60 protein-coding genes and 3 tRNA genes (2 of these 63 cut by a window edge) are annotated in these 55,709 nt (G+C 50.9%); 29 read left to right on the top strand and 34 right to left on the bottom strand.

Annotated features, from left to right (window positions below):
- A protein-coding gene (locus F4X55_02020) for a TolC family protein (protein ID MYC39784.1) crosses the window boundary here: on the top strand, positions 1–930 show its 3' portion. It extends 366 nt beyond the left edge of the window; only the last 930 of its 1,296 coding nucleotides appear in the window; its start codon lies beyond the left edge, outside the window; its stop codon occupies positions 928–930.
- Between the two features lie 61 nt (positions 931–991).
- Here the strand turns inward: F4X55_02020 and mtaB are convergent, their stop codons facing one another.
- The 3 genes from mtaB to F4X55_02035 all read right to left on the bottom strand — a co-directional run bounded on the left by mtaB (position 992) and on the right by F4X55_02035 (position 4,148).
- Positions 992–2,281, bottom strand: a complete 1,290-nt coding sequence (gene mtaB, locus F4X55_02025) for a tRNA (N(6)-L-threonylcarbamoyladenosine(37)-C(2))-methylthiotransferase MtaB (protein ID MYC39785.1) — start codon at positions 2,279–2,281, stop codon at positions 992–994.
- Positions 2,278–3,354, bottom strand: a complete 1,077-nt coding sequence (gene mnmA / locus F4X55_02030; GenBank protein MYC39786.1) for a tRNA 2-thiouridine(34) synthase MnmA — start codon at positions 3,352–3,354, stop codon at positions 2,278–2,280. The genes mtaB and mnmA overlap by 4 nt, the downstream gene beginning before the upstream one ends.
- 110 nt (positions 3,355–3,464) lie before the next feature.
- Positions 3,465–4,148 (bottom strand): hypothetical protein, encoded by a 684-nt coding sequence (locus F4X55_02035; GenBank protein ID MYC39787.1) that lies wholly within the window; start codon positions 4,146–4,148, stop codon positions 3,465–3,467.
- A 238-nt stretch (positions 4,149–4,386) separates the two neighbouring features.
- Here F4X55_02035 and F4X55_02040 point away from each other — a divergent pair, with 238 nt between their 5' ends.
- Both F4X55_02040 and F4X55_02045 read left to right on the top strand, forming a co-directional pair.
- Positions 4,387–5,445: a hypothetical protein gene (locus tag F4X55_02040; GenBank protein ID MYC39788.1), complete on the top strand. Its 1,059-nt coding sequence runs from the start codon at positions 4,387–4,389 to the stop codon at positions 5,443–5,445.
- A gap of 18 nt (positions 5,446–5,463) precedes the next feature.
- Entirely contained in the window at positions 5,464–6,045 is a 582-nt protein-coding gene (locus F4X55_02045) for a DNA-3-methyladenine glycosylase I (protein ID MYC39789.1), read from the top strand.
- Here the strand turns inward: F4X55_02045 and F4X55_02050 are convergent.
- A complete protein-coding gene (locus F4X55_02050; protein ID MYC39790.1) occupies positions 6,025–6,645 on the bottom strand; it encodes an iron-containing redox enzyme family protein in 621 nt (206 codons plus the stop codon). The genes F4X55_02045 and F4X55_02050 overlap by 21 nt on opposite strands.
- A gap of 127 nt (positions 6,646–6,772) precedes the next feature.
- On the opposite strand from F4X55_02050, the gene F4X55_02055 reads away from it, so the two are divergent.
- Positions 6,773–6,849: transfer RNA gene (locus F4X55_02055), tRNA-Arg, on the top strand.
- A gap of 200 nt (positions 6,850–7,049) precedes the next feature.
- Here the strand turns inward: F4X55_02055 and F4X55_02060 are convergent.
- The 7 genes from F4X55_02060 to F4X55_02090 form a co-directional block, all read right to left on the bottom strand.
- Positions 7,050–7,268 (bottom strand): hypothetical protein, encoded by a 219-nt coding sequence (locus F4X55_02060; GenBank protein MYC39791.1) that lies wholly within the window; start codon positions 7,266–7,268, stop codon positions 7,050–7,052.
- Positions 7,268–8,386, bottom strand: a complete 1,119-nt coding sequence (locus tag F4X55_02065) for a SidA/IucD/PvdA family monooxygenase (protein MYC39792.1) — start codon at positions 8,384–8,386, stop codon at positions 7,268–7,270. Before F4X55_02065 ends, F4X55_02060 begins: the two co-directional genes overlap by 1 nt.
- 160 nt (positions 8,387–8,546) lie before the next feature.
- Positions 8,547–9,308, bottom strand: coding sequence for a metal ABC transporter permease (locus tag F4X55_02070; GenBank protein ID MYC39793.1), 762 nt, complete (start codon positions 9,306–9,308; stop codon positions 8,547–8,549).
- The gene (locus F4X55_02075) at positions 9,295–10,230 is read right to left on the bottom strand and encodes a zinc ABC transporter substrate-binding protein (GenBank protein MYC39794.1); all 936 of its coding nucleotides are present in this window, start codon (positions 10,228–10,230) and stop codon (positions 9,295–9,297) included. Before F4X55_02075 ends, F4X55_02070 begins: the two co-directional genes overlap by 14 nt.
- A 75-nt stretch (positions 10,231–10,305) precedes the next feature.
- Positions 10,306–10,569: a hypothetical protein gene (locus tag F4X55_02080; protein ID MYC39795.1), complete on the bottom strand. Its 264-nt coding sequence runs from the start codon at positions 10,567–10,569 to the stop codon at positions 10,306–10,308.
- Positions 10,570–10,829: 260 nt separating this feature from the next.
- The gene (locus tag F4X55_02085) at positions 10,830–12,302 is read right to left on the bottom strand and encodes a hypothetical protein (GenBank protein ID MYC39796.1); all 1,473 of its coding nucleotides are present in this window, start codon (positions 12,300–12,302) and stop codon (positions 10,830–10,832) included.
- 78 nt (positions 12,303–12,380) lie between these two features.
- Positions 12,381–12,614 (bottom strand): hypothetical protein, encoded by a 234-nt coding sequence (locus F4X55_02090; protein ID MYC39797.1) that lies wholly within the window; start codon positions 12,612–12,614, stop codon positions 12,381–12,383.
- A 267-nt stretch (positions 12,615–12,881) separates the two neighbouring features.
- Here F4X55_02090 and trpS point away from each other — a divergent pair, with 267 nt between their 5' ends.
- The 19 genes from trpS to F4X55_02185 all read left to right on the top strand — a co-directional run bounded on the left by trpS (position 12,882) and on the right by F4X55_02185 (position 28,640).
- A complete protein-coding gene (gene trpS / locus F4X55_02095) occupies positions 12,882–13,883 on the top strand; it encodes a tryptophan--tRNA ligase (GenBank protein MYC39798.1) in 1,002 nt (333 codons plus the stop codon).
- Positions 13,884–13,983: 100 nt separating this feature from the next.
- Complete coding sequence (gene ribB / locus F4X55_02100; GenBank protein MYC39799.1) at positions 13,984–15,183, top strand: 3,4-dihydroxy-2-butanone-4-phosphate synthase; 1,200 nt, start codon at positions 13,984–13,986, stop codon at positions 15,181–15,183.
- An 11-nt stretch (positions 15,184–15,194) separates the two neighbouring features.
- The gene (locus F4X55_02105; GenBank protein ID MYC39800.1) at positions 15,195–15,662 is read left to right on the top strand and encodes a 6,7-dimethyl-8-ribityllumazine synthase; all 468 of its coding nucleotides are present in this window, start codon (positions 15,195–15,197) and stop codon (positions 15,660–15,662) included.
- A gap of 9 nt (positions 15,663–15,671) precedes the next feature.
- Positions 15,672–16,127: a transcription antitermination factor NusB gene (gene nusB / locus F4X55_02110; protein ID MYC39801.1), complete on the top strand. Its 456-nt coding sequence runs from the start codon at positions 15,672–15,674 to the stop codon at positions 16,125–16,127.
- On the top strand, positions 16,117–17,151 hold the full coding sequence (gene trpD, locus F4X55_02115) for an anthranilate phosphoribosyltransferase (GenBank protein MYC39802.1): 1,035 nt from the start codon (positions 16,117–16,119) through the stop codon (positions 17,149–17,151). Before nusB ends, trpD begins: the two co-directional genes overlap by 11 nt.
- A complete protein-coding gene (trpC, locus tag F4X55_02120) occupies positions 17,141–17,914 on the top strand; it encodes an indole-3-glycerol phosphate synthase TrpC (protein MYC39803.1) in 774 nt (257 codons plus the stop codon). The genes trpD and trpC overlap by 11 nt, the downstream gene beginning before the upstream one ends.
- 17 nt (positions 17,915–17,931) lie before the next feature.
- The gene (locus F4X55_02125) at positions 17,932–18,258 is read left to right on the top strand and encodes a hypothetical protein (protein MYC39804.1); all 327 of its coding nucleotides are present in this window, start codon (positions 17,932–17,934) and stop codon (positions 18,256–18,258) included.
- Positions 18,259–18,273: 15 nt separating this feature from the next.
- Positions 18,274–18,786: a thiol peroxidase gene (locus F4X55_02130; protein MYC39805.1), complete on the top strand. Its 513-nt coding sequence runs from the start codon at positions 18,274–18,276 to the stop codon at positions 18,784–18,786.
- Positions 18,787–18,801: 15 nt separating this feature from the next.
- Positions 18,802–19,047: a hypothetical protein gene (locus tag F4X55_02135; protein ID MYC39806.1), complete on the top strand. Its 246-nt coding sequence runs from the start codon at positions 18,802–18,804 to the stop codon at positions 19,045–19,047.
- Positions 19,048–19,084: 37 nt separating this feature from the next.
- Positions 19,085–19,408 (top strand): DUF59 domain-containing protein, encoded by a 324-nt coding sequence (locus tag F4X55_02140; GenBank protein MYC39807.1) that lies wholly within the window; start codon positions 19,085–19,087, stop codon positions 19,406–19,408.
- A 42-nt stretch (positions 19,409–19,450) separates the two neighbouring features.
- Positions 19,451–19,909, top strand: a complete 459-nt coding sequence (locus tag F4X55_02145) for a peroxiredoxin (protein ID MYC39808.1) — start codon at positions 19,451–19,453, stop codon at positions 19,907–19,909.
- Between the two features lie 20 nt (positions 19,910–19,929).
- Positions 19,930–20,685 (top strand): dethiobiotin synthase, encoded by a 756-nt coding sequence (gene bioD, locus F4X55_02150; protein MYC39809.1) that lies wholly within the window; start codon positions 19,930–19,932, stop codon positions 20,683–20,685.
- Between the two features lie 165 nt (positions 20,686–20,850).
- Positions 20,851–21,453, top strand: coding sequence for a cytochrome c3 family protein (locus tag F4X55_02155; protein ID MYC39810.1), 603 nt, complete (start codon positions 20,851–20,853; stop codon positions 21,451–21,453).
- Positions 21,454–21,467: 14 nt separating this feature from the next.
- Complete coding sequence (locus tag F4X55_02160; GenBank protein ID MYC39811.1) at positions 21,468–24,407, top strand: molybdopterin-dependent oxidoreductase; 2,940 nt, start codon at positions 21,468–21,470, stop codon at positions 24,405–24,407.
- Entirely contained in the window at positions 24,407–25,741 is a 1,335-nt protein-coding gene (locus tag F4X55_02165; protein ID MYC39812.1) for a hydrogenase, read from the top strand. Before F4X55_02160 ends, F4X55_02165 begins: the two co-directional genes overlap by 1 nt.
- Positions 25,742–25,747: 6 nt before the next feature.
- On the top strand, positions 25,748–26,254 hold the full coding sequence (locus F4X55_02170; GenBank protein ID MYC39813.1) for a DUF3341 domain-containing protein: 507 nt from the start codon (positions 25,748–25,750) through the stop codon (positions 26,252–26,254).
- Positions 26,244–26,825, top strand: a complete 582-nt coding sequence (locus F4X55_02175) for a c-type cytochrome (GenBank protein ID MYC39814.1) — start codon at positions 26,244–26,246, stop codon at positions 26,823–26,825. Before F4X55_02170 ends, F4X55_02175 begins: the two co-directional genes overlap by 11 nt.
- Before the next feature lie 4 nt (positions 26,826–26,829).
- Positions 26,830–28,008 carry a hypothetical protein gene (locus F4X55_02180; GenBank protein ID MYC39815.1) on the top strand — a complete coding sequence of 393 codons (1,179 nt, stop codon included), beginning with the start codon at positions 26,830–26,832 and terminating at the stop codon, positions 28,006–28,008.
- A 281-nt stretch (positions 28,009–28,289) separates the two neighbouring features.
- A complete protein-coding gene (locus F4X55_02185; protein ID MYC39816.1) occupies positions 28,290–28,640 on the top strand; it encodes a gliding motility protein GldC in 351 nt (116 codons plus the stop codon).
- 79 nt (positions 28,641–28,719) lie between these two features.
- Here F4X55_02185 and F4X55_02190 read toward each other — a convergent pair whose 3' ends face one another.
- The 5 genes from F4X55_02190 to F4X55_02210 form a co-directional block, all read right to left on the bottom strand.
- Complete coding sequence (locus tag F4X55_02190; GenBank protein ID MYC39817.1) at positions 28,720–29,115, bottom strand: hypothetical protein; 396 nt, start codon at positions 29,113–29,115, stop codon at positions 28,720–28,722.
- On the bottom strand, positions 29,108–29,491 hold the full coding sequence (locus F4X55_02195; GenBank protein MYC39818.1) for a heavy-metal-associated domain-containing protein: 384 nt from the start codon (positions 29,489–29,491) through the stop codon (positions 29,108–29,110). The genes F4X55_02190 and F4X55_02195 overlap by 8 nt, the downstream gene beginning before the upstream one ends.
- A 10-nt stretch (positions 29,492–29,501) precedes the next feature.
- On the bottom strand, positions 29,502–30,149 hold the full coding sequence (locus tag F4X55_02200; protein ID MYC39819.1) for a hypothetical protein: 648 nt from the start codon (positions 30,147–30,149) through the stop codon (positions 29,502–29,504).
- Positions 30,150–30,227: 78 nt separating this feature from the next.
- Positions 30,228–30,566 (bottom strand): hypothetical protein, encoded by a 339-nt coding sequence (locus tag F4X55_02205; protein MYC39820.1) that lies wholly within the window; start codon positions 30,564–30,566, stop codon positions 30,228–30,230.
- Between the two features lie 110 nt (positions 30,567–30,676).
- Positions 30,677–31,609 carry a TIGR03560 family F420-dependent LLM class oxidoreductase gene (locus F4X55_02210; protein MYC39821.1) on the bottom strand — a complete coding sequence of 311 codons (933 nt, stop codon included), beginning with the start codon at positions 31,607–31,609 and terminating at the stop codon, positions 30,677–30,679.
- Between the two features lie 270 nt (positions 31,610–31,879).
- Between F4X55_02210 and F4X55_02215 the strand changes: the two genes are divergently transcribed.
- Together F4X55_02215 and F4X55_02220 are read left to right on the top strand one after the other, a co-directional pair.
- Positions 31,880–32,488 carry a peptidylprolyl isomerase A gene (locus F4X55_02215; protein ID MYC39822.1) on the top strand — a complete coding sequence of 203 codons (609 nt, stop codon included), beginning with the start codon at positions 31,880–31,882 and terminating at the stop codon, positions 32,486–32,488.
- Positions 32,489–32,508: 20 nt separating this feature from the next.
- Positions 32,509–33,552: a phosphoribosylformylglycinamidine cyclo-ligase gene (locus F4X55_02220; protein MYC39823.1), complete on the top strand. Its 1,044-nt coding sequence runs from the start codon at positions 32,509–32,511 to the stop codon at positions 33,550–33,552.
- Between the two features lie 10 nt (positions 33,553–33,562).
- Here F4X55_02220 and F4X55_02225 read toward each other — a convergent pair whose 3' ends face one another.
- From F4X55_02225 to F4X55_02280, 12 genes are all read right to left on the bottom strand, one after another.
- Positions 33,563–34,462 carry an energy transducer TonB gene (locus F4X55_02225; GenBank protein ID MYC39824.1) on the bottom strand — a complete coding sequence of 300 codons (900 nt, stop codon included), beginning with the start codon at positions 34,460–34,462 and terminating at the stop codon, positions 33,563–33,565.
- 31 nt (positions 34,463–34,493) lie between these two features.
- Positions 34,494–35,522 (bottom strand): isocitrate/isopropylmalate dehydrogenase family protein, encoded by a 1,029-nt coding sequence (locus F4X55_02230; protein MYC39825.1) that lies wholly within the window; start codon positions 35,520–35,522, stop codon positions 34,494–34,496.
- 80 nt (positions 35,523–35,602) lie between these two features.
- Positions 35,603–36,184, bottom strand: coding sequence for a DedA family protein (locus F4X55_02235; GenBank protein MYC39826.1), 582 nt, complete (start codon positions 36,182–36,184; stop codon positions 35,603–35,605).
- Complete coding sequence (surE, locus tag F4X55_02240) at positions 36,177–36,935, bottom strand: 5'/3'-nucleotidase SurE (GenBank protein ID MYC39827.1); 759 nt, start codon at positions 36,933–36,935, stop codon at positions 36,177–36,179. The genes F4X55_02235 and surE overlap by 8 nt, the downstream gene beginning before the upstream one ends.
- 9 nt (positions 36,936–36,944) lie before the next feature.
- Positions 36,945–37,021: transfer RNA gene (locus F4X55_02245), tRNA-Pro, on the bottom strand.
- Positions 37,022–37,144: 123 nt separating this feature from the next.
- A tRNA-Pro gene (locus F4X55_02250) sits at positions 37,145–37,220 on the bottom strand.
- A gap of 48 nt (positions 37,221–37,268) precedes the next feature.
- Positions 37,269–37,610 (bottom strand): MerR family transcriptional regulator, encoded by a 342-nt coding sequence (locus F4X55_02255; GenBank protein MYC39828.1) that lies wholly within the window; start codon positions 37,608–37,610, stop codon positions 37,269–37,271.
- Positions 37,611–37,674: 64 nt separating this feature from the next.
- Positions 37,675–38,217 carry a ribonuclease HII gene (locus F4X55_02260; protein MYC39829.1) on the bottom strand — a complete coding sequence of 181 codons (543 nt, stop codon included), beginning with the start codon at positions 38,215–38,217 and terminating at the stop codon, positions 37,675–37,677.
- Between the two features lie 68 nt (positions 38,218–38,285).
- Entirely contained in the window at positions 38,286–39,161 is an 876-nt protein-coding gene (locus F4X55_02265) for a 4-hydroxy-tetrahydrodipicolinate synthase (protein MYC39830.1), read from the bottom strand.
- A gap of 21 nt (positions 39,162–39,182) precedes the next feature.
- Positions 39,183–39,710 carry a zinc ribbon domain-containing protein gene (locus F4X55_02270; protein MYC39831.1) on the bottom strand — a complete coding sequence of 176 codons (528 nt, stop codon included), beginning with the start codon at positions 39,708–39,710 and terminating at the stop codon, positions 39,183–39,185.
- On the bottom strand, positions 39,703–40,734 hold the full coding sequence (locus tag F4X55_02275; protein MYC39832.1) for an aspartate-semialdehyde dehydrogenase: 1,032 nt from the start codon (positions 40,732–40,734) through the stop codon (positions 39,703–39,705). The genes F4X55_02270 and F4X55_02275 overlap by 8 nt, the downstream gene beginning before the upstream one ends.
- A 7-nt stretch (positions 40,735–40,741) precedes the next feature.
- Positions 40,742–41,194, bottom strand: a complete 453-nt coding sequence (locus tag F4X55_02280) for an RpiB/LacA/LacB family sugar-phosphate isomerase (protein ID MYC39833.1) — start codon at positions 41,192–41,194, stop codon at positions 40,742–40,744.
- 356 nt (positions 41,195–41,550) lie between these two features.
- On the opposite strand from F4X55_02280, the gene F4X55_02285 reads away from it, so the two are divergent.
- The 3 genes from F4X55_02285 (at position 41,551) to F4X55_02295 (ending at position 45,518) form a co-directional block, all read left to right on the top strand.
- Entirely contained in the window at positions 41,551–43,407 is a 1,857-nt protein-coding gene (locus F4X55_02285; GenBank protein MYC39834.1) for an ABC transporter substrate-binding protein, read from the top strand.
- 229 nt (positions 43,408–43,636) lie between these two features.
- Positions 43,637–44,479 (top strand): electron transfer flavoprotein subunit beta/FixA family protein, encoded by an 843-nt coding sequence (locus F4X55_02290; GenBank protein MYC39835.1) that lies wholly within the window; start codon positions 43,637–43,639, stop codon positions 44,477–44,479.
- Positions 44,480–44,534: 55 nt separating this feature from the next.
- The gene (locus tag F4X55_02295) at positions 44,535–45,518 is read left to right on the top strand and encodes an electron transfer flavoprotein subunit alpha/FixB family protein (protein ID MYC39836.1); all 984 of its coding nucleotides are present in this window, start codon (positions 44,535–44,537) and stop codon (positions 45,516–45,518) included.
- 13 nt (positions 45,519–45,531) lie between these two features.
- Here F4X55_02295 and F4X55_02300 read toward each other — a convergent pair whose 3' ends face one another.
- The 5 genes from F4X55_02300 to F4X55_02320 form a co-directional block, all read right to left on the bottom strand.
- Positions 45,532–46,347, bottom strand: coding sequence for a glutamate racemase (locus tag F4X55_02300; protein MYC39837.1), 816 nt, complete (start codon positions 46,345–46,347; stop codon positions 45,532–45,534).
- Between the two features lie 73 nt (positions 46,348–46,420).
- Complete coding sequence (locus F4X55_02305) at positions 46,421–47,443, bottom strand: acyl-CoA thioesterase (GenBank protein MYC39838.1); 1,023 nt, start codon at positions 47,441–47,443, stop codon at positions 46,421–46,423.
- 46 nt (positions 47,444–47,489) lie between these two features.
- Positions 47,490–49,745, bottom strand: a complete 2,256-nt coding sequence (gene clpA, locus F4X55_02310; GenBank protein ID MYC39839.1) for an ATP-dependent Clp protease ATP-binding subunit ClpA — start codon at positions 49,743–49,745, stop codon at positions 47,490–47,492.
- A 1-nt stretch (position 49,746) separates the two neighbouring features.
- Entirely contained in the window at positions 49,747–50,082 is a 336-nt protein-coding gene (locus tag F4X55_02315) for an ATP-dependent Clp protease adaptor ClpS (protein MYC39840.1), read from the bottom strand.
- A 10-nt stretch (positions 50,083–50,092) separates the two neighbouring features.
- Entirely contained in the window at positions 50,093–51,289 is a 1,197-nt protein-coding gene (locus tag F4X55_02320) for an N-acetyltransferase (protein ID MYC39841.1), read from the bottom strand.
- 70 nt (positions 51,290–51,359) lie between these two features.
- Between F4X55_02320 and F4X55_02325 the strand changes: the two genes are divergently transcribed.
- Positions 51,360–53,246 carry an ABC-F family ATP-binding cassette domain-containing protein gene (locus F4X55_02325; protein ID MYC39842.1) on the top strand — a complete coding sequence of 629 codons (1,887 nt, stop codon included), beginning with the start codon at positions 51,360–51,362 and terminating at the stop codon, positions 53,244–53,246.
- Between the two features lie 59 nt (positions 53,247–53,305).
- Here F4X55_02325 and F4X55_02330 read toward each other — a convergent pair whose 3' ends face one another.
- A protein-coding gene (locus tag F4X55_02330) for a S8 family serine peptidase (protein ID MYC39843.1) crosses the window boundary here: on the bottom strand, positions 53,306–55,709 show its 3' portion. 74 nt of this gene lie beyond the right edge of the window; 2,404 of the gene's 2,478 nt are visible here — the last part of the coding sequence; its start codon lies beyond the right edge, outside the window; it ends in the stop codon at positions 53,306–53,308.

The following is a 55,709-nucleotide window of genomic DNA, read 5'->3' on the forward strand; positions in this document are numbered from 1 at the left end:
TCGGCACGCATGAGTGCCGCGAAAGCGGCTCGTGAGGCTTCCGGTACGGCACTGATAGCTGAGCGGCTCAACCTTGAGCGCGATGTTCGTATCGCATATTTCGATGCGTTGGCCAGAGACGAGGCGGTCAAGCTTGCGGTGGAACAGGAGCGGTTGGCCAAGGATGTTCTGGGCACTGTATCCAGACAAGTGCAGACCGCGGAAGAACCAGAGATTCAACTGAGCAAGGCGGAAGTGGCCTATACAGCCAGTGTTGTTACGCGTGAACGAAAAGAACACGAACTGAAAATTGCCAAGAAAAAGCTTGCGAGATTATTGGGAGCCTCCACATTGGACAGTTCTCTTAACCACGCTCATTTCTTTGAACTTAAAGCCCCGGGTCCTATAGAAAACTACCGTGTTAACCTCGCCCGCATTCCCGATATGAGGCAATTTTCTTATATAAAGACCCAAAAAAAATCACTTCTGGACTTGGAGCGCGCACGGGCTATTCCGGATCCCGATTTCAGCCTTGGTGTAAGAGATTTTAAAGATAGTGGTGATCAGGCCTTTGTTCTTTCCGTCTCGCTTCCCATACCGGTTTTTAATCGGAACAGAGGGAATATTGCTAGGGCACGTGCGGAAGTTAGGCAGGCAAAAAGTAATGCTTGGCAAGCTGGATTAATTCTGGAGCAGCAACTTGCGGAGAACTGGGAGCAGTGGAGAACTTATTACTCAGAGGCGCAAAGATTGAGAACGGAACTTCTTCCATCTGCGGAAAAAGCGTTTAAATTGGCGCGCGTCGGATTTGCCGAAGGTAAATTCTCTTATCATGAAGTGCTTGACGCACAGCGCACTTTGTTTGGCGCCAGATCTCAATATTACGATTCATTGAGGCTCTATCACGCTGCTCGTGCCAACGTGGAGCGATTAGGGGCTGTGACAGAGTAAGGAAAAAGCTAGATATACGTAAGGATAATATGGAACCGGAGATTATTCTCGAGAAAACGGTTTACACGGCAGTCGCATAGGCAATTTCATTCTTTACTTCTCTTATTTTCACCTTTACTTCCGTACCGGTACTGATACTGCCTTCGGTTAGCTTGACGTTTATGTAGTTTTTCGTGGTGCAGTTTGATTTGTTTTCCACGATCGCATCAAGGGTTTTGCCGATGAACTTCCTGTAGAAATCCTCCTTTTTCGTTTTTCCGAGGGCACGAAGTTCAGCCGATCTTTCCTTTTTTACCTGCGGGGATATCTGGTCTTTCATGTTCGCCGCCGGGGTCATTTTCCTTATTGAATAGGGGAACACGTGGAAATAGGTAAGTTCCGATGCGGCCGCAACATCGCGTGAATTTTCAAACTGCTCCTGCGTTTCCCCCGGAAACCCGACCATTATGTCTGTGCCGATCGAAGCCTCCGGCAATGCACTGCGTATCGAGTCCGTGCACTTAAGGAATTGCTCGGGACTGTACCTTCTTCTCATTCTTCTCAGGACGTCTGTGTCTCCGCTTTGAAGCGCTACGTGGAAACTCGGACATATGACTTCGGAATCCGAGACGAAACGAATCAGTTCCTCCGTGGTATCCGCCGGGTCAAGCGAGCTAAGCCTTACTCTGCTTACGGCTCCGGACTTCTCAATCTCCCCCAGCAGGCTAACAAGATCAGAACCAATGTCTCTCCCGTAGCTTGCCAGATGAACCCCGGTGAGAACAACCTCCTTGTAACCTCCCCGTGTGAGAGTTTTCAGCCTTGAGATCACTTCATCCGACTCCAGACTGCGGGAGCGCCCCCGCGCCCTTGGAATCACGCAGAACGTGCAAGCGTAGTTACAGCCGTCCTGTACCTTGAGAAACGCCCTTGTCCTGTCGGGGAAGAACCTGATGTCGGGAGTGTCGAACTTTCTTTTCTTCTCCTTGAAGATATCGGATATGAGAACCTTCGGCTCACTCTGAACCTCACCCCGGCGAATTGCTCCGAGAAGAGATGAGGACTTGTGGGAGTTTCCGATTACGTAGTCGACTTCCCCCATGGCAGAGAGTTGCTCCGGGGAGACCTGGGCGTAACAGCCGGTCACTATTACGACGCCTCGAGGGTTTGATCTTTTTGCCCTGTATATGTAATTCCTAGCTTCCGAGTCCGCCTTGTGCGTGACGGTGCAGGTATCTATTACGTATACGTCAGCCGGTTCGTCAAATTTTTTGTTCTTTACGAACTCGGAGGATGGCAGGTGGTTAAGCAAGGCGGCCGTGTCATACTGGTTAACCTTGCACCCCAGGGTCACGACGGAAATCCTTTTCATTGCATGTGAGCCTCTTTTATCCAGCCGCCACCCACCACGGTTTCGTTTCTGTAGAAAACGATTGCTTGGCCGGGCGTTACGGCTTTCTGCGGCTCCGGAAAGCTCACTGTCGCCTCCCCGTCGTCGCTGACCGTTACTCTGGATGGGACTGCGCCGTGGCGGTACCTTATTTTCGAGCGCACTTCGATCTCTCCTTCAGGAGGTTCGCTTACCCACGATAGATTTTGTGCCGTAAGGGCGTTGCTGTAGAGGTCTTTTTCTTCTCCGACCTTGACTTCGTTTCGCTCGGCGTCAATACCGACAACATACATCGGCTTTCCCTTGGCAAAACCGAGCCCGCGTCTTTGCCCTATGGTAAAGGACGCGATTCCCCGGTGTCTGGCAACGGGGTTTCCCTCCATGTCCACTATGTCTCCCCCTCTTTTTCCTCTCTCAAGATAGGGATCGAGAAATTCTCTGTAGCTGTCCCCCGTGATGAAGCAGACGCCCATGCTCTCGGCCTTTGTGGCGACTCGGAGCCCCATGTCTTCAGCCATTTTTCTAACTTCTGTCTTCGTTTTGTCTCCCAGAGGGAAAATAAGCCTTTGAAGTTCCCTCTGACCTAGGGTGAAGAGGAAGTACGACTGGTCTTTTGTGGAATCGACTGCCCGCTCAAGTGAGTATTCGCCGGTTTCTGCGCTGTGGGATATTCTGGCGTAGTGGCCCGTGGCGAGAAAGTCCGCATCAAGTTCGAGAGCTTTCTTCAGAAGAAAATCAAACTTCATGAACTGGTTACAGAGTACGCAGGGTATCGGCGTTTCTCCCGAATCGTACTTGCTTACGAAATCGGAAACCACGAGTTCCCTGAAGGAATCCATGTAATTTACGACGTAGTGGGGGATGCCTATCTCGTAGGCGACCCTTCTCGCGTCGCATACCTCATCCGCGGAACAGCATCCCCCTTCGCTCTCTCCGTAATCCCAAAGCTGCATGGTCATTCCTATGACTTCATGCCCCTGGGACTTAAGAAGAGCGGCCGTGGTGGCGCTGTCAACCCCTCCGCTCATAGCCACTACAATTCTCTTTCTCATCATCGCAAGGATTCTACCCTAGAAAAAAAAGCGGACAAACGGAGAAATTAGGATAAGAAAAAACAAGAGGATATTCTCAAGGCAGCCGGACTCTCTTGCCTTAATTTGTGTGATCAGTTCTCCTCTCCAATTACCATCGGGGACAACCTGCCTTCGGCGGTAAGCTCCCTGTAGCAGTTACCCAACTCCGTTGGATCGTCCGGGTTGCCAAGATATTTCCTCAGCCCCTCGGCCATTGGCGTTTCCTCTCCTCCGCAACTGTCTGCGGAAAGTGTTTCTCTCGGTACAAGCACGTACGGGCACGTCACCACGGGATTGGCTTGGGTTCGTACGGCTTCACCGCTCCAGTAACCGGTAAATATAGTAGCCCCGTCGCCGATTTCATCATCGGTTCTTGAAACGACATTGAACGTTGACGGAAAGAGATTTCCATCATCGCTTTCAATCACAAAGGACGCTACAATAGTTTTCTCCACATTTCCGCCTTTGTCCTTGATAACTTTTGTTGCCCTATAGCTGAATTCCGAGTCGGGGAAAGTGGGGGTCGTGGAAACGATTTCGACATCAAGTTTCCCTGTAGATTCATCTCCCTTTAAATACACATCGGCGTTTTCGTAACCGCAATCTATCTTTAATGTATTTACCCCATCTATCTCTACCTCATAGACACTGAGAAAAAACCCTCTCATCTCCATAAGTTCTGCCTCATTTTCGTCTTCGCAAGATGAAAGCAGGAGTAATCCCGCAAGGGAAAACACTGCTGACAAAGCCAGAGCACTGAAACTTCCTGACCGCATGATGAATAACCTCCTTAAATATATGGAAATTCTTATTAATTCAGGTCGCATTATTTGGGTATAATATCACATTGCAAGGGGGTGGGGTGGAAAATATTGGCGACTGGTTTTTTCTGATTTATACCGAGCAATTAAAGGGAGAGCACTCCGCACCCGAAAGTTTCTTGAGAAGGTGCACATAAGGTATTAAAGTGAGAGTAACTGCTTTGGCCTTTGTTAAAAAAGTTCCCAAAGGCGGATAGAAAATGATTTTAGGTCTTGTATAGCCGTGCGCACGATTTCTAAAGCAAATATTGATCAGCCTTCCTGCTGCCACACCCCTCCTCCGGGCGAACCTCTTCGAGTCAGCCGAAACCTGAAAATTTCTCTTGCGTTACTTCTCTGTCTGGTTGCCGTTTCCTTCCTGCCGCCGCTTTCGGCTCTTAATACTTCTCTGCTGGGTTATCTGAAGCTGCTTGCCATCCCGCTTATTGTGGGTTTTCTTCTGGGCGGAGCCGTAGATTATTTCGTTCCCCAGGGGTTTATATACAGGTATCTTGGCAGAACGGGGAATTCATCTCTCTTCTACGCGCTTGCTTCGGGTTTTGTAATGTCTTCCTGTTCCCATGGAATACTCGCAATAGCGATTCAAATCTACAAAAAAGGAGCAGGCGTCCCGGCGGTGATAACGTTTCTTCTCGCCTCTCCCTGGGCGAATTTCCCCGTGACCATCCTCCTTATAAGCTTTTTCGGGTGGAAGGGTGTTCTGTTCATAGTCACGGCTGGATTTATCGCGATTGTTACGGGCTTTATATTCGGAATACTTGAACGGGGCGGCTACTTGGAGAAAAATGATGTCGGGGACATAGAGGAAGGGTACGAGTGGGAGAGGATAAAGAATTTCTCCCTCAGAGAGAGCGTCCCGGGGGTTCTCAGGGGAAGCCTCAGTCTTTCCAACATGGTTCTGTGGTGGCTTATAATCGGCCTTATTGCAGCGGTCCTGATAGACGTGTATGTGCCCGGAGAATTTTTTATGCAGTATCTTGGTCCGGACACAGGCGGCCTTTTACTTACCCTCGTAGGGGCTACCGTGATCGAGGTTTGCAGCGAGGGAAGTTCGGTTATTGCGTTTGAGATCTACGACAAGGTCCAGGCATTTGGGAATCCGTTCGTTTTTCTGATGGCGGGGGTTGTGACCGACTATACTGAGATCGGACTTCTATGGACGAACATAGGCAGAAAAACTGCCTTACTGCTTCCAGTAGTGGCTGTCCCGCAGGTGCTTTTCTTCGGCTTTCTCTACAACGCTTTTCTCTGAACCGCTGGGAGAGATAAGATGCAAAGATGTCCCTGGTGCGAGAAAACCGATCTTGAGAGAGCCTACCACGACACCGAATGGGGAGTGCCCGTTTTCTCCGACGAAAAGCAGTTTGAGTTTCTGGTCCTCGAATCCGCCCAGGCGGGCCTGAGCTGGCTTACTGTTCTTCGCAAGAGGGAGAACTACAGGCGTCTTTACGACGGCTTTGATCCTGAGAAAGTCGCCGGCTACGGAGAGAAAAAGATACAGGAGCTCATGTCGGACAGCGGAATAATACGCAACCGCAAGAAGATAGAGGCCTCGATAAACAACGCTGCGAGGTTCCTCGAGGTACGGGATGAGTTCGGAAGCTTCTCCGATTACCTTTGGGGGTTTACGGGTGGAGTTCCGGTTACGAACAGCTGGGAGGAACTCTCGGAAATACCCGCTTCTACGGAACTTTCAGTGGCGGTGAGTCGCGATCTAAAAAAACGTGGCTTTCGTTTCATGGGGCCCGTAATTGTCTACTCGCATCTTCAGGCGACAGGGGTGGTGAACGATCACCTGGTTTCGTGTTTTCGCTACGAAGAGATCTTGGGTTTAAGCAAGGGAATCGAATAACCGCATCAGGTAATCTCCGCTTTCCCTGCTGAACTGCACTATTTTCTCGATCTCTTCTTCACTAAGATTCTCTTCGACTCTTCTGACCGTTTTTTTTATCGCGAGGGAGTGCACAGGATCTTCCTTGGCGTGAACCTCTATGAAAGTTGAAGGGTCGGGAACCGTTTCTACTTCAGGGAAAATAAGCCCCGATACGTTTTCAAACAGATAGGAATGTCCGAGTATCGCAAGGGGAAACTGCTCGGCGGCGTTCTGAAGGAATTCGTCGTATTCCCTTACGATTTCCAGGCAGAAAGGATTGATCTCCTTCTCTCCGAGATCTTTTAGATCACGAAGGGCAATCTCGGCGTGTCCGAGTTCTCCCTGAGCGCAGGAATGAAACCTTTTGCTCAGGTAAGGATCCGAGTTCTTCGTGTTTATGCTTGCCATGTTGACCGCTCTTTGACTGAGATACTCAATGATGTAGAAAGTAAGCAGAAATCTCGCATAAGTCTTCCGGGTCAGGTTTCCGGAAACGAGATTCTTTATTTCCTCTTTGTCCTTTAGCCTGCGAAGATAGGTTTTGACTTCAGTGTCAAGAAACGATTCGAGTTTTTCCATTTTTTTCCGAAATAAAATTCAGAACGACTATTATAATATAGAAATCCGTATTGTTAATTGTCCCTGCTGTTTCCTGGGTTGACTGCACCACTCGGCTCAGGAACCATTAGGAAACATTGCTTTTCCCGCGCCCGTAGCCCAACTGGACAGAGCGCTTGACTACGGATCAAGAGGTTGGGGGTTCGAATCCCTCCGGGCGCGCCATTCTTCAATATTAGACGCATTTACGAATCTATCAAACGGTTTTTTCAAGGGGCGAGGTATAACAAAGGGTTAATCCCTTTAGCTCTAGGTTCGAAAATACAAAGTTCATCAACCGGCGTCTTTGTTCAAAAGTTCCAAGCTTAAAGGCATCGTATGCGCCAGAAGCCATTTTTGTTGACACCGGCCTTCTACCTCCACCGTCACGTGCTTTGGCTTATGACATAATTTTTGTTAGTAAAATAATTCATAATATTAGACACGGTCCACGCGGATGCAGCTGACAATTGCAGGCAATCACCCAGTTCAAATGATCCGTAAACAATAACGGAAGTGAACCAAGACAAACTGGCAATCAATTGGCATAACCATTGTATACTTATATTAGCCTTAACTTTTTTCTGAACTAATTCTTCTTGCATCAGCAAACACACTCCTCTCCGCAGCAGCTCAAATCATCTAGGTAGAGACCTTCATTACGATATGGCTCAAGCAGCGTTGTATCCATACCCAATCGTTTTCCAATTGCATTAGCGACAACACCAAACCTCTGCCGATACTTATAAATAAAACAAAAAATAAGATCATCATGACGAACTTGTGGACCAACGAGAAACAATCCAGGAGTTTTGGTTGATTCATCCTGCTCATTCAGCAAACAATAAGCTTTATTTTTTTCCCAATTAAACAAGTCTTTAATGACGACCAAACTACTTTTAAATCCTGTTGCCAAAATGGGTGGTGTGGCACTTTGATAAGGCAATGATTTGCCTCTGACGTAAATCAAATACTTGCCCTGCTCCAACCTTATCTCCCTAACCATGGATTTACCAACAAGCTCAATCCTATTATAAGTCATTTCTTGCTTCAGCCTCTCCAACGTAAAAGGCGATAAGTTTTCACTTGGGTCAGTTGTTTTTTTACTCCAACGCGCATCGCGGTCTAATACACGAACCTTTTTGCCCAATCGACTTAAATGGATAGCTGCGTCAATGCCACTCTCATAACCGCCGATAATATAAATTTCATCGCCTTTAACGTGTTCCCAGCTTTTCACTCGGCTGTTATGCAGACACAATTCAGCACCTGGAATAGAATTTGTATTCGGGTATTGAAATTCTCCGGCCGCCCAAATCAAAAAGCGAGACTCTATCGGCTTTCCTTCAGTAATGTGAACCTTAAAAGAACCTTCAGAATAAAGCACCTTCTCCACATTTGCATGTTCAATAACCGGCAAATCAAAATATTCTGATACAGCTCTTAAATACAGCGCATACTCCTTGCCGGTAGGGTGTTCCTTTCGAAGCATATATGCTGGCGAGGTTCCGGATATAACCGCATTAAGGTCAAGATGACCATAAAAATTAGTTGTAAATGAGGGGGTTAAGAGTTGCATTTCCTTCGGCCATTTGTCGAAAGTCGCGCCGACTTCTTCTCTCTCAAGAACAGTCATTCGCTTTATACCCAAGTCCTTAAGCATAGCAGCAACCCCTATCCCCGCCGGACCGGCTCCAACAACAACAACATCAAATTGTCTCATCTCTCTAACCTCCTAACGTTTCATATTGAAAGGATTTACTTAACGACAACTGTTTCATTGAAACATTCCTGATATAGAGCATTGATCGATACGCAGCTTTTAACGGTAACATTGAGTTGGTCCGCAAATTCCTTGCTAGGGCGCGCATAATAAACTCTTCTTAAGTTTTCTGACCCCAGTTCGCTATCCGAACCCCTCGTATAATCAGGGCCGTTGCGGTATATGACAGGATGATGATCGGTCCGGCGGGCATATCAAGCGCTACGGCGAAGGCAATACCGGACAGAACCCCCGCCACTCCGCAGAGCCATGCAATAGGGTATGGCCGTTTGACTTGTACCGCGGCCAAAGCCGGGAGTATAAGGCTTGCGAAGACTACGTAAACGCCGACCAGTTGAACCGATGAAGTGATGGCGAGAGCGAAGATCAGATAAAACCCCATGTTGTTTCGCACCTCCGGTTTGGAAAACCAGGCCAGCAGTATCAACGCGTAAATGGGCGCGTGTTTCGCTACATCTGTCCATGTCACAAACAGCATCTGTCCCGAAAGCAGGTGCTTTACCTCCTCTCCGCCGTGGGGATGATCGGCCAGCAACAGAAGCGCCAGCGATGCGGCAAGCACGAAAGTGCACCCTATGATTGCCTCCTGTCGCTCTGGCATTGCAGTTTCCACCTTGCGGAAAAACAGCCCTGCTGCGACCGCGCAACCAAGCGCTATGAACTGGATCAGCCACGGAGACGGATCATGGATAAACATGTTGCCGACCACAAGCCCGAGGCCCGCAATCTGCGCCACCGCAAGATCAATAAAGATGATGCCGCGGCGGAGCACTTCAATGCCCAGGGGAGCGTGGGTGAGCGCAATCATGAGGCCGGCAGCCATTGCCGGCCCGATGATTTCCAGAAGTTCACCTGTTAACATGATATGTTTCTTTCAACAAAGCTATAGTCCTGTCAAACAGTGCAAACAGATCGCCGCTCTGTTCGTCGCCGCCAACGGTGTAAGGAAGCACGATTGCCCTTGTCCCGGTTTTTTCCGACAACCATTCACTCGCGTCATCCGGATCGTAAGGAGTACGGATAATCACGTCCGCCGGGCTGCTTCTTAACTCTCGCAGCAGATTCTTCAGGTGAGAAGTTGTCGGCGGAATGCCGGGTTTTGGTTCAAGTGTTCCCACTCGTTTCATTCCAAGCCAGTCAATCAGATAAGTAAACGATTGATGATGAACCACAACCGGTTTTCCTTTAAGCGCGGCAGCCTCGGATTCCCATCGGGAAATCGCAGCGCGAAAACGCGACGAAAAATCCCGGTAGCTATCCTTATAAAAAGAGGCGTTTTCAGAATCTATCCTCGAAAGGCGGTCGGCGAGAGCCTCACCCACCGTCATCAGGTTGTACGGATTCAGGTGCACGTGGGGATTGCCTTCCGGATGTATATCTCCCATGCTGCGGTCGACCACAACCGGGACTTCAAGCATGGTGACCAGGTCTGCCGCCATAAGGTGACCGATTGAGCCGGGTTGCAGGTCTGAGCTTGCCTTCCGAACCAGAATCGGAAGCCAGCCTACCTCAAGACTTGCACCCGAGCAGAGCAGCAAGTCGGCTTTGCGCGCTTTGGATATCAGGCTAGGGCGCGCCCTTATATAGTGTGGATTCTGCACGGCCGAGGTAGCCGAAAACGCTTCCACCTTGTCACCGCCGATTTCTTGGGCCAGCGCCGCCCATTCCGGTTCGCAGGCAAATACTTTTACCTTCTCTTGATCAGAAGCGGCGAAAGCGGGGATGTGAGAAAACGGCAAAACGGCAAAAAACGCGGTTATGACCGCGAAACGTAATATATTCATTTTTCCTCCTTAAGTTTGAAAAGAAAACTCCACTGCCCGCACGTATGCGCGGGGAATAAAAAATCTGTTTACAGCTTAGGAGGAAAGGGGAGGTCCGCGAGTAATTCCCGCTTCGCAAGTGTCCCGAACGACGATAACGTCACCGAACGGCTGCGGGACGTGCTGTGCGCGGTGAAGAACACGGACTTCACTCGTGGCGCCGGGATCTGTATAGTCCTGATACTTGGCGTTCAGGCATATCTCGCATTCAGTTCCCTCATGCTTGTGCTCCCGGGAACCGCACTCGGCTGCATGGGCAAAGGAGAGCATCTGCGCTCCCAGAAAGGCGATTGTAAGCAATAAGGAAAATGTTCTGCTCATCTGCATAGTTAAATGAGAAATATTATCATTTAGAGCCTACCATACGAGAAAGTACAGTGTCAATATGTTGCACTTGGGGACGTTAGTTCCTCCGATTTCTTGGGCCGGTGCCGTCCATTTCGGCTTGCAGGCAAATACTTTTACCTTTGCGAAGGAATATGCCGGGGCCACGGAAAGCAGCCCCGGCAGGAGGATGGAAAGGAGAGAGAGTCGGTTAACGCTTCATCTTAAGGTTGCTCTTAGTATTTATGCGCGGCGTGGGCACCTATGCTCATTATGTACTGGAGCAGGAACTGGTTGTCGCTTAGGTCCTCTCCCAGTTTTTCGTGATTGTACTGAAGGCGTATGCGGGAGAACTCGCTGTTTGACCAGTCTCCCATGACCGCTACCGCGTAAGGATCGTGATCTATCCCAGAATCCTCGGGAGAGTATATCTGGGAATAGCGGGCGCCGATTCTCCATTTCGGCGAGAACTTGAAAACCCCTTGCGCGTACCATCCGTGGCTTCCTCCGTCGAGGTGCTCTTCGTGGACCTCGCCTCCTTCCTCAAGAGTGTAGACGCCTTCTTCGTCACGCCAGAAATACTCACCCTGGAGAAGCACCTCTTTCTGGTGGTTATTTCCAGTGGGGGCCCAAACGTAGCGAAAATCAACCGCGTAAAGCCTCGTGTCACCCGTGAACATGCCGGCGGCGAAGAACTCCCCGAGATTCTCCCCGTGTTCGTCTTCGTGTTCGTGTTCATGCTCGTCTTCGTGCTCATGTTCGTCTTCGTGTGCATGCTCGTCTTCGTGCTCATGTTCGTCTTCGTGCGCATGCTCGTCTTCGTGTCCATGTCCGCCGCCGCGACCGCTTGCCTCTCCGTCAAGCAGATAGCCCCCGATTCTCCAGGATGAATTCTCTCCTATGTCACCGCCTACCCGCAGGAAGGCGCTGAACGAGTTTATGTCGCTACCCTCAGCCCCTGCAAACGGGAAATCGTCTCCGCGGAAAATACCGCCTCCCGCCTCGACATAGAAGTCGGTCGGAAGCACGTATGAAATCTGCGCTCCGGTATCATTAAAGGCCTTGTCGAGAAACACCCTGTAAGGCAAGGGGCGATCGGCGAAATCGTCAGCGTGGGCGTGATGCTCGTTCATGTATCCCAGAGTCCAGAACGCGCGGCCCATTCTTATGGTCGCGCCCGTTGGAAGCCCGAAACCTGGAAGGGTCTCTACGTATGCTTCCTCAAGCTCGATCTCGACCCCGTCTCCATGGTCTGCAAGAGCCGTGGTTATATGGCCGTAGAATTTATGGTCAACACTTGTCGAAAAATTAAGTTCGGTTTCCCCAAGAGATATTCCTTCCGCCCCACGTTCCCCCTCGTGTCCCAGGACGAACCCGGGAATTTCGCCCTCATCCGAAGAAAAGGCGGCGAATCGTCCGCCCAGTATCGCTCCGATTGAAGGGTTGAGGCTCCTGTCGTAAATGGCTCTGCCTGGGTAGACGCTATCCTTGCTCTTTGAGTAAGTCGTTTTGGCCTGAGATGCTTCGGTTTCCATCTCGGCGAGCTTTTCTTCCATCTTTAAAATCCGGTTCTCATATTCCGATCTCATCTCTTGTATCTCCTTCTTTAAGGCTTCTACCTCCTGGTCGGAAGCGGCGAAAGCGGGGACATGAGAAAACGGCAGAACGGCAAAAAACGCGGTTATGACCGCTAAACGTAATGTATTCATTTTTTCCTCCTTGAATTAAAAAAAACGCTGCTCCCCGCTTATATGCGCGGGAAACCCTAAAAAAACCTCTTTACTTCTTTAGGAGGATAGGGGAGGTCCGCGGGTGATTCCCGCGTCATAAGTGTCCCAAACGATGATAACGCCAATGGGTGGCTGCGGGACGTACTGTGCGTGGCGAATAAGACAAACCCCGCTTGTGACGCCGGAACTTGCGCAGTCCTGATATTTGGCGCTCAGGCAGATCTCGCAGGCAGTTCCCTCATGCTCGTGTTCCAATGAACCGTACTCGGCCGCATGGGCAAAGTAGAGCATCTGTGCTCCCAGAAAGGCGATTGTCAGTAATAAGGAAAGTGCCTTGGTCATCCGCGTTGTTAAATGAGAAAGATTCTCATCTAGTATGCCATAAGGGAAAGTATCGTGTCAATATGTATGTAAGTGAAGTTGTGAAGTTTTCGGTTTCGTCACGGCGGAATTTTATTTTTCTACCGGAATCCGGGAAAAGCCTAGGCTGATGGGCTAGTTGAGTATCCTTGCTGTTTGAGTAACATTACCGCCACACATCGATTTTCGGAGGCTAAATTGAGTTCAAGACCTATTCTGGTTACAGGGGACCGACCGACAGGAAAGCTTCATCTGGGCCATTTGGTAGGTTCGCTTCAAAACCGCATCAGGTTCCAGAGCGAATACGAATGTTTCTTTCTGGTCGCCAACCTCCACATGCTGACCACGCATTACGACAGGGCCGTTGAGGTAGAGGAAAACACGATCGAGATGGTGTGTGACTGGCTTTCGGTGGGAATGGACCCTGAGTGCTCGGTTTTCTACGTGCAGTCTCAGGTGCCTCAGATAACTGAACTCTCAACCATACTCTCGATGCTTTGTCCCCTGCCGAGGCTCCAGAGAATCCCCACCCTGAAGGAGAAAATTCAGGATATGGGGGTGGGGGACAACTATTCGGCCGGACTTTTGGGATACCCTGTGCTAATGGCGGCTGACATACTGATGTTCCGGGCGACCAAGGTTCCCGTGGGCGAGGACCAGTTGAGCCACGTTGAACTCACGAGGGAGCTTGCCAGGAGGTTTAATTTTCTCTACGGCGACTACTTCGGGGAACCTGAACCGCTTATAAGCGAAGCGTCGCGCCTCGTGGGCACTGACGGAAACAGGAAGATGAGCAAGAGTCTTAACAACTGCATATACCTTAGCGACAGCGAGAAGGAAGTCGAGCAAAAGGTAAGAAGTATGTATACGGACCCGAAGAGAATAAGAGCCGATATACCGGGTACGGTGGAAGGCAACCCGGTTTTTATCTACCACGATCTTTTTAACGACGATGCCGCGGAGGTCGAGGACCTCAAGGACCGCTACAGGACCGGAAACGTCGGGGACGTAGAGGTGAAGAAGAAACTCGCCCGCGCCATAAATCTTCTCCTTGAACCCATCAGGGAAAAAAGGGCGCAGTACGAAAAAAGAACGGACGAGGTTAGGGACATACTCCGCGAGGGGACTCTCAGGGCAAAACGGATAGCGGAAGAGAACATGGAGGAGATAAAGGAGAGGGTGGGTCTTTTCCGTACGTAGGGGTCGAGTGTTTGTTGACAGAAACGCCATCTATTCTATATCCTGCTTAAAGAAACTGTTTGTATTTATGACGTTTTTAGCTATGGAAGGAATATGAGAAATGAACTCAATTGAAGAAATTATTGAGGACGTAAAACAGGGCAAAATCGTAATACTGGTCGATGACGAAGACAGGGAAAACGAGGGAGATTTCGTAATACCCGCGGAGAACGCTACCGCGGAAGCTATTAACTTCATGGCCACTCACGGCCGTGGTCTGATCTGTCTCTCCCTTACCCAGGAAGACGCTGACCGCCTGGCGCTTCAGCCTATAAAGCCCGAGTACAACGAAGCTCCCGAACACACGGCCTTTACCGTTCCCATAGATGCGAAAAAAGGGGTTACAACCGGCATATCGACCCATGACAGGGCCTCGACGATAAGGCAAGCGATATCCGAAGATTCGAGACCCGAGGATTTCGTGCGTCCCGGACATATCTTTCCGCTGATAGCGAAAAAGGGCGGAGTGCTTGTACGCGCCGGCCATACCGAGGCCTCGGTTGACATATCGCGGCTAGCGGGTTTTCACCCCGCGTCGGTTATCTGCGAGATAATGAAGGAGAACGGTGACATGGCGCGCCTTGAGGACCTCATGACTTTCTCGGAAAAGTACGGAATAAAGATCGCCACTATCGCCGATCTCATAAGGTACAGAATAGGCAAAGAGAGTTTCGTTCGCAGGGTGGCCGAGGCGGAAGTGCCCACCGAGTACGGGGTTTTTCGAACCATCGCTTTTGAAAACGAAATAGATGGCCTCCAACACATGGCTTTTGTCAAGGGGGAGCTCAGTTCCGAGGATGACACGCTTGTGAGGGTACACTCCGACTGCGCCATAAGCGATATTTTCGGTTCGCTTTACTGCCACAGCAGGGCGAAACTTACCGAGTCCCTTAAGATGATAGAGGCAAACGGTTCCGGGGTTCTTGTCTACATAAACCAGGAGTCAAGCAACGGGGGATTCGCGAAGAAGATAACGCGCTATTCGGACGGAAAAATAGGGGAGGCGCCTGCGCTGGTTCCTGAAAGGCAGGAGCTCAAGGCGGAGCTCAGGCATTACGGAGTCGGAGCGCAGATACTCAGGGATCTCGGAGTGCGCGACATAAGGCTTCTCACGAACAACCCTGTAAGGGTGAAGGGACTTGAAGGGTTCGGACTCAGGATAGTTGGAAGCGTTCCCGTGGACATCTCGGATTACAGGGAAAAAGAAGCCGCCATAGGAAAAAGCTCGGATTACGGTAATATTCTTTCCATATCGAAATAAGAGGGGAGCAGATGCCTGAAACAATAGAAGGAAAACTGAGCGCCGGGAAATTTCGCTTCGCCATCGTGTCAAGCAGGGTTAACAGCTTCGTTACGAACCCGATGACGGAAGGAGCGATCGACACCCTCGTTCGTCACGGCGCGAGCGACAGGTCAATAGACGTAATAAAGGTGCCAGGCTCTTTCGAGGTGCCCCTGGCGGTGAAGAAAGCGGCCCTGTCCGGAAAATACGACGCTGTCGTGGCGATCGGAGCCATAATAAGAGGACAGACTTCCCATTTTGATTTTCTCGCTTCGCAGGTGACAAAGGATTTATCCGCGGTGGCTCTCGAGACCGGAGTGCCCGTCTGCTCCGGCATAATAACCACGGAAACGACCGAGCAGGCCATTGAGAGGGCAGGGGTCAAGGCCGGGAACAGAGGGAGCGAGGCCGCACTTAGCGCGCTTGAGATGGTCAATCTCGTAAAAGCGCTTTCCTAGATTTTCCAAATGGGGAAGAGAAGGCTATCAAGAAAAACCGCCCTTCAGTTTCTCTATCAGTTTGACTCGGCGTCCGGCGAAGTTTCCCCCAAGACGTCTGACCTGCGCTCCGATTTCGAATCATTCTGTTCATTTCATCACGAAACGGCGGACGGTGAAATACTCGAATTCGCGTTTGCGCTCTGCCGGGGGGTTTTTGAGAATCTTGGTACCATAGACGACATCGTTAACAGGTGCTCTGAGCACTGGAAGGTATCGAGAATGTCCATGATAGACAGAAACATTCTGCGCCTCTCGGTTTACGAGATGGTCTTCTTGAGCGACATACCTCTGCCTGTTACTATAAACGAGGCGATTGAAGTGGCCAAAGAGTTCGGATCGGAAACCTCCGCAGCGTTTATAAACGGTATTCTCGATAAGATCGGAAAAGGTATGGAAGAAGGCGAGTTAAGCGATGATAAGTGAAGTAATTTCAAAGCTTGTGGAAGGTGAAGACCTCTCGGAAAAAGAGGTGACCGCGGTCTTTGATCTTATGATGGAAGGGGAACTTCCCGAGAGCCAGATGGCCGCCTTTCTTACGGCGCTTCGCATGAAGGGGGAAACCGTTTCCGAGATAACCGGCGTTGCCAAGGCCCTCCTGCAGAAGGCAGAAAAGATAGACTGTGACCGGGAAACCGCCGTGGATCTCTGCGGAACCGGCGGAGACGGAAGCGGGACGTTTAATGTATCCACGACCGCGGCCTTCATAGTCTCTGGTGCCGGAGCTACGGTCGCAAAACACGGCAACAGGTCGGTTTCAAGCCCGGTTGGAAGCGCGGATGTGCTGGAAGCACTTGGTGTGAAGATAGGCATCTCCCCGGCTTCAGCTCAGAATTGTCTCTCAGAAGCCGGAATAGCATTTCTTTTTGCTCCCGTCTATCACCCTGCCATGAGGAATGTCGCCAAGTGCAGAAAAGAGCTCGGAATAAGGACCGTTTTTAACCTGATAGGTCCCGTGGTGAACCCCGCGGGCGTTAGAAACCAGCTTATGGGGGTGTACTCACCGCACCTTCTCGTTCCTGTCGCCGAGGTGCTTAAGAACCTCGGTTCGCGAACCGTCATGGTGGTTCACGGTGAAGGTTGTCTGGACGAAATAACCGTCACCGGAAGCACGAAGGTGGCCGAACTTCGCGACGGCGAGATCAGGGAGTACGATCTGCGGCCCGAAGACTTCGCTATGAAAACCCGTTCCCCCGAAGAACTCGGGGGCGGCAGCAACGCGGACGAGAATGCCGAGATAACTCTTTCGGTGCTTAGGGGAGAGGAGAACGGCGCGAAAACGGACGCAAGTCTCATAAATGCGATGGCGGCCATATACGTTTCGGGCAAAGTGGCTAGTCTCGCGGAAGCGCTTCTGCTTGCAGAAGAATCTCTTTCAAGCGGGGCCGCGCTCGGAAAGCTTGAGATGCTCGTTGAAATTACTAACCGGAACCAGCCGAATGATTCTTGACGATATAGTTGCGTACAAAAAACAAGAGCTTGAAGAAGCGAAAAAAAAACTTCCCCTCAGAGAACTTGCCTCAACTGCTGTGGAGACCCCCCCGGCCATTGATTTTCTGGACCTTCACGCAAAGACTCCGGGGGTGAAGATAATATCGGAAATAAAAAAGGCATCTCCTTCAAAAGGTGTTATAAGGGATGATTTCGACCATTTCTCTATTGCCCGGGAGTATGAAGCCTCGGGAGCTTTCGCGCTTTCGGTTCTTACCGACCGCAAGTTTTTCGGGGGCGATATTTCCTACCTCTCCGATATAAGGGCTCACTCCGAGCTTCCGATTCTGAGAAAGGACTTCACCATAGACTCCTACCAGGTTTATGAGGCAAGGCGCCACGGAGCTGATCTCGTGCTTTTAATAGTTGCCGTATTGGACCGCGGGGAAATAGAGGAATACCTTTCTCTTGCGCGTTCCCTCGGGATGAACTGCATCGTGGAGGTGCACGGCGAGGAGGAACTCGAAACCGCCCTGTTGGCGGGAAGCGAAATAATCGGCATAAACAACAGGGATCTTCGGACATTTGACGTTTCGCTTGACGTGTCAAAGAGACTTTCCGGCATGGTGCCCGAAGGGAAAATCCTAATAAGCGAAAGCGGCATATCCTCTGTTGAGGATATGGCAGGACTTATGGACTTCGGTATAGATACTTTTCTTATAGGAGAGACGTTTATGAAGGCGAAGAGCCCGGGGGAGGCACTTCGCGGGTTTCTTTGCTGATGGAGTCTTTTTGGAGTATGAATAAAGAAGGAAGAAAAAGACCTTGGCTGGCAGTTTTGCTGTCCCTTTTTTTTCCGGGACTGGGCCAGCTTTACAACGGACAGTTTGCTAAGGCCGTGTCGATATTCGCTCTCGTGATCATCGTTAACATGCTTTCCCGCGAGCCGCTTGAGATTTTCCTTCAGTTTGCGGACGCAGGGGCGCTTGGCGATGTTCCCCGCGATACCCTTACTCTGGTTGCGGGGTATTCTCTTGCGACGCTTTTTATCGCGGGGATTTCAATTTACGACGCGAACGTGACGGCCAAGAAAATAAATCTTGAAATTGAAGAAAAACGGTCATAAGGAGGAAAAAGGCAAATGGAAAGAGATGACGCTGTAAAAATGAAGGGCAATCCGATCACGCTTATCGGTCCCGAGCTCAAAAAGGGCGATAAAGCTCCCGATTTCAGGTGCATGGAGGCTTTTGGGAGCGAGGTAGATCTTGGGAGCTTTGGTGACGACGTAAAGGTTTTCAACGTCGTGGTTTCAGTGGACACTCCGGTCTGCGATGTTCAGATAAAGAGGTTCAACGAGGAAGCCGCGGGGCTTTCGGACTCGGTACAGATAATAACGGTGAGCATGGATCTTCCGTTTGCGCAGAGCCGCTACTGCGCGGCCGCCGGAGTGGAGAGGGTAAGAACAGCATCTGATTACCAGTACGCTTCTTTCGGCGAGGCCTACGGGGTGCTTATAAAGGAAAACCGTCTTCTTGCTCGCTCGATTTTTGTTGTGGGTCCCGATAACACGCTTGCTCATGTTGAATACGTAGGCGATATAGTGAACGAGCCCGATTACGAGGCGGCGCTTGCGGCAATAAGATCAATAGGATAGGGGAGAGAACCGATCATGGAGCTTCTTGGACTGGCCATTGCGTTTATAGTAGCTTTCTGGGTCTACTCGGACGCGAAAAACAGGGGCAAGACCACTGGGAGGGCGTTTTTGTGGTTCCTCGGCGTGTTCTTCATCCTGATACTGTTTTTGCCGCTCTGGTTCATTACTAGGCCCAAGGTAAAGCTTTGTCCTCACTGCGGCGAATACTACGAATATGGAGCATCGGATATCTTCTGTCCCAGATGCGGTGTTGAGTTGTAGGTCGGGGAATGATATTTTTACTTTAAGGTGTACTTTGATGAGCGAGGCAACTGAGAGACCCGAAGTCAGCGAAGGTGACGTGATGGAGGTGCTCGGCGACATATACGATCCCGAGATACCGATAGATATAGTTAATCTGGGCCTTGTCTACCGGGTTGCCGTAGAAGGTTCCCATGTGGATATCGATATGACGATGACATCTCCTGGATGTCCCGCCGCAACACAGATAGTTGCCGAGGCCAAGTACCTTGTCGAAGAGCTTGACGGAGTTTCCGAGGTGAACATAGAGATCGTGTGGGACCCTCCCTGGGATCCGGGGAAGATGAGCGAAGCGGCAAAGGAAAGTCTGGGGATGTTCTGATCCGCGCTACTGTGCTGGCTGGCACGATCAAGGAGGTTGGAAATGGGAAAAGATCTTGAGATAGGGAGCCATGCCCCCGATTTTGAAGCCGAGACCTACGGAGCTGAGAAGATAAAACTGAGCGACTTCTATTCAAAAGGGACCGTGGCGCTTTACTTTTACCCCAGGGACAACACTTCAGGCTGTACGAAGGAAGCCTGTTCGCTTCGCGACGCGGAGGAGGAGCTTGCGTCCCTTGGAGTGCAGGTCCTGGGGGTAAGCACAGACGGGGTGAAGTCCCATGAGAACTTCAGAGACAAGTTTTCGCTTAATTTCCCTCTGCTTAGCGACAAAAGCAGGGAGATAGTGGATCTCTACGGGGCAAGAAGCAAGTTCGGTTCCGCCCGCAGATTCACCTTCCTTATTGAAAAAGGAGGCAGGATAGCCCATATCTGGAAAAAGGTGAAAACCTCGTCTCACGCCGAAGAGATAGCCGAGAAGGTAAAAGAGCTGGGTTTGTAGTTTTCCCGCCGCTAATTTTGATGAAAGATCTTCCCAAAGCCGTTTTCATCACCGGCACCGACACGGGAGTGGGTAAAACCGCGGTTACCGCGGCACTTGCGGTCCTCCTCCGGGGAAAAGGCCTTCTGACCGGGGTAATAAAGCCGTTTCAGACGGGAACGGAACTTGACGGTCTGAGTGACGCTGAATTCATCTACGGATTTTTAGGGGAGGACTTTGTGCTGTCAGAGGTTTCTCCCTGTCGACTGCGAACTCCTCTTTCCCCCTACCGCGCAGCCTCGATTGAAGGGGTTGAGATTCCCCTCGAGGATATAATAGAACATACGCGGGATTACATATCGCAAAACGACGTGACCCTTATTGAAGGCGCCGGAGGTCTCTCCGTGCCCGTTACCGAAAGCTACATGATGGCTGATCTTGCTGTTGATCTTGATGCTCCGATGGTTATAGTCGCGCGTCCGGGGCTTGGCACCCTTAACCATATAGCTCTTTCGCTTGAGTACGCGAGGCAGAAAGACGCCCGTGTGCTAGGGGTCGTGATAAACGGTTTTCCAGAACCTGCGGATGTGGCTTCTGTGACCAACCCGGCCGTTTTGAGGGATGTTTTTTCAGTGAACATACTGGGGGTTTTGCCCCATTTTCCGGGGCTTAATGTTGAGGGCGGTTCCTTTTCCGAACTCAGCGAGGCAGGGGAGAGCTGTTTTTCCCCGCTTTTCGGGGGAAATTTCTCGGCGGACGCCTTTTTGGAAGAGCTTTCTCGGAAAACGGGATGGTGATTTTTCCGGGCCGGAACTGCTCACTACAGACTTTTTTCCCTATGAATTTCGCGGTTTCTCCAATGCGACCCCCGAGTGCTTGACAGATCGCAAGAACGTGCTAATAATACTAGCCGATCAAATCTGCTTCCTGATTGATTAACCCGTTTTTTAGCAAGTCTTAAAATGAAGAGAGAGAGACAGAGATTTCTGCGTATTGCTATAACCGCTTTGTTTATATCGGCAGGCTTTTTCCTGTACGCAGAAAGCGCCGAGAGCAGGGACAAAGGGCCCGCGCAACCCGTTCTCTTCAGCCACAAGATACACGCCGGGGACAACAAGATAAAGTGTGAGACATGCCACAGTTACACGGAAGTTTCTCCCCATCCCGGTATTCCCTCGATGCAGAAGTGCATGGGATGTCATTCCTATGTTGCCGGAAGGGACGTTGAATACACAACGCAGGGGGGGCAGACGATCAACATAAGAGAGGAGATAAACAAGGTAAAGGGTTACTGGCGAAGGCAGGAACCGATACCGTGGGTAAAGGTTACTGGAATGTACGGCACGACCTCCGCGGGAATGCCGGAGTTTGTGCGGTTTAACCATAAAAGGCACATAAAGCGCGGATTTGAGTGCAGTACCTGTCACGGGGAAGTGGAGAAAATGGACGTGGTTCACAAGGCAAAGGACCTTACGATGGGGTTCTGCATATCGTGTCACGAGGAAAATGCTGACGACGAGCAGCACAAAACTGAGCTTAAGGATTGTCTGACCTGCCATTACTAGGGCGGAGGGGATATATGTCTCGGAAAGAAAAGAAAGGAAAAGAGGGTATGAAAAGAAGGGATTTTCTGAAGGTGCTCGGAGTGGTGGGCGGTACGGCCGCAGTTGCCGGAAGCTGTTCGGAACCCGTCGAGCAGATAATTCCTTATGTTATTCCTCCTGAAAACGTTATTCCCGGAGTGCCGAAGTTCTACACAACGACCTGCAGGGAGTGTTCTTCCGGCTGCGGTCTTGTGGTGAAAAACCGCGAGGGCCGGGCCATAAAGGTTGAAGGCAACCCTGAGAGCCCGATAAACATGGGCAAGACGTGCGCCGTGGGTCAGGCGTCTCTTCAGGGTCTTTACAATCCCGACAGAGTACGCTCGCCGCTTGTACGCAACCCTGAAACCCAAAGATTCGAAGCCGCAGGCTGGCAGCGGGGCGAGGAAATACTCGCAGAGAAATTAAATTCTCTCGGCTCGGGAAAGATCGTCTATCTGAGCAATGACATATCGGGAACTTACTCAAAGTTCGTGGCTGAGTTCCTAAAACCCCTGAGGGGAAAGCATTACGTTTACGAGACTTTTTCCCACGAACCCATCAGAAAAGCAAACTCAATAGTTTTCGGAAGAGACGAAATTCCTTCCTACAGGATAGACAAAGCGGACTATCTTCTCTCCTTCGGGGCTGATTATCTTGAGACGTGGCTTTCCACGGTTTCAAACTCCATTGGACATTCAAAGCTAAGAGACATAGATCATGGAAAAACCGGCCAGATAGTCCATATAGAACCGCGCTCCGGAATGACCGCTTCAAACGCCGACACATGGATCGCGGCAAAGCCGGGTACCGAGCAGTACCTTGCTCTCGGGATCGCCAACGTGATGATCTCAAAGGGCCTTAACAAGGTTGCCGCCGGGCCTGTAGCGAAAATGGTCTCCGGATACACACCCGAGAAAGTCGCAGCGCTCACCGAAGTGTCCGCAGACACGATAGAGAAAATCGCCCGCGACTTCACAGCTTCTAAGAGCCTCGCGATAGGAGGTGGTGCCGCCAACACCGGATCGAACGCCACCGAGACCATGGTTGCCGTGAACATACTGAACTACCTTGCCGGAAACATCGGCGAGACGGTTGATTTCTCAGATCCGCTCTCAATCTCGGGAGCGAACACTTTCGGCGATATGAAGAAGCTCGTGGAAGAGATGAGGTCGGGCAAGGTGGAGATTCTCATCGTTCATAACGTGAACCCGGTTTTCACGCTTCCGGGAGAGCTGAAAGTTGCCGAGGCGCTTGAAAAGGTGCCGTTTATCGTGAGTCTCTCCGCGTTTCTTGACGAAACTTCCGAGAAAGCGCACCTAGTCCTTCCCGAAAGCACTAATTTTGAAAGCTGGGGCGACTACAGCCCGAAAAAAAGCGTGACCGGCATCGTTCAGCCCGTTATGAGACCCGTTTTCAATACCAAATCCGCGGGAGATACGCTTATATCGGTTTCAAAGAACGTCGAGGCGCTTAAAAATGCATTTGCCGAGAAAAAATACTACGACTATCTGAGAGGTGCCTGGAAGGAAAGGGCCGCGATAATCGCTCCCGGAACGGGCTTTGAGAAATTCTGGGAGGATCTTGTCGTAAAAGGTTTGGTAACGACCACTCCCGCGCCCGTCGAGGTCGCTCTTTCACCGAAGGTAAGTTCCGTTTCGTTCAGTGACCCGAAGTTCAGCGGAGAAGGGAGTTTCCACCTGATCGCTTACCCCTCCTACAGGTTTCTGGACGGAAGGGGAGCGAACAAGCCGTGGCTTCAGGAACTTCCCGACGCTCTTACCACTTCCGTGTGGGATTCGTGGCTTGAGATAAATCCCGCGGTCGCGGCGAAAATGGGGCTTGAGGACGGTTCTTACGTGAAGGTTAATGTTCCCGGGGGGAGCTTTGAGGTCCAGGTTTTCGTCTACGAGGGAATAAGGCCTGATACTGTGGCAATTCCTCTGGGGCAAGGACACACTTCCTACGGAAGGTACGCGAAGGGAAGGGGAGTCAATCCTTTTGCCCTGCTGCCGGCGGCGACCGACGCGCTTTCAGGGGGACTTTCACTGCTCTCAACAAAGGCGAGCGTTTCATCGCTTAGAAAAAGGGATCTGCTCGTAAGGACACAGTACACGAAGACCCAGGGAGAGAGGCACGTAACAAAGACCGTCGCTCTTGACCAGCTTGGTCACAACGGCGCCCATCATGGATCGGAGCACTCAAAGCATCCTGATTTCTACCCGGAAAAAGAATACTCGAAATACAGATGGGGAATGGCCATAGACCTTAACAAGTGTACCGGGTGCGGGGCCTGCGTGACGGCGTGTTCCGCGGAGAACAACATTCCATTCGTAGGAAAGAAGCAGATAGCGAAACGCCGCGAGATGAACTGGATCCGCATAGAGAGATTTTTTGAGAAGAACAGCGACGGAAGTCTTGACGTGAGATTTCTGCCCATGCTCTGCCAGCAGTGCGGAAACGCTCCTTGCGAGCCTGTGTGTCCGGTTTTCGCGACTTACCACAACCACGAGGGGCTAAACGGCATGATATACAACCGCTGCGTGGGAACCAGGTACTGCGCGAACAACTGCACATACAAGGTGAGAAGATTCAACTGGTATACCTACAAGTTCCCCGAGCCGCTTAACTGGCAGCTTAATCCCGACGTGACCGTGAGGTCGAAGGGAATCATGGAAAAATGCACCTTCTGCGTTCAGAGAATAAGTTACGGGAAGGACCTCGCCAAGGATGAAGGAAGGCTTCTTCGCGACAGAGAGGTTATGACGGCCTGCGAGCAGGCATGTCCGAGCGACGCCATAGTGTTCGGCAACCTGCTTGACGAGAAAAGCGAGGCGTCGGTGCTCTCTGAGGATGAGAGGGGCTACAAGGTTCTGGAAGTGGTAAACACCAAGCCCGCGATTACCTATCTTAAGAAAGTCAAACAGGAAAGAGTGTGATGAGCCAGACGCAGCAGACGCCTTTAACTTACGCGAGAATAACCGAAGACGTAGTCAGGATGGTAGATAAGCCGTCTGCGAAGTGGTGGGCGCTTTTTCTTCCCACGGTGGCGCTTGTGGGACTCGGTGTCACGTGCTTTTTCTACCAGGTGGCTACGGGACTTGGAGTTGCTGGCTACCGTCACCCGGTCTTCTGGGGAGTCTACATAACCGATTTCGTTTTCTGGGTCGGAATAGCGCACTCGGGAACCCTCATCTCGGCCATACTTTACCTGTTCCGCGCGAGGTTCAGGATGTCCATATACAGAATCGCCGAGGCCATGACGGTTTTCGCGGTTCTAACGGCTGGACTCTTTCCCATAATCCACCTCGGAAGACCATGGAACTTCCTGTGGCTCATACCCTATCCGAATTCAAGGGAGCTGTGGATAAACTTCAAGTCCCCGCTTGTCTGGGACGTATTCGCGGTAGGCACCTATCTTACGGTGAGTTCGGTGTTCTTCGTGGTTGGAATGATTCCCGACATCGCGGCTATAAGGGACAAGGTGAAGGAAACTCCGAGAAAAATCATATACTCGATTCTTTCCTTCGGATGGAAAGGCTCGAACAGGGAATGGCTTCACTACACTAGGGCGTATCTTTATTTCGCGGCCCTCGCCACGCCGCTTGTTCTCTCGGTTCACAGCGTAGTGTCCTGGGACTTCGCCATGGGTAACGTTCCCGGGTGGCACACCACCATATTCCCTCCGTATTTCGTCGCGGGAGCCATCTTCTCGGGACTCGCGATGGTTATAACGCTTACCATACCGATAAGGAAGATTTTCCACCTCGAGGACTACATAACGCTTGATAACTACGACGGCATGGCGAAGCTCATAATCCTGACCTCCTGCATAGTCACCTATGCCTATGCGGCGGAACTTTTCATGGCGTGGTACAGCGGAAGTCCCTATGAGTGGGGACAGTTTGTGTACAGAATGACAGGAGAGTACGCGTTTTTCTACTGGACGATGGTGGTATGCAACTGCGTAGTTCCGATAGTGCTTTGGTGGGAGAAGGTAAGGAAGAACATAAAGGCCCTTTTCGTCATCTCCATACTGATAAACATAGGGATGTGGTTTGAGCGGTTCAACATCATCGTCATATCGCTTTCGAGAGATTTTCACCCTGGCTCGTGGGGCATATACAAGATATCGTTTGTCGAGGCCGGCATAACGATCGGAAGTTTTGCGTGGTTCTTCATGTTCTTCTTGCTGTTCGTGAAGACTCTGCCGGCAGTCTCCATAGCGGAGATGAAGGAAATACTTCCGGTGCCGAAGAAGAAGGGAGGTTAGAGAGAGATGGATCAGGGCGTAGTCGGAATTTACTCATATCAGGATTCGGTTCTTTCGGCCGTGGAAAAACTCAAGGAGGCGGGTTACCGCAACATGAGGGTGTTTTCCCCGTTCCCGAGCCACGAGATTGAGGAGGCGATTGATCTGCCGGAGAGCCCGGTGCGGTTTTTCACCCTCTTCGGAGGCCTGCTGGGGGCGACCTGCGGAATCGGCTTTACGGTTCTGACTTCAAGTTCGTGGCCCATAGCCGTGAGCGCAAAGCCCATAGTCTCCATAATTCCCTACATGGTGATTGTTTTTGAGCTTACGGTGCTTTTCGGCGCGCTTTCAACCTTTCTGGGGCTGATAATAAATTCCCTCATAAGAAAAAGAACCCCGATAAGGCTCTATGACGAGCGTTTCTCTGATGATAAGTTCGGCATCGCGGTTGTATGCGAAAAGGAGAAAATAGGGGCCGTCGAAGCGATATTAAATTCTACGGGAGCTGAAGAGATCAAGTTTGATGAGGCATAGAGAGTTCTTTCGGACAGTTTCGGGAGAAACCCGGTTTTTCAATTTCCTCGGGGGATTGAAGGTGTGTGCGACGCTCGTTTTTGCGGTAACACTCTCCCTTTCTTCCGCCCATTCGCTTCCGTGGTCTTGGGACATGTGGTCCCAGGACTCGATTCAGCCCTATGAGGAGCCCGTGCTCTTCCCGCGCAACTCGATCTCCACCGACGGGAAGAAGACAAAGCTTGAAGACAGAAACAGCGTCGAATTGATAGAAAAAGGGCCGGTCCCGCAAAGCGAAGAGTCGTTTGCCAGGGGAGCGAAGGTTTTCAAGGAGCAGTGCGCCGTGTGCCACGGTCCGGGGGGATTGGGAGACGGAATCATAATAAAGAAAGGACTCGGTTTTTATCCCGTTAACCTTACCACGCCGGCTGTAAGTCAGAGAAGCGACGGCTATATCTACGCCTATATACGCTACGGGGGCAAAGTGATGATGCCTCCTTACAGCGAGAACATATCGGAGCAGGATGCTTGGCACGTGGTCAATTACGTAAGGAAACTTCAGAACCCGGGTTCTGCCAAGGAGAATCAATAAAACAATGGATCAGGCCGTAAATCAGGAGATACTCGCGAAGAGAAACCAGATACCCGGATGGGTGTTCATGGTCTTCGTCGCTCTTGCGGTTGTGGGAGCGGGAGCTTTCGTCGTTAACGCCAAGGGGGAGAACGCCGAGCAGGTCTGGCAGCTTTTCCTGGTGAATTTTCTTTTCTGGACGGGAGTCGCGCAGGGCGGACTTGTTTTCTCCTGCATACTCAGGATAACCAACGCCAGGTGGGGCAGGGGGCTTCTTCGCATAAGCGAGGGTTTTGCCAGCTTCACGATAGTCTCTCTGGTGCTCCTGCTGGTTCTTTTCATCGGAAAGGAGTTTATTCTTCCTTACGCGCATCATCACTACCACAGCCCCAAGGACATATGGCTTAACATAAATTTCGTGATGGCGAGAAACGTAATAGGTTTCGCGATCCTTCTCGTTCTGAATTACTTCTACCTTAAAACATCCATAGAACAGGATCTAAATGGCAGGGAGAGAATCGTCAGGTTAAAGAAGCTGGCTCCCGCCGTAATTGTGGTTTACGCCCTTGTTTTCTCCCTTTTCGCCTGGGATTTCATGATGTCGCTTGATCCTCACTGGTTCAGCACGCTTTTCGGACCCTACTACTTTATTGGAAGCCTCATAGCCGCCATAGGGGCGACGATAATACTTTCGGTTCCCCTCAAGCGTTACCTGGGGCTTGACGACTACCTCTCCCTTCATCATTACTGGGATATGGGAAAGATACTTCAGGGTTTTTCTCTTTTCTGGGTTTATCTCATGTTCTCCCAGCTCCTTACGATCTGGTACGCGAACATGCCGGAAGAGACCGGGTTTGTGATAAAAAGAGTGGTGGACGAGCCTTTCCGCTCGCTTGCCTGGGCTATCCTCACCTGCTGTTTCATATTTCCTTTTGTCTCCCTGTTGCCCCGCACGCACAAGATAGTTACCCCGATAGTCGTCTTTATCGCTACGGTTTCTTTCTCGGGTCTCTGGATGGACAAGTTCCTGCTGGTTATCCCTTCGCTTACCGACGAGCTGGTTTTCGGCATCAACCACTTCCTGATCACCCTTGGTTTTCTAGCGGGATTCGTGGCGACATTCCTTCTGTTTGTAAACAGATTCCCGGTAATACCTTTCGGCGACCCGTACTTTGACGGCAAGTCGAAAGGAGGAGGCCATTAGATGAAACTTACCCCTGAACAGCTAGACAAACTGACCCTGCTTTTCGCTGTGAAAGTTGCTATCGGCATCGCTGCTTTCATAGGGATAGTGGCGACCGTTGCGCTTTTCGGTACCAAGATAGCCCCCCTGATGGGCAAACTTCCCTGGTAATCCCCGCATCTCTTGTGTTGCGCAGAAGCAAGGCGCATTAGAACATGCCTTGAGACTCTTTAATCGAAACCGGATATAATTTCCGCGGGGTTTTTTCCGTTTCTCATAAAAACATCTGTAAGGAGTTTTCCATGTCCAAAGACGCCGAAATCAAGCTGAAGGTAGTTCTGGGGGACGACAATGTTCCCGAGGAACTTTTCTGGGAGGCTTCCCAATCCGAGGAACCGGGAGAGAAGCGCTGCGAGGCTGCTTTTCTCTCCATGTGGGACGCCGAGAAAAAGGAATCCTTGGTAATAGATCTTTGGACCAAGAAAATGGAAGTGGGAGAGATGAACTACCATTTTTACTATACGATGATGAGAATGGCCGACACATATGAAAGGGCTACCTCGCAGGAACGTATATCGAACAGAATAAGGGAATTCGCGGGCGAGTTCGCCGAGATGGTTCTTGAGTCTTTCGGAGACCAGAAGAATTCCTGACCAACATTCCTAGCGCCTTACAGGCCAGGGAAACGTCGGTTTTCCCCGACGTTTCCCTAATCTTGCGACCCGAGAGAGATCAGTAAAAAACTCTCACGGCGATAAAGGCGAAGAAAAAGCCCACGCACCATAGAAGCACGGATAACAGATATATCCAGTTGCTCGTCTTTCGCAGCCTGGTGCACGCCATGGCTTGCGCCGGGTCAATCGGGCAGGGGGCATTTCTTGACTTCCAAAGCGCGACTCCGGCGATCAGAAGCATCGCGCCGGATATTCCGAACGTCCAGATCTTGTATTCTGACAACGCAACCAGCCAGGGCGCGGTGCCTACAATTCCCGCCAGAACCGCGCCGGCGCCGATCGTCACCAGTAATGCGGGAAGGGCGCAGCACACCAGCGTTCCAGCGGACGTAAGCAGGCTGAGCGAGGGGAGAAGCGTTTGCTTCACTCCATAGCCGGAATTTGTGTTATCCATGCTCACACCCCCTCTGAATGGCGTTCACGTTATACCCGGAATCCGTAATAAGCTTGGTTAAAGTCTTATCGTCAATGGTCGATCCGGGCTTCATAGCGACCACTATGGAACCTTTGCCGAGATCAACATTGATGCCTGCGACATCGCCGCGTTTTAGGAAGACTTTTTCCAGGGAACGGGCGCAGAAATCGCATACAAGCCCGCTGGCCTTGATGTTGATGATGTCTTCACAGGCGGCGTTTTTCATGTCGCTTGAAGCGGCAGGGAGCTCCAACACCTGGCCTTCATGGTTATGTTCGTGTTCTCCATGCTGCGCATAGCTTTGGAACGCGAAAAAAAGTGTCATAAAAAGAATTGCGGTGATTGATATTTTCATAGTTTTCTCCTTAAAATCTTATTATTAAATTGAACAAAATCCCACCTTTGTCGCTGATTCCGACCTCAGCGAGATATTCGTTCTTAAAAAACCGTACAAAAGGCGTAAACGAGATGTTGTCTCTCTCTCCCGTGACGTGGTCAACCTGGAGCATGAGCCAGGTGTGGAGATCGCCGTAGTCCCCGAGATAGGGGGCGATTCCCACTCGCGCTTTCTGCCTGAAGAACTTCGCTATGTCTTCGGCGTAGTAGACGCGGTTCTCATAACTCGTAAAGTACCGTCGAGTTTCCCAGTCAAGGGCGATATCGGTAAATGCGGCAGGTTGGGCTTTACCGTCAGGCAATCCAAGGTCATCATAAGCCACTCCCAAGCCGCCTTTAAGATAGAAGTTTGCCTGCGAGGCCTGCGCGTTGTGGCGCTTCACCAGATAGTTAAGTTGCACGCCGTGGAACTGCCAATCCTCCCCGGGCCAGTATTCGGTCCTGTACCCTACTGAATACCTGGCCGTTGGCGAATAATGAACGTGAAGAGAATGGGCGTTCTTGTCGTTTTTCTGCATGACCGTCCAGCCGCCCGGATATGACACCGGACGGGAGAGAGACGGGGAAGCGTATCCCATTAGGACCACGCAGCATAAAGCGAAAACTGTTGATTTCATGTTTCCTCCTGAAAATCTCGATTATAGCCTGGCGACGCCGAAGCGAAGCCCTTTGCGGCGCGCGAGCGCACGAATTGCTCAGGAGATGTGTTTCGGAGGCTGGAAGGGGGTTTCGACTTGGCGGGAGGAGAAAAGCTCACCGGCAGGAATTCCGATGGCGATTTTTCCGTAATTATCTTTTGATTCTTGAAGCGGTAAAGCGTTCATTTGGACGCAGTGCAGGCAATTGCAACCGTCGCATTGATCTGAATTCTGGTCCTGCGATTCTTCTGTGTTGTGGCAAGGCATGTCCATGTCGCCGTCCATCTGCATCTTGGCGGGAGCCTCGTGCATATTCATCAGACATATGGAGAAGGCGTTTGCCGTGCCACCGGCGAACAACATAATGCACATAAGAAATAGCGTTACCGTTTTCATAAAACTCATGCCCTAATTATTAAGTTATTACACCTTGGTTCAAGTTTCAAGAGTAAAACTCTGAAGAATTGGCTGCTTACAAATCGGTGAAGAGATTGTATCAGAGGTTCTTATCTGAATTCCGGTATTACCTCTTTTGCGAAAAGTTCTATGGTCTTGGGATTCATTACGTCGGAGAAGAAAATCGTATACTTGGATATTCCCTTTTCCAGATCCGCGTTGATTTTTCCTATGCAGTCTTCAGGAGTTCCCACGATCCCGAGTTTTTCTATGTCTCCGAAGAATCCATAGCGTCTCTGGGCCTTTTCGAGTTTTTCGGGGAGATCTTTTCTGTCCTCAACCAGAACGCAGACGGTCTGCTGAGATATCGTTATATCTTCTATGTCTCTCCCGACTTCCTCGCAGTGCCCCCGGAGTATCGAGTGCTTGTGGTCAAAATCGATTGCGCTCGTTGCGGGACAGTTCCATTCATCGGCGAGTTCCGCCACTGCTCTTAAGAGGAATCTTTCCCCTGCACCTCCTATGCATACTGGAATGTGGGGACGTTGAACAGGCTTGGGGTTGCAAAACGCATTTTCCACCCTGTAATGTTTGCCGACAAAAGAGGCGGTTTCATCCTCCCACATCAGTTTGAGTATCGTGACCGCTTCTTGCAGCATCTCTATTCTTTCTTTCGTTGAAGGGAAGGGGTATCCGTAAGCGCGAAATTCCTCTTCAAACCATCCGGCTCCTATTGCGAATTCCACGCGCCCGTTGCTTATCACGTCAAGCGTTGAGGCCATCTTGGCAAGCAGGGGAGGGTGTCTGAACGGGTTGCAGAGAACCATTGTTCCCAGCTTAACGTTCTTCGTTACTGTCGAGAGGGCGGACATTAGAGTCCAGGGTTCATAGATGTCGATACCTATTATTCCCTGGCCTAGAACGTGATCGTAGAACCAAACGGAATCGTATCCGGTCGAGTCGCATAACTGCGCCGTGGCCTTTATCTCTTCAAAATCTATTTTCTGCTGTCTCAGCATTACTCCGAATTCGGGTCTGCCCATTGGTCTTTATCTCCGTCTTCTGGTGGTTATTCGCACCTGGATGGCGCACAGGTAATTATCCCTTCAGTCAGTGGCACTGTAAACACGGCAACGGCGCTTTGTTCCCGAGGGAGGAATAAAAATTCGCGGGATGTTCACTGTTCTGCTTCTTTATGCTATCATTACGGGCGACGGGGAAAAAGAAGGCCGGCAGCGCCCGGAGAACTTCTTACCGCCTGTTTTGAATAAGGAAATTCCGTTTCTTCTTAAATCTACGATCCCGAGGTTTCAATGAAAAACGCAACTGTTTTCGCTTTATGCCTTATTTTCGCTTTTATTGCTTTTCCCGGGGATGGGTACTCTCATTCCGAGCATAACAAAAATACGTCCGCTGAATCGAGCGGTAAAAAAGAAAGGAGAAAACCAATGGTTCTGATTTCAACTTCGTTAGGTGACATAAAACTTGAGTTATATGAAGAGCAGGCGCCGATCACCGTAGCAAATTTTCTTTCCTACGTGGAAGAAGGTTTTTACGACGGCACCATATTTCACAGGGTTATAAATAATTTCATGATACAGGGCGGCGGCATCTCCGCGGACATGAAGCAGAAGCCGACCAAGGCCCCGATAAAAAACGAGGCTGATAACGGCCTTAAAAATGACCGTGGCACCATCGCGATGGCCAGAACCGCCGATGTTAATTCCGCTACGTCGCAGTTTTTTATAAACCACAGGGACAATGCTTTTCTTGACCACGGTGCGCGTGATTTCGGTTATGCGGTGTTCGGAAAAGTGGTTGAGGGAATTGAGGTTGTTGACAAAATCGCTGCCGTTCAGACCAGGCCGGGGGATGTTCCCGTCGAGACGGTGTCTGTCTTGTCCATGAAGGTCGTCAATTAACAGACGGCCTCTTTTTTTTCGTGTCGGAAAAAATCACTTATAAAAGCGCCGGTGTTGACGTAGAGGAAGGGGAAAGGTTCGTGCGGCTTATAAAACCTCTTGTCGAGTCGACCTACGGCGGGACGAAAGTAAGCCCTCTCGGGGGGTTTGCGGGCGCGTTTCCGTTTGATGCGGGCGCTTTCCGGGAGCCCCTGCTGGTATCCGCCACAGACGGTGTCGGCACGAAGCTCAAGACAGCTTTTTCGGCTCGCAAATTTGATACGATAGGCATAGACCTCGTCGCTATGAGTGTTAACGACGTGGTTACGTGCGGCGCGAGACCCTTGTTTTTTCTCGACTACCTGGCTACATCCAAGCTTGACTCCCAACAGGCGGCTGAGGTGGTGGAGGGTATCTGCCAAGGATGTATTCAGGCGGGATGTGTGCTTATGGGAGGCGAGACGGCCGAGATGCCGGAATTTTACGCCCAGGGGGAGTTTGATCTGGCGGGATTCTGCGTGGGAGTAGTGGAGAAGGGTCACTACATTGACGGTGGCCGGGTAGGGCCCGGCGACTCGGTTATCGGGCTTGCTTCAAGCGGTCTTCATTCAAACGGCTATTCGCTTGCTAGAAAGGTGCTTTTTGACATCGGAGACTACTCACTGGATTCAAAACCCCCGGGTCTCTCAAGGACACTCGGAGAGGAGCTTCTCACACCCACGGCCATATACTCAAAGGCCGTACTCAGGCTCTGCGAAGAGTTTGACGTAAAAGCCCTTGCCCACGTAACGGGGGGCGGGATTCCGGGGAACCTCTCAAGGGTCATTCCCGACGGACTTTTCGCGGAGATCCAAGGCCAAAGCTGGCCGGGTCCTCCGGTTTTTGACCTGATAATGAAAACCGGGAACATAAGTTGTGAAGAGATGTACTCGACGTTTAACTGCGGGATAGGAATGATCGCGGTACTGCCCAAGGGGCAGGCCGGAGAAGCTATCTCCCTCGCTGGGGACCTCTCGGAGACGGCTTATCTTATCGGCGAGATAAAAGAACTGGATGTCCCGGGGGAGAAGGTCAGCATTCTCTGAGGGCACGGATTCAGTTGTAATATCTTCTTACCCACCTCGGAAGCTTGTAATCGAAAGTGGCGGGTATTTTTAGCTTCTCTTCATCCCAGCTTTCAGGAAAGGGATTGTATGGGGAAGCCACCCTTATTGTCCGGAGCACTTCCCTGTCCAGATTCTCGAAACCCGAAGACTCGATTATCCTCACGCTTTCAAGGTATCCGTCTTTTCTGAGCGTGAAGACGATCCGGAGATTTCCCTGCTCCCTTCTTATCTGCGACTCCTTCGGATACTTCCAGACTTGGTAGATCCTCTCTTTCAGCTTCGTGAAATAGGAAATGTATTTGTATTCCGTTGTGTTGAGATCAACGGTAATCTCCTTTTCAACGTTTTTGGTCCCGAGAAGCTGCTCTTCGGTATTGTAGTCAAAGGGGACATCCGTTATTCTCGGGTTTACCATTTGCGAAGCGGAAGAACCGGGGATGTTTCTCGACAGTTCTTTGGGGGCCGCTTTTCTTTTTTCCGGTTTGTTTCTTTCTCCTTCGGGTATCATGGCGACCCGGTCTTTTTCAGGAGAGAATCTCTCCGTGCTTTTTTCGTGCTCTCCAGGTTGAACTGCCCCTGCGGGTTTTCTCTGAGGCGTGCTTTTCTTCGTTGGCCGGGGGACGGACCTTGAGAGTTTTGTAGTGTCGTCTATCGTAGTTTCTTTTTTCGCCTTGTGAGATTTATCGGCGAGTCTTGCCGGTTTATCGGGGGGTTCGGTCTCTTCGGTAACGGGTATCTCGATAAGTTCTATGTATGTTCTCTCAAGCTGGGATTTAAGACTTTCGGGGTCGGGTAGAATCTTCGCGAAGAGAAGCTGAATCAGCACGAAATTCAGAACGGTTGAGATCAGAAGAAAAACCGGAAAAGGGACTTTTTTGTTCCTGTTCATCGGGGATTACCAGTGTTTTGCCGTGCCCTGTTTATATTTTCAGTATATTCTGTATAAGAACCCTGGCAAAATCAGCTGTTTTCAGGTCGCCTCCCAGATCTTGGGTCGCATCGCCGTTTGAAAGTGCTATATTGTAAGCTGTTTTTATTTTGTCGGCAGCTTCTCTCATATTCTCTCTTCCCTCTGAGTCGGCTAGGTGTCTTAGCATCATTACCCCTGACATTATGAGGGCAAGCGGATTCGCTATTTCGAGTCCCGCTATATCGGGTGCCGAACCGTGCACCGCTTCAAAGACTGAATATTCATCGCTTATGTTGGCGCCGGGAACCACGCCTAGTCCTCCGACAAGACCGGCGCAGAGATCGCTCATCACGTCGCCGTAGAGATTTTCAAGCAGCAGGGTGTCGAACTGGCTCGGGTCCTGAACCAGTCTCATGCATCCCGCGTCTATGATATATTCTTCATACTCGATATCCGGGTACCGTTCGCTTGTCTCTCTTGCCTTTCTTATAAAAAGACCGTCCGTAATCTTCATTATGTTGGCCTTGTGAAATACCGTCACCTTTTTCCTGTTTCTTCTCGTGGCGTATTCAAACCCCCATCTGGCGATTCTCTCGCATGCCCTCTCGGTTGCGACCTTCATGCTCATCACGACTCCGGGAGAGACGGTGTTCTCAACGCCGCTGTAAAGACCTTCTGTGTTCTCGCGTACAATAACTATGTTCACGTCGGAGAATCTGGTCCTCACGCCTTCAATGCTCCGCACCGGTCTTACGGCCGCGTAGAGGTCAAGTTTTTTTCTGAGTTCCACGTTTACCGATGAAAACCCCTCTCCTATGGGCGTCATGCACGGGCCCTTAAGCGCAACTTTATGTTCCCTTATGGCCTCAAGAGTAACTTCCGGCAGGGTCTCTCCGTATTTTTCGATAGCCGAGACTCCGGCCCTTCTTACGACCCATTCGATCTTGGCTCCGGAAGCCGCGATGACATTTTTCGTTGCCTCGGTGATTTCCGGACCGATACCGTCCCCGGGAATTAAAACAACCTTTCTAGTGCTCATAATATGTTTTTATGCCGCAAGTTACGTGCCAACAAATCGCTTTCTGTGTCCGCATGTCCGCAAAGCCTTTGCCAGGCACCTCAGCCCAGTTTTTTTAGAAGCAATACCCCAACCAAAAGCAGTATGAAGAATATAACCGTAAATATGTTGAAATATTTATCGATAAGCAATTTCACCCTTGCTCCGAAAACGGAGAGAAGAGCGGCAATTATCGCGAATCTGGCCGTTCTTCCGATCGCACAGGCGGTTATAAAGGTTGGAAAATCGACCTTGAACACTCCCGCCGTCACGGTAAACGCCTTAAAAGGTATGGGGGTGAAGGCCGCGGCCAAAACGGCTTCAAACGCGTTTTCCGAATATTTGTCGCTTACGATAGTGAACGTCTCCGAGGTTATTATGTGAGAGAGAAAGAAACCGCCGACAAGCTCCCACACCCAGTATCCTATCAGATACCCCGCTGCAGCTCCCAGTATTGAGAAGACGGAGCAGTAAAGAGCGAAACGATATGATTTTTTGGGGTTCCCGAGACAGAGCGCCATAAGAAGCGGGTCTGGAGGTATGGGGAAAAAAGATGCTTCCGTGAAGGAGACGAGAGAAAGCGCCCATGGACCATGCTTTCTGTCCGCCCAGCCTAAAATCCAGTCATAGAGACTCTTAAGCATGATTTTCTAATTTTTCTCTGAGTTTTTCGAGGAACCCGTAATCAGTCATATCAAGCTTTATGGGAGTTATGGACACGTAGCCTTCAAGGACGGACACTATGTCTGAGTTTTCAATTCTAAGGGAATCAAGTTCATTTCCGCCTATCCAGTAGTATTTCTTTCCCCTGGGGTCCGTGTTCTCCACTATGGGAGCCTCGTAAACCCTTTTACCCTGGCGCGTAACCCGGATTCCCTTTATCTCTTCAAGCGGGAGGTTAGGCACGTTAACGTTTAGCAGGGTGTTCTCTGGGAGACCGGCTTTAAGGACGAATTCCGCTGCAACTCTTGAGTAATGAGCGGCGGTTGAGAACAGAAAATCCTTTTTTGCCGCAAGCGACACCGCTATGGCGGGGATCTTCATGAGGGTCGCCTCTATGGCGGCGCTTACGGTTCCCGAATAGGTTATGTCATCTCCCAAGTTGGCGGCCATGTTTATTCCGGATACTACCAAGTCGGGTTTCTTTTCACCCAGAATTCCGTTTACGGCGAGATTAATGCAGTCTGTGGGAGTTCCGTCCACGGAGAATACTCTTTCTGAGATTTCCTCAATTCTAAGAGGTCTCATGAGGTTGAGCGAGTGGCTTGAAGCGCTCTGGTCGCGGTCAGGGGCCACGGTGTAGACCTCTCCAAGGTGAGATAGGGCGTCTCCAAGGGCTTTTAGGCCTTCTGAGTTCACCCCGTCATCGTTTGAGAGCAGTATTTTGGCTTTCATCTCTGGGAATGGTCGGGGTGACCGGATTCGAACCGGTGACCCCCGGCTCCCGAAGCCGGTGCGCTACCAAGCTGCGCTACACCCCGAATAATAAAGTTCCGGCTAGATTTTAACCCATCAGGGATTTCTCGCAACAGAGGGTCTCGGTGTGGAGAGAAAGTCGCAAAAACAACGGAGTTTGCCTTAAAACCAGACTTGCGAATTTGATTTGGTCGGGGTGACCGGACTTGAACCGGTGACCCCCGGTCCCCCAGACCGGTGCGCTACCAACTGCGCCACACCCCGTATGAATAGAAGCCGGATCGGAAGCGAACGGGACACGGTGTGGCCCGTTTAGAGATCCTTTCTCAGGGATTTTAACTCATTTAGAATTTCCCGCAACAGCGCTTTGTCCGAGTAGAGGGGGGATATACTGCCGCTTCCGCTTTTTTCGTCCTTAAGTCTCTTCTGCACTCCGGCTATGGTGAATTTCTGATCGTGGAGCAGGTGCTTTATCTTGTGGAAGAGATAAATTGTGTCCTTGTCGTAAAGTCTCTGGGACTTCCTTCTGATAGGTTGTACCTCTTTGAACTCGGTCTCCCAGTATCGCAGGACATAGGGCTTTACTCCTATGATCTCGCTTACTTCTCCTATCTTGAAATAAAGCTTGTCCGGCAAAGACAGATCTGAAAGCATTCCAGACATACTTATATTACATTTCAACAGCAGGAAAAAGTCAAGATATAATTATGTCAATCAGTTATAAGACACCTTTAAAGGATTTTCTATGTATGGGGCAGGGCCCAAGATTTCTCAGGGCGCTAAGATGTTCTTTCGTGGGATATCCTTTGTGACGGGAAAACCCGTATCCGGGATATTCCCTTTCCACCTCGGTCATGATGCGGTCTCTTGTGACTTTAGCGACAATTGAAGCGGCCGCTATGGAGGCACACTTTGAGTCGCCCTTTACTATCGTCCTTTGCTCGATCGGAAGGGAAGTCTTCGCGTTGCCGTCTATGAGGACGCAGTCCGGTTTTTTTCGCAACATCAAAACGGCTTCTTCCATCGCGAGAAGCGCTGCCCGCAGAATATTTATGCGGTCGATCTCCTCGGCTCCGGTCATGCCGACCGAGCAGGCAAGGGCTTTTTCTTGGATTTCCTGAAAGAGCTCGTTGCGCTTTTTCTCGGAAAGCGCCTTGGAATCCCTGAGTCCGTGAATCGGCCGGTTTTCATCGAGTATGACGGCGGCTGCGACTACCGGCCCCGCAAGACATCCTCTTCCGGCTTCGTCGACGCCGGCCATGATCCTCCCGGATATTGAAATTCCACTCTCAGTATCTAGAAGACAGTCTGAATCAGGCAATTTTCGTGTTAAGTAATCCCGTAGCTTTTAAGTTCCCTTTCCAGTTTTTCGAGATTTTCTCCAGAAAGCTCATAAAGCGGGGCTCTTATCTCGGGGCCGATTTTTCCCATGACAGCCAAGGCGGCCTTTACGGGTATCGGGTTTGATTCCACGAAGAGAACTCTGCTAAGCGGAAGAAGGCGATAGTGAAGCTCCTTAGCCTTCTCAAATTCCCCCTTGGCAAAAGAATTGTACATTTCCGATACGTCCGTGGGGGCTATGTTCGCCGTTACGCTTATAAACCCCTTGCCCCCGACTGCTAGAAGAGGATAGTTGACCGCGTCGTCTCCCGAGAGAAGGACCAAGTCCTCTCCGCAGAGAAAAATGATTCTGCTTGCCTGCTCAAGCGAGCCTGAGGCTTCCTTGATGCCGATTATGCTCTCGCAGTCGAAAAAGAGTCTCTCCATGGTTTCCGGTTCTATGTTTACGACCGTACGGCTAGGCACGTTGTAGAGTATCAGGGGAACAGAAGTCTCGTCGGCAATGGTGCGGAAATGGCGATAGATGCCTTCCTGGGTGGGCTTGTTGTAGTAAGGGGTCACCACCAGGGCCGCATCCGCACCGGCCTTTTCTGCGAATTTGGTGAGTCGCAAGGCTTCCTCGGTGCTGTTTGATCCCGTGCCCGCGACCACGGGAATCCTTTCCTTTACGGTATCCACGGTGAATTTTATTACTTCTTCGTGCTCTGCGTGAGACAGGGTGGGGGATTCCCCGGTGGTTCCGACCGGAACTATACCGTGAGTTCCGCTCTCTATGTGGAACTCTATTAACTCTTCGAGCCGCCCGTAGTCAACGGCGCCGTCTTTAAACGGCGTTACTATCGCTACTATAGAACCGCGTATCAATTTCTTCTCCGTCCCAAGAGGCTATACTCTAACTTTCTTCCCGCAGGAAGAACAGAAGACGCTTGCCGCGGGAATTTTTACCCCGCAATGCATGCAGAAAAGAGTTTCTCCACCTCCCGCGGAAAGTTCAAGAGCCTGCGCCATTGCCTCTTCGAATTTGCCGGAAAGCTCTTCATACTCTTTTCTGTACTGCTGATGAAACATTATTGAGTCTTCCGCGTCGACTGTTTTTATTTCAAGCTTGAGTCCTTTACTTCTGGTGGAACCGAACTTGTGATGCGTTATGGTGTCAAGCTCTATGTCCCGAAGAACGTTCACTTTGGAACTGTTTTTAAGTATCAGGACCCTCTTTTTCGTAAGCATCAGGATGCTTCTGAAAAAAGTGTTTCTGTCTACCCAGGCCCTCGGCTTGTACGTGCAACTGAGGGCTTGGACCGTGAGCAGCACGGAATCGTCTTCCCCGAGCAGCTCCCTGAGTTCATCGGAGTCGATCTTCGGCGGTGCGAGAAAAAAATCCGAAAGCTTTTTCAAAATACCTGTTTCAGACATGGTTTCTAACCAGAAGCTCCGCTATCTGCACTGCGTTAAGAGCCGCACCCTTCCTTAATTGGTCTCCGCTCACCCACAGGGAAAGACCGTTTTTGACCGTGTAATCCTCCCTGATTCTTCCGACAAAGCAGTCGTCTTTCCCAGAACTTTCAACAGGCATCGGGTAGTCGAAGTTTTCCGGGTCGTCAACGAGCGAGACCCCGGGGAAATTCCTTATGGCCTCCTTTGCCTCTTCCACAGTGACTTTTTCTTCCGTTTCCAGGTTAAGCGAGACCGAGTGGGACCGGAAAACCGGAACCCTAACGGTCGTCGCCGTGAGGACTATGGAATCATCGCCCAGTATCTTGCGCGTTTCGTTGTGAAGCTTCATTTCTTCTTTTGTGTAGCCGCTTTCCGTAAAAGAGTCTATGTGCGGAATCACGTTAAAGGCTATCTGGTGGGGAAACGTGTTTGTTTCCTGCGGGGGCTCTTCGCTCTCAGACCAGCTTCGCACCTGGCTTTCGAGTTCCGCTATTCCACCGGCTCCCGCTCCCGAGACCGCCTGAAAACTCGTCGCCACCACCCTTTTTATTCTTGATACGTCATGAATGGGCTTAATCGCCATAATGGCTACCGCGGTCGTACAGTTGGGGTTGGCAACTATACCTTTCTTTTCGTGAAGCGCGGCTGCTTGGGGGTTTATCTCGGGTATTACCAAGGGAATCTCGGGATCCATCCGAAACGCCGAACTGTTGTCAATAACCACCGCTCCGCTCGCGACGGCGCAGTCTGCGTATTTTCTGCTTCTCTCGGAGCCTGCGGAGAAAAGAGCTATGTCTATGCCACGAAAGGAGTCCTCGCCCAGTACTGAAACGGTTATCTCTCTTCCGCAAAAACTGTATTTTCTCCCTCGGGAGCGCTCGGAGGCGAGAAGGCGCAGTTCTCCCACGGGAAAATTTCTCTCCTCGAGTATCTGCATCATTTCCTGTCCCACGGCACCCGTGGCGCCGGCTATTGCGACGTTGTATTCTTCTTTTCTTTCCATTTTCCGATCAGTCCGCCCGGTTGCGGTGCTTGGATTCGATCCCGGCTACTTTTTCTATGTTTTCCTTCTCAGAGGGATCCGGTTCGCTCTGGAACCACGCGTCGAGAATTTCCTTCGCCACGTCAGGGGATACAAGGCGCAGGCTCATGGCGAGTATGTTCGCGTCATTCCACATGCGCGCGCCAGCGGCCGTCTTTGAGTCCGTGCACAGAGCCGCCCTTATTCCGGGAACCTTGTTCGCGGCGATGCTTACCCCTGTTCCCGTCGAGCAGAACAGGATCCCCTGGTCGCATTCATTTTCGGAAACCCTCTCGGCCACCTGTTCTGCGACTTCGGCCCACTCGACGTTCTCGTCCGCAAGAGGTCCAAAGAGTTCAACTTCCATATCTCTTTTGCGAAGCTCCTCTATTACCTCGTCGGTTAGAGCGTTTTTTTCATCACTTCCAACAGCGATCTTCATCTTCGGGCCTCCTTTCTGGGATCGAAAAACGTGCCGATTCATTTTTATATAAGTCTATACCATAATATGGCGGCAACATCACGGGTCAAGCAATCTGCTAATTGGTGTGAATTGCCCTGCTGAGAATTTTTGCTCAGTAGAGTAATCTGAAGATGTCTGAGAGCCGAATGGCAAGCGTGTTTTCACTAGTATCTCTGGGCGTTGCACATCTGACCTCACGTCTAAACGGCATCTGACAAAGTTGATATAACGCTTAGCTTCTGATTGGCACTGAACTGGGCAGCTTGATCTCGAAACACTCTAAGCGCATGAAGTTGTAACGGGTTTTGTTTTAGTATAAGATCAATAGCTTGAAGATGGAGGAAGCAGATATGTTTAACTGGCGAAATTCTCAAGATTCTATTGGCACTGGCAATCCTTCATGTCGTGAACCTGAGGGGGCGGGTTGCGTTGCCTACTCACAAAGGCGATGGCAGAAGTCATGTGGCCGGGTCGGCGTCTTTCTCGTCGCCCTTGCGGCTTTTGCAGTGCTGTCGTTGCTTGCTTGCTTGGACGATAGTTCCGACGAAAAAACACTAACGTTTGCCACTATCTCCGAACCGATTACCCTGAACCTCGCCCTCGCGAAGGACGCGGCATCGTCGGGTGTCTTGGGGTATCTCTTCGAGGGCCTAACCGAGACCTCGTGGCTGACCAACCAAGTTGAACCGGCGCTAGCCGAGTCCTGGACACATTCGGATGACGGTCTGACATGGACTTTCTCCCTGCGCGAGGACGTGACGTGGCACGACGGAGCACCTTTTACGGCGCACGACGTGGACTTCACCTTCAACCGCATCATTTACAACGAGGAGATCGGGGCAAGTGCCGCTGCGGCGTTTAACTTCCGGTTTCTGGATGAAACTACCGGCGCTTGGACGGAAGCAAGGATGACTGTTACGGCGCTTGACGACTATACTGTCCAGTGCGTTCTACCGGTGCCGTTTGCTCCCTTCCTTCGTTCCATGGGTACTGCGATCTATCCCAAGCATATTCTTGAACAATATGTGGATAGTGGCACCTTTGACGAAGTGTGGAATATCGACACTGACCCGACCGAGGTCGTCGGCACCGGCCCCTTTACCATCGAGCGCTACGTCCCGGGCGACCGCGTGGTCCTGCGCCGCAACCCGAACTACTGGCTTAGGGATGATGAGGGTCGCAGCCTGCCGTACCTGGACAAAATCGTTCAACTTATCGTTCCCGACTTGAAGACCGAACTCGCCAAGTTCAAGGCCGGAGAGACAGATGTTCATGGCGTGCTGGGTGAGGAGTTCGCGGAACTTGAACCGCTGCAGGCGGAGGGAAACTTCACGATCTACAAAAGAGGTCCCGGTTTTGGGTCAACATTTTTGGTCTTCAACATGAACCCCGGCGTGAATCAGGACACGGGGCAGAACTACGTTCCGCCGAACAGGCTTAAGTGGTTCCAGAACACGCAGTTTCGCCAGGCTGTCGCACACAGCGTGGACAAAGATGCGATCATCCGCGACGTACAGCACGGACTCGGGTCCCCGCAGTGGTCCTCGATCAGTCCGTCCGCGGGTGACTTCCACAATCCCGACGTGCGGCGCTACGAGTACGACCTCGCCGAAGCCAACCGCATTCTCGATAATCTCGGTTGGATGGATGTCGACGGGGACGGGTTTCGCGAAGACGATGCGGGCAATACGATTGAGTTCTCAATGATAACCAACACCCAAAACAGTGTACGTGAAAGGGTTGGAATGATCATCCAACAGGGTCTCGAGGAGATCGGCATCAGGGCGGATTTCAGACTGATCGAGTGGAAACCATTCGTCTCCCGGTTGACAGAGTCCTATGACTGGGAAGCCGTTGTGGTTGGCTTCACTGGCGGAGCGGACCCGCATAGCGGCATTGGTTTATGGCACAGCAGCGAGGGCTTTCACCTTTGGTATCCGAACCAATTACAGCCGGCGACGGACTGGGAGGCCGAAATTGACGACCTTTACGTGAGAGCCAGTCAGGAACTGGACCGTAGCAAGCGCGTGGCGCTCTACCACCGCGCTCAGGAGATCGCGGCCGAGAACGTGCCGCTTATCTACACGACACGTTCCGAACGGCTGAGTGCCGTCCGAAACGTCTTTGGCGACATAACTCCCACGTTGTACGGACTCTGGGATATTCGCTATCTGGATCGAACTGATCTATAGCGGAGATCCTGAGTTCTGGGACAAAGATATTCCGGGCATACGCAGTGTGAATGGAAATCCGGTTTTTGTCTAGGAAACAACTCTCTCTAGGAGTGCTTCCTGTCCTTGACAGCAACTCCCTAGTATTTATAATCATACGCTTAGCAAGGAGTCAGAGTCAGCTTTTCTGCTGCTTTTTCCTTAAGATTTACATCTCGATTAAATCAGTCCAGCATGGAGGTAGTACCAAGTGAAGATAGTGGTTTTTATAACACAGACGCAGGACACTGAAGCAAGAATAAAAGTCGGTTCCTCCGGCGATTCCATAGACACAGAGGGCATGAAGTGGATCATGAATCCCTACGATGAGTTCGCCGTTGAGGAAGCCATTAAGACCAAGGAAGCATACGGGGGTGAAGTTATTCTGATCACGGCGGGCCCGCAACGCGCTTCGCAGGCACTGCTTCAGGGGCTTGCAATGGGTGCCGATTCCGCGGTGCATGTTTCGGATGAAGCTCTCGGGGAAACCGTGGATTCCCTAGTCATTTCGAAGCTTGTCGCTTCGGAACTTGGAAAGATTGAAGGGGTAGACCTGATTTTCACGGGGATGAAGATTATTGACGAGGAATCCGTGCAGATTGGCATACAGATAGCCGAAGAACTGGGAATTGCGCATCTTGCGCTTGTAAGCAAAGTGATTGACGTAAAGCCGGATGAGAAAAAGCTTGTCTGCCAGAAAGAGATTGATGGTGGAAGCGTTTCCGTCGAGGTTTCCCTCCCGGCCCTTATAACCTGTCCAGACGCCATGAACGAGCCCCGCTACGCGTCAGTTCCGAACATAATGAAAGCGAAGAGAAAACCGATGAAGGTAGTTTCCCTCGATGAAGTGGATTTTGGTTCTCTTGGTATTGGAAGGGATGCAGTGGGTAAGTCAGGGGCAAAGATAAAAACCGTGAGTCTTGAGGTTCCCGAGGTGGAGAGAAAACTGAGAATAATAAAGGGAAGTGACGAGACCACGGTCAAGGGAGATGAGATTGCCGAGTCCGCAAGGGAACTCGTTAAACTTTTGAGAGATGACGCGAAGGTCATATGATCCGGGATATCCGGGATTGTTTTATCAGAAAGTATCGCTAGGAGGCTTGAATTAAATGAGTAGTGAAATCTGGGTTGTTGCTGATATCAAGGCTGACGGACAGATAAGAAAAGTGACGTTTGAGGTTCTTTCCGAGGCCAGAAGAAAACTTGGGGGTCCGGTCTGCGCGGTACTGCTCGGAAGCGGCGTTTCGGACAAGGCTTCTGAGCTTGCAAGCTACGGAGCGGAGAAAATCTATGTGGTCGACAATCCCAACCTCAAGGATTTTAATCCCGACGGTTACGTAAAGTCCCTTTGCGAACTTATAAAGAAACACTCTCCCGCGGTTGTGCTCTCTGGCAACACGGCCTTTGCGGAGGATTACATGCCTAGGGTCGCTTCGGGTGTGGGCTCGGGGCTTGCCATGGACTGCGTTGACATAGGCATGACCGATGACGGAAGACTGAAGATAAAGAGGTATTCCCACTCAAGCAGAGCGATATCCACCCAGGAATTCAGCGGTGATGGAAGCGCGATGATCGCCACAGTAAGACCTAATTCCTTTAAGGAAGAGGAATCCACCGGTGCGGGACAGTTAGTAAACGAGGATACGGGAGTTACGGATGCCGACATAAAGATCAAAGTGCTTGAGATGAAAACCAAGGAGTCTGACCGGCCCGAGCTTACCGAGGCCGAGAGGGTGGTTTCCGGGGGCAGGGGTCTTGGGAGCGAGGAGAACTTCAATCACATATACGATCTCGCGGACCTGCTGGGCGCAGCTGCGGGGGCAACAAGAGCCGCGGTCGACGCGGGATACTGTCCTTACGACATGCAGGTCGGCCAGACAGGAAAGGCGGTCTCTCCCGTTCTATACGTCGCGGTTGCCATATCCGGATCAGTACAGCATTTCTCCGGCATGGGCTCATCAAAAGTAATAGTTTCCATAAACAAGGATCCCGAAGCTCCGATCTTCGCGAAGTCGGATTATGGAATCTGCGGAGATCTTTTCCAAGTACTTCCTCCGCTTACAGAAGAACTCAAAAAAGCCCTGTCCGAGTAAGCCGCGTCAGTCGTCACACTATATCGACAACTTCTGTTTTTTCCATGGGCTTGCCGAGAAACCTCGACGCGATTGATGTAAAGGTTTCCGAATCATCGGTAAGGTAAAACGACATTTCCCGCGCTTTGCCGTTTTCTCTGAGAAGTCCCTGGGTCCTCAGTATGTTTTCAGTCTGCTTTGCGGTCTCTTCCGCCGAATCGACAAGCCTTATCGCTTCGCCCATGACTCCGGCGATAGTGTTTTTAAGAAGAGGGTAGTGGGTGCAGCCGAGTATCAGCACGTCTATTTCTGATTTTCTCAGGTCTCCAAGATATTTCTCGGCCACGAGAGCGGCGGTCTCGTCATTTTCCCATCCTTCCTCGGCCAGCGGAACGAAAAGCGGGCAGGGTTTTGAGTATATCTCGATCGGAGAGGAGGAGAACTCCCTCAGTTTTTTCTCGTAGGAGCCGCTTTTTATGGTTGCCTGAGTTCCTATGACTCCTATTTTTCCGTTGACGGTGAGTTCCGAAGCTCTTTTAGCCCCAGGCTCCACAACTCCAACGACGGGAATTTCCAGGCTTTCTTTGAGCATCTCTATTGCGTACGCGGATGCCGTGTTACAGGCCACGACCAGAAGTTTTATGTTTTTCGAGAGAAGGAAGTTCGTCGTGCTTTCAACGTATTTTCTTACGGTCCTTCGGGATTTCGTACCATAGGGAACCCGGGCTGTGTCACCGAGATACACGATATTCTCTTCGCAAAGAAGATTCATTATCTCCTTTGAGACAGTAAGCCCTCCTATTCCCGAATCAAAGATCCCTATCGCCTGGTTTTTTCTTTCTTCCCTCATTTGCCCTGCCGTGCCCGCGTATTTACTCCGAGGACGGGAAAAAAACAGATTCTGAGTCCTCCGGGGAGGACAATCAACTTTTTTCCTTTGATCTTGAGCTCACTTTTTTGTATTCGTTAAGGTAGTCATCGGCGAAGCGCCTGGCTCTTTTCACCCTCTGTTTTCTTCTTTCCTTCCTTTTCTCCGCTTCTTTCCAGAGACGGATTTCATAGGGAGTCTCAGGGGTGAATTCCGGGACCGCAATGGGGTTTCCGGCTTTATCAACTCTCACGTAAGTAAGAAACGCCGTGCACGCGTGGGATGATTCTCCGGACTCGGTATCATACGAATCGACCTTGATCGCAAGCTCAAGCGACTTGCTCCCTACATATGTGATACCCGCCTTGAATTCGATCAGATTTCCCACGTTAAGCGGGGAGTAGAAGAAAAGATCGTCAAGAGACCCGGTAACCAGAACTCCCTTGGCGAATCTTTTCGCCAGAATAGCTGCGCTTTCGTCAATATACTTCATGAGCTTTCCGACGGACATGAATTTTCCGTAAAAGGCGTCTTCCGGGAGTACCATCTTGGTGGTGTTGAAAATAAGCCTCGTGTTTTCCGTCTCGTCCGCTATGTTGGAGACGTTGCTTTTCCTTTTTTTTAATTCGGGAAGTCTCCGCACTTTTCTTTCCTCGGCCCGGGCTATGAGTTCCCGCTCAACAGTGCTGGATGCACCGAGCTTCGCTTCTATCTTTCTCGGTTTTATGCCTTCGTCTACTGCGACAAAGGCCATGTAGGAGAGGGTTATGAGTTTCTTTTCGTCGGTCTCGCCGTCTTCTGAGTGCACGCGTACCGCGACTTCGATGGACGAGTCTCCGACATGCTCAACCCAGCTTTCAAGAACTACTATCTCCCCGATTTTTACCGGGTTAAGAAAATCTATGCTGTCTGTGGCTCCGAGAACCGCTGGCCCGTTTGCGAACTTAAAGGACGTGATGCTGCCGGTAAGCATGATCCAGTCCATGAGTATCCCCCCGTGCAGGGTCCCGTGGTTGTTCGAGTGTTCCGGAAGAACGTACTGAACCATCTTGTTTGCGCTTTCACGTATGGAGATCATGGGTTTTCTAGCCGCGCGTCGCCGCGGCGCACGCTCCGGGAGAGGCTCAGTCCGACTCTGCCTGGAGAACTATATTTTCCCCCTCGACGGAGAAAATCGCCTTGCCGCCGCCTGAGAGTTCTCCGAAGAGAATTTCCTTTGAAAGCTTCTCCGCTATCTCGGAGTTTATTACTCTTTGAACGGGTCTTGCGCCCAGCTGGGGATCGTAGCCCCTGCGGGCGAGGAAAAGTCTTGCCTCGGGCGTAAGGCTGATCGTTACTTTTTTCGGGACGAGCCTCTGCTGAAGCTCTCCGATCATCTTGTCTACTATTCTCTCTACTATCTCTATATCAAGAGCGTTAAACCTGATGATTTCATTCAGCCTGTTTCGAAATTCGGGGGAGAAATACCTGTCTATGGCTTCTCCGCTTTTGTCCTCAAACTCTTTTTTCGCAAAGCCGACGTTCCTGTTCATGCTTTCCCTTGAACCGGTGTTTGTCGTGAGAATCACAATTACCTGGCGGAAGTCCACCTTCCTTCCGTTTGAATCCGTAAGCGTCGCGTGATCCATTATCTGGAGCAGTATGTTGTATATGTCCTCGTGCGCCTTTTCGATTTCATCGAGCAGAAGGACGCAGTGGGGAGACTTGTATATGGCTTCTGTAAGCTGTCCTCCCTGATCGTAGCCGACATATCCCGGCGGCGAGCCTATAAGGCGGGAGACGGTGTGTTTTTCCATGTATTCGCTCATGTCGAAACGTATGAATTCGACTCCCAGAAGCTCCGCGAGCTTCTTCGCGAGTTCCGTTTTGCCGACTCCAGTTGGTCCCGAGAACATGAAAGAACCCACGGGTTTTTCCGGCTCGCTTATGCCGGCGCGCGACATCTGTATGGCGTTTACGAGCTTATCTATGGCTTCGTCCTGAGCGTAGATGAATTTCTTAAGATTATCCCCGAGGCCGTGGAGAAGATTTCGGTCTTCGACTTTTACCGACTTGGTGGGTATTTTAGCGACCTTCGCCACAAGCTTTTCCATGTCGGACACTTTTACCTGCCTAGTTACCTCGGGATCAGGATTGCGAAGCTTCACCGCGGCGCCGGCCTCGTCCATTATGTCAATCGCCTTGTCCGGAAGCTTTCTGTCCATTATGTATCTGTCGGAGAGTTCTATGCACGCCTTTATCGCTCCCCGGGAGTATTTCACGTTGTGATAGTTCTCGTAGTGGCGCTTTAGTCCGAACAGGATTTTTCCGCAGTCCTCAACCGACGGCTCGTCCACGCTTATTCTCTGAAATCTTCTTGAAAGCGCGTGGTCTTTCTCGAAGATGATCCTGTACTCCTTAAGCGTCGTAGTCCCTATGCATTTTATGTCTCCTCCGGCAAGGGCGGGCTTCAGCATGTTAGACGCGTCAAGGCTTCCGCCGGAAACCGCCCCGGCGCCTATGACCGTGTGGATCTCGTCTATGAAGAGCACGTTGTTCGGATCCTTCTTGGTTTCGTCTATGACCGCATTCAGTCTTTCCTCAAAGTCTCCCCTGTATTTTGTTCCGGCCGTGAGGGTTCCTATGTTTAGGAGGTGTATCTGGAGGTCTTTCATGACTTCGGGAACTTCTCCCGAGACGACCCGATGAGCCACCCCTTCCACGATCGCCGTTTTCCCCACTCCCGCGTCTCCGACGAGCACGGGGTTGTTTTTCTTTCTCTTGCCCAGAATATGGATTATCCTCTGGACCTCTTTTTCTCTTCCTATCAGCGGGTCGATATTCCCGTTTCGGGCTTTTTCGATCAGGTCCGTGCAGTAAAGCTCAAGGGGGTTTTTGGTCTCAGTTTTTTTCGCTTCCTTCGGCTGCTCCTTGCTGCCAGGAGTTCTCTCCTGCTGTTCTTCGGGTTTCTCGCCTTTTCCGTGGGATACCTGCTTTACGACGGCAAAACGGGTAAGTCCCTGGCGGTTAAGGAAGTACACAGCGTGCGATTCGGGAACCCTGAACATGGCAACCAGTATGTTGGCCCCGGTTATTTCCTTTCTCTCCGCGCTTTCGGCATGCATCGAAGCCACCCTGAAGATGTACTTGCTTCCTTCGGAGTAGGTCGGTTCCGGGAGATGGGGAGAATCGACTGAGGATATGTTTTTAGTTAGGTGCTCCTCTACGTCGTTTGCGAGAAGTTCTGTGTCGACGTCGCACTCTATGAGCACCTCCGCCGCGACTTTGTCTCTGGTGAGTTCAAGGAGTATGTGCTCCGGGGTAATGAACTCGTGCTTGCGGTTCTTTGCCTGCTGGTAAGCCCGGTAAAGGGTTTTTTCGAGTTCTTCAGATGCTACCATGTCAGCTGTCCGCCTTCTGAACTTCAAGTATGCATTTTAGCGGATGTTCGTATTTTTCCGCAAGATTCTTTACCTGTTTCACCTTCGTGGTAGCTATGTCGTACGTGTAGCAGTCGACGACGCTTTTCCCCTTCGTGTGAGCCTCAAGCATTATCCTCCTGCTGTCGTTTTCGTTCTTGAAAAACACCTTCATCAGAACCCAAACTACGAAATCCCTCGGCGTGTAATCGTCGTTCAGGAGGACTATGAGATACATATCCGGCCTTTTTACGCGGATATCCTCCCTTACGACCTGTTTGGGATCCTGTGTATGAGTCGGGTTTTCGTGCTCAGACATGGCGAATATATTATACGATTTTTTGTTGGGATTTGCCACTGCGGGCGCGCTTAAGCGGGGAGTGGCGGTTGTACTCCGAGATGAGCGAGCGCATGTAAGGTCTTTCTCCCCGAAGGAAGTTGTCTATGGATCTCTGCGCCCCCGGATTGAAAAAGAGATGGGAGCTGTAAACGGGCACCGCTTCAAAGCCGCGGAGGAACTTGTGCTCGCCTTGGGCTCCTGCTTCAAAAACGTTTATTCCGCTGTTTATGGCAAACTCTATCGGTTTGTAGTAGCAGCACTCAAAGTGAAGATACGGCACCTCGACGTTGCATCCCCAGTATCTTCCGTAAAGCTTGTCGCCTTTTCTGAAATTGATGGTGCCTCCAACAGGACGCCCGTTCGCCCGGGCGATCATCAAAACCGTCTTTTCCCTGTACGTCTCAAACACCAGGTCGAAAAATTCCCTGTTAAGATAGGCGCTTCCCCATTTTCTTGAGCTGGTGTCGACGTAGAATTCCCATATGGAATCGATGTGCTCGCGGCGTATCTGTTCTTTCTCGAGCACTTCGACCTCTATGCCCAGTTCCCCGAGGCGGCGTTTTTCTTTCCTTATCTGTTTCCTTCTCCCCGAGCGCAGGTCTCCGAGAAAGTCGTCGAAGCATAGGTAGCCCGAGTTACGCCAGTGGTACTGGTGGGTGAGCCTTGAGAGAAACCCGCAGTCAGAAAGCAGTTCCTGTTCCTCTGCCGTTACGAATAGAAAATGCACTGAAGAGAGGCTCTTAAGGGAACATATCTCAACCAGTTTCTCTACAAGTGCCCGCCCGCATGTTTTGTAATCGTAGTCCCCGCGCACGATTATTCTCGGGCCGGTTGTCGGGGTGAACGGTACCCCAACGACCGCCTTAGGATAGTAGCTAAGTCCCGCGTCTTGGTATGCCCGTGCCCACTCCCAGTCGAATATGTACTCGCCGTAGGAATCGGTTTTCAGATAGAACGTAACCGCCCCGACGAGCTTTTTCCCCTCGCGAAGCAGAAGATGGCGCGGTTCCCATCCGGTGCCCGGACCCACGCATCCCGATTTCTCAAGGGCGAAAAGAAAATCGAACTCGAAAAAAGGGTTGTTATCGGGCTGAATGGAATCGTATTCTTTTTTTTCGACCTCGGTTATTGAACGGCATATATGGAATGCCGCCGATTTTTTAGATAGCTTTTTCTGCGTCTTCATTATCCGAAACAGGTGAATTAAGCATGCATCGCCGGAAAATAGTATCAGGTTTCTTTTCGTTTTTGTCGAGATGATAAGCTTGTCGGGAATAAGCCATTCTTTTTTGGGAAAGGATCTTTTCCTGAATCTTGAATGGAGCATAAAAAAAGGAAGAAAATACGGGCTTGTGGGTCCAAACGGCTCGGGCAAGACCACGCTGCTTGAGATCGTTATGGGACTCCTAGAACCGGAAAAAGGGGGTGTTTCCGTTCCGGGGGCGTTAACAGTGGGTTATCTTCCGCAGATAATGGATTCACACACGGGCGATCTCACGATCCTTTCGGCGGCCCGTGCGAGCGACCGCGGAAGCGGTGAAGATAACTCCGAAAAACCCATCCACGAAGCCGAGAAAATCCTTTTCGGACTGGGTTTTACGGGAGAGCATCTCTCCCGGAAAGTCTCTTCTCTTTCAGGCGGCTGGAAAATGCGGGTTGAGCTCGCGAGGATACTTCTTCTGGAACCCAGCGTACTTCTTCTCGATGAGCCGACGAATCATCTTGATATAAAAAGCATCGAGTGGCTTGAAGGGTACCTTGGAAGCTACCGCGGAACCGTGGTTCTGGTATCCCACGACAAATACCTGCTTGACCGCATGGTTGACACGATAGCTGAGCTTGACGGCGGGGCGATAAGGGAGTTTCGGGGAGATTATTCTTCTTACCTTGAGAGAAAAGAGCAGATTACGGCTGTCGCGGAGGCAACCGCGAAGAATCAGGAGAAAAAACTCCGTGCACAGCGCCGATTCATAGAGCGTTTCAGGTACAAGGCTTCAAAGGCGAGGCAGGTGCAGAGCAGGATAAAGATGCTTGAGAAAATGGAGTCCGTCCCGCAACCCTCAGAGACCCAAAGAACCCTTGAGTTTGATTTTCCCGCTCCCGAGCGCGCGGGACGCGTGGTTTACGAAATAAGCGATTTCTCAAAAGAGTATGAAACTCCCGGCGGCCCGAGAAACATCGTTTTTCGAGACTGCCCCGCGCTTCGCGTTGAGAGGGGAGACAGGATAGCGATTACCGGGAGAAACGGCGAGGGAAAAACCACCCTCTGCAAGATGGTGGCGGGCGTGGAGAACTTCTCAGGCCAAAGCCGCCTCGGTCATAACGTGACTCTCGGCTATTATGCGCAGAACCAGGACGAAATGCTCAATCCGCAGAACACGGTTTACGAAGAGTTCATCGAATCTTATCCTCTTTTCTCTCAGACCGAGGCGAGAACGCTTCTGGGCTCGTTTCTTTTCAGTGCTTCTGACATAACCAAGAAAGTTTCTGTTCTCTCAGGTGGCGAGAAAAGCCGCCTGTCCCTTCTCAAGATTCTGGTTTCCCGCTCTAATTTTCTGGTTCTTGACGAGCCCACAAACCACCTTGACATGGCTTCCAGGGAAGTGCTTCGCCGCGCTCTCGAGGAGTATTCCGGCACCTTTCTGCTGATAAGCCACGACAGGTATTTCATTGACAGCCTCGTAAACAGGATATGGTACGTGGAAGGGGGAGGGGTTGAGACATTTATCGGTAATTACTCGGAATTTCTCGAGAGAAAGGCCCGCGAATCCAGTAACGAACAGGCGCTCGGCGAAGTGCAGGACGACGAACCGAAGAAAAAAACCGCAAAGGCCCTTGAGGCCGAGCGGCGCAACCGGCTTTACAGGGAACTTCGAGAAAAGGGGATAGAGAACATGGAGAACTGGAGGCTTCTTTCGAGAAAGCAGATGGAAAATGCCCTTTTGGATCTCGAGAGCAGAATATCAGAATGCGAGACTGAAAAAGAGGATACGGAAAAGTTTCTTGCGAACCCTGAGACTTCCCCCCAAGGCACTAACTGGGAAGAAAAAACAAGGCAGCTTGGCGAACTTGAGGAGAAGCTCTCTGCTCTTTACGGCAGGTGGGATGAGGTGAGCGAGCACATGCGCAAGAATTTCACCTGACAAGAAAGCAATAGCCTTTCCGTTCGAGTCATCTTCGTCCTATATAGTCTGCGGCTTTTCTAGGGATGGTCCCCGTAGTAAAAGCGAAGTCGCCATGATTCCAGACTACCTGTATGATCGGCGGCCAGATCAGCAACTTGAATTGTCCATGTGCCGTTAGGTTTTTCTCCGTAGAACGCGTTGCTCATCAATTGCCAGTCCCGCATTCCGGGAAATTCGTCGAGAATCACATTGAATGGCGCATTCACGATGCTTTCAGTGCCGCTCGGAGAGGTTAATTTAACACCTAAATCGGAGCCATATCCGTGATTTACTGTGATATCCAGAATTACGGCTTCGATGTTAGCGGTATTTGGTAAATCTGTAACCGTCAGAGTATGCGTGACTCCAGCGCCGTCTTCGTCTGGAATGGCTAAGGACAAGTTTGAATTATCTGCCGCTGGGAACCATCGGGATTCAACGAATTCCCCCAGGCTGTTGGGGGTATAGCCGTTTGTCATAATGATTGCATCATCAACGGAGACCGCGCCAAAGCCATACCAGTTGTGATAGGAGTACCCTGCGGCATTTGTCTGCCAGGCATGTTGCGCTATGTACGGTTTGCCGTTGAAAGCCGCTCGGACTTCTTTTATGTCCGGATCGATTTTTCGTGCCGAAGTAGCCAAGATATGTTTTACGTCACGCCACGTCAAATCAGGGTTTACGCCAAGCAGGATGGCGATAGCTCCGGAAGTAGCGGGCGCTGCGGATGAAGTGCCGCCAAAACCGCCGAAGTAATCACCGTCCAAGTTAGATCGATGGTCAGTAGTCAGTGAATTAACGGGAATTTTGCTAAATCCCGCATGAACTCCAATTTGATCCGTGGTGATGATGGCCGGCTGTTCTTCGCCATCTTCCCCACCCGGAGCAACGACCCATAAATTGGCGCCTGCGCTCGAATAAGAAGACTTGACGTCTCTAGCGTTAAACGCTCCCACATTAATCAGATAAGGCAGATTCTGGTCTGGATCCGAGTTGCTACCCACGCATCCGATTTCGATATTGATAGGATGCGGATTTTCGCATACGCCGAATTCATTGCCCGCCGCCTTTACATAAAGCGCGCCTCGACCAGACCGAAGATCTGTCGTCCCCATTTTCACGAGGTTAACAAAATCTTCTTCTGAATTTTCTGAGGGCACCTCGGATCCGAAGCTCATATTGAATATATGCGCGCTGGCCGAATCCGGATTGCTGCTGCTTCCCCCTAAACTGCTCAAGAGTTCGGCTTCGAAATCAGCCTCGAGGGTGGTGCCAAGATTGAATCCTCGAAGCTTAACGCCCGGTGCCACGCCACGCCCTCCAAGGCCATTGTTTGCCACTGCCGCGGCTACGCCGGCAACACTTGTGCCGTGATCCCCGAGTACGCTGTGATTAAATGGATCAGTGGGAAACGAACCTGCGCTATTTTGAAAGGCGTAATTAAATGATTTGCCCTCTTCAACGGTTGCAGCCAAATCGGGATGGCAAATCTCTAGTCCGCTGTCGACGACCGCCAATTTCACACCGTCGCCATTTTGACCGTTGCTAATGGCTTCGGTCATTTGCAGATCAGCTCCTGCGACGCCATTGTTGTTCGCAAATCCGGACTGTCCGCTGTTTTTTAAATGCCATTGCTCTCTGAATAATGGATCCTCGGTACCGCTGGCTGCTCTCACCGGCGCTTCACATCGCGTGACTACCTTCCCTTCAGCATTCGTCGCAAATCCAAACAGGAGAACGTTATCAAATATCTGCTCGATTGCTTCTTCCGGAACCTCGTCTAGATAGACCCTAATATAGTAGGTTTCGTTTGGTGCCAGATTGCTTAACGGCAGACTAAATTCGTAAGGTTGAGGAAACTTCTCCTCGCCGGAAACAAATGCGGGAATATCGACAATACCGAGCGAATGAACATCGGTTTCAAAATCCATGTCACTTGACCATTCTGCGAACAATTTAGTGGGTGCCACGTTTTGATCCGAGAAATTCAACACCACGACCGCAAAATCAATTGACTCTTCGGTAATAATGTACTGCGTGTTCAGGAGTACAAGGTTGGCCCCATTTTCCTTTGGGGCTTTATCGACGGTCACTGCCTCGCCGTCGATGATGGTAAAACTGATACTGGACATTGTGCCGGCTTTACCGTTTCCTTCAATTTCACCCAAGCTAACAGTTATGGTTTCGTCGCCCTCCAGATCGAAGTCCCTGAATACGTCGATATCCACGCTTGCGGATGTCGCATTAGGTGGCACAATGATGGAATCGGCACTGGCCGTATAGTCAGCGTCTTGCTCTGCTGAACCGGAAAAGTTCAACGGCACCATTAATCTAGTGGATGTGTTTGAATCGAGTGAGATAAAAACTCGTACCGTTTGGTTTTCAGCTTCCTGAATGTTTGGGGAAGTCGGCGCTACAAGCGATACATTCACTGGGGGTTCT

The organism is Candidatus Dadabacteria bacterium (assembly GCA_009840385.1).
GTDB lineage: Bacteria > Desulfobacterota_D > UBA1144 > Nemesobacterales > Nemesobacteraceae > Nemesobacter > Nemesobacter australis.

Bases quoted from the DNA above. Each gene is read 5' to 3' on its own strand.
- mtaB (MYC39785.1), bottom strand. From the start codon at position 2,281: ATGAAAAGGATTTCCGTCGTGACCCTGGGGTGCAAGGTTAACCAGTAT.
- mnmA (MYC39786.1), bottom strand. From the start codon at position 3,354: ATGATGAGAAAGAGAATTGTAGTGGCTATGAGCGGAGGGGTTGACAGC.
- F4X55_02035 (MYC39787.1), bottom strand. From the start codon at position 4,148: ATGCGGTCAGGAAGTTTCAGTGCTCTGGCTTTGTCAGCAGTGTTTTCC.
- F4X55_02045 (MYC39789.1), top strand. From the start codon at position 5,464: ATGCAAAGATGTCCCTGGTGCGAGAAAACCGATCTTGAGAGAGCCTAC.
- F4X55_02050 (MYC39790.1), bottom strand. From the start codon at position 6,645: ATGGAAAAACTCGAATCGTTTCTTGACACTGAAGTCAAAACCTATCTT.
- F4X55_02060 (MYC39791.1), bottom strand. From the start codon at position 7,268: ATGCAAGAAGAATTAGTTCAGAAAAAAGTTAAGGCTAATATAAGTATA.
- F4X55_02065 (MYC39792.1), bottom strand. From the start codon at position 8,386: ATGAGACAATTTGATGTTGTTGTTGTTGGAGCCGGTCCGGCGGGGATA.
- F4X55_02070 (MYC39793.1), bottom strand. From the start codon at position 9,308: ATGTTAACAGGTGAACTTCTGGAAATCATCGGGCCGGCAATGGCTGCC.
- F4X55_02075 (MYC39794.1), bottom strand. From the start codon at position 10,230: ATGAATATATTACGTTTCGCGGTCATAACCGCGTTTTTTGCCGTTTTG.
- F4X55_02085 (MYC39796.1), bottom strand. From the start codon at position 12,302: ATGAATACATTACGTTTAGCGGTCATAACCGCGTTTTTTGCCGTTCTG.
- F4X55_02090 (MYC39797.1), bottom strand. From the start codon at position 12,614: ATGCTCTACTTTGCCCATGCGGCCGAGTACGGTTCATTGGAACACGAG.
- ribB (MYC39799.1), top strand. From the start codon at position 13,984: ATGAACTCAATTGAAGAAATTATTGAGGACGTAAAACAGGGCAAAATC.
- F4X55_02105 (MYC39800.1), top strand. From the start codon at position 15,195: ATGCCTGAAACAATAGAAGGAAAACTGAGCGCCGGGAAATTTCGCTTC.
- nusB (MYC39801.1), top strand. From the start codon at position 15,672: ATGGGGAAGAGAAGGCTATCAAGAAAAACCGCCCTTCAGTTTCTCTAT.
- trpD (MYC39802.1), top strand. From the start codon at position 16,117: ATGATAAGTGAAGTAATTTCAAAGCTTGTGGAAGGTGAAGACCTCTCG.
- trpC (MYC39803.1), top strand. From the start codon at position 17,141: ATGATTCTTGACGATATAGTTGCGTACAAAAAACAAGAGCTTGAAGAA.
- F4X55_02125 (MYC39804.1), top strand. From the start codon at position 17,932: ATGAATAAAGAAGGAAGAAAAAGACCTTGGCTGGCAGTTTTGCTGTCC.
- F4X55_02130 (MYC39805.1), top strand. From the start codon at position 18,274: ATGGAAAGAGATGACGCTGTAAAAATGAAGGGCAATCCGATCACGCTT.
- F4X55_02135 (MYC39806.1), top strand. From the start codon at position 18,802: ATGGAGCTTCTTGGACTGGCCATTGCGTTTATAGTAGCTTTCTGGGTC.
- F4X55_02140 (MYC39807.1), top strand. From the start codon at position 19,085: ATGAGCGAGGCAACTGAGAGACCCGAAGTCAGCGAAGGTGACGTGATG.
- F4X55_02145 (MYC39808.1), top strand. From the start codon at position 19,451: ATGGGAAAAGATCTTGAGATAGGGAGCCATGCCCCCGATTTTGAAGCC.
- bioD (MYC39809.1), top strand. From the start codon at position 19,930: ATGAAAGATCTTCCCAAAGCCGTTTTCATCACCGGCACCGACACGGGA.
- F4X55_02155 (MYC39810.1), top strand. From the start codon at position 20,851: ATGAAGAGAGAGAGACAGAGATTTCTGCGTATTGCTATAACCGCTTTG.
- F4X55_02160 (MYC39811.1), top strand. From the start codon at position 21,468: ATGTCTCGGAAAGAAAAGAAAGGAAAAGAGGGTATGAAAAGAAGGGAT.
- F4X55_02165 (MYC39812.1), top strand. From the start codon at position 24,407: ATGAGCCAGACGCAGCAGACGCCTTTAACTTACGCGAGAATAACCGAA.
- F4X55_02170 (MYC39813.1), top strand. From the start codon at position 25,748: ATGGATCAGGGCGTAGTCGGAATTTACTCATATCAGGATTCGGTTCTT.
- F4X55_02175 (MYC39814.1), top strand. From the start codon at position 26,244: ATGAGGCATAGAGAGTTCTTTCGGACAGTTTCGGGAGAAACCCGGTTT.
- F4X55_02180 (MYC39815.1), top strand. From the start codon at position 26,830: ATGGATCAGGCCGTAAATCAGGAGATACTCGCGAAGAGAAACCAGATA.
- F4X55_02185 (MYC39816.1), top strand. From the start codon at position 28,290: ATGTCCAAAGACGCCGAAATCAAGCTGAAGGTAGTTCTGGGGGACGAC.
- F4X55_02190 (MYC39817.1), bottom strand. From the start codon at position 29,115: ATGGATAACACAAATTCCGGCTATGGAGTGAAGCAAACGCTTCTCCCC.
- F4X55_02195 (MYC39818.1), bottom strand. From the start codon at position 29,491: ATGAAAATATCAATCACCGCAATTCTTTTTATGACACTTTTTTTCGCG.
- F4X55_02200 (MYC39819.1), bottom strand. From the start codon at position 30,149: ATGAAATCAACAGTTTTCGCTTTATGCTGCGTGGTCCTAATGGGATAC.
- F4X55_02205 (MYC39820.1), bottom strand. From the start codon at position 30,566: ATGAAAACGGTAACGCTATTTCTTATGTGCATTATGTTGTTCGCCGGT.
- F4X55_02210 (MYC39821.1), bottom strand. From the start codon at position 31,609: ATGGGCAGACCCGAATTCGGAGTAATGCTGAGACAGCAGAAAATAGAT.
- F4X55_02215 (MYC39822.1), top strand. From the start codon at position 31,880: ATGAAAAACGCAACTGTTTTCGCTTTATGCCTTATTTTCGCTTTTATT.
- F4X55_02225 (MYC39824.1), bottom strand. From the start codon at position 34,462: ATGAACAGGAACAAAAAAGTCCCTTTTCCGGTTTTTCTTCTGATCTCA.
- F4X55_02230 (MYC39825.1), bottom strand. From the start codon at position 35,522: ATGAGCACTAGAAAGGTTGTTTTAATTCCCGGGGACGGTATCGGTCCG.
- F4X55_02235 (MYC39826.1), bottom strand. From the start codon at position 36,184: ATGCTTAAGAGTCTCTATGACTGGATTTTAGGCTGGGCGGACAGAAAG.
- surE (MYC39827.1), bottom strand. From the start codon at position 36,935: ATGAAAGCCAAAATACTGCTCTCAAACGATGACGGGGTGAACTCAGAA.
- F4X55_02255 (MYC39828.1), bottom strand. From the start codon at position 37,610: ATGCTTTCAGATCTGTCTTTGCCGGACAAGCTTTATTTCAAGATAGGA.
- F4X55_02260 (MYC39829.1), bottom strand. From the start codon at position 38,217: ATGGCCGGCGTCGACGAAGCCGGAAGAGGATGTCTTGCGGGGCCGGTA.
- F4X55_02270 (MYC39831.1), bottom strand. From the start codon at position 39,710: ATGTCTGAAACAGGTATTTTGAAAAAGCTTTCGGATTTTTTTCTCGCA.
- F4X55_02275 (MYC39832.1), bottom strand. From the start codon at position 40,734: ATGGAAAGAAAAGAAGAATACAACGTCGCAATAGCCGGCGCCACGGGT.
- F4X55_02280 (MYC39833.1), bottom strand. From the start codon at position 41,194: ATGAAGATCGCTGTTGGAAGTGATGAAAAAAACGCTCTAACCGACGAG.
- F4X55_02285 (MYC39834.1), top strand. From the start codon at position 41,551: ATGGAGGAAGCAGATATGTTTAACTGGCGAAATTCTCAAGATTCTATT.
- F4X55_02295 (MYC39836.1), top strand. From the start codon at position 44,535: ATGAGTAGTGAAATCTGGGTTGTTGCTGATATCAAGGCTGACGGACAG.
- F4X55_02300 (MYC39837.1), bottom strand. From the start codon at position 46,347: ATGAGGGAAGAAAGAAAAAACCAGGCGATAGGGATCTTTGATTCGGGA.
- F4X55_02305 (MYC39838.1), bottom strand. From the start codon at position 47,443: ATGATCTCCATACGTGAAAGCGCAAACAAGATGGTTCAGTACGTTCTT.
- clpA (MYC39839.1), bottom strand. From the start codon at position 49,745: ATGGTAGCATCTGAAGAACTCGAAAAAACCCTTTACCGGGCTTACCAG.
- F4X55_02315 (MYC39840.1), bottom strand. From the start codon at position 50,082: ATGTCTGAGCACGAAAACCCGACTCATACACAGGATCCCAAACAGGTC.
- F4X55_02320 (MYC39841.1), bottom strand. From the start codon at position 51,289: ATGAAGACGCAGAAAAAGCTATCTAAAAAATCGGCGGCATTCCATATA.
- F4X55_02325 (MYC39842.1), top strand. From the start codon at position 51,360: ATGATAAGCTTGTCGGGAATAAGCCATTCTTTTTTGGGAAAGGATCTT.